Source organism: Acidovorax sp. GW821-FHT10E03 (assembly GCF_059415205.1).
This window is the reverse complement of the sequence record NZ_JBWKMU010000005.1, coordinates 111,556-169,226: the sequence shown is the minus strand read 5'-3', so window position 1 is coordinate 169,226 and position 57,671 is coordinate 111,556. Positions and strand designations below refer to the sequence as shown.

At 64.0% G+C, this 57,671-nt stretch carries 43 protein-coding genes and 1 pseudogene (1 of these 44 running past the window's edge); 17 read left to right on the top strand and 27 right to left on the bottom strand.

What is annotated here, in order from left to right:
* Window positions 1-5 precede the first annotated feature (5 nt).
* Window positions 6-2,363 (top strand): glycosyl hydrolase family 18 protein, encoded by a 2,358-nt coding sequence (locus tag AC07OD_RS10560; RefSeq protein WP_494596524.1) that lies wholly within the window; start codon window positions 6-8, stop codon window positions 2,361-2,363.
* A gap of 182 nt (window positions 2,364-2,545) precedes the next feature.
* On the opposite strand, the gene AC07OD_RS10555 is transcribed toward AC07OD_RS10560, so the two are convergent.
* Window positions 2,546-3,121: an IPTL-CTERM sorting domain-containing protein gene (locus AC07OD_RS10555; protein ID WP_369643397.1), complete on the bottom strand. Its 576-nt coding sequence runs from the start codon at window positions 3,119-3,121 to the stop codon at window positions 2,546-2,548.
* Between the two features lie 308 nt (window positions 3,122-3,429).
* Between AC07OD_RS10555 and AC07OD_RS10550 the strand changes: the two genes are divergently transcribed.
* The 8 genes from AC07OD_RS10550 (at window position 3,430) to maiA (ending at window position 10,473) form a co-directional block, all read left to right on the top strand.
* Entirely contained in the window at window positions 3,430-4,692 is a 1,263-nt protein-coding gene (locus tag AC07OD_RS10550; protein ID WP_494596521.1) for an aromatic ring-hydroxylating dioxygenase subunit alpha, read from the top strand.
* A gap of 2 nt (window positions 4,693-4,694) precedes the next feature.
* Window positions 4,695-5,168, top strand: a complete 474-nt coding sequence (locus AC07OD_RS10545) for an aromatic-ring-hydroxylating dioxygenase subunit beta (protein ID WP_494596519.1) — start codon at window positions 4,695-4,697, stop codon at window positions 5,166-5,168.
* Between the two features lie 9 nt (window positions 5,169-5,177).
* Window positions 5,178-5,492 carry a non-heme iron oxygenase ferredoxin subunit gene (locus tag AC07OD_RS10540; protein WP_492253896.1) on the top strand — a complete coding sequence of 105 codons (315 nt, stop codon included), beginning with the start codon at window positions 5,178-5,180 and terminating at the stop codon, window positions 5,490-5,492.
* A 27-nt stretch (window positions 5,493-5,519) separates the two neighbouring features.
* The gene (locus tag AC07OD_RS10535; protein ID WP_494596516.1) at window positions 5,520-6,797 is read left to right on the top strand and encodes an NAD(P)/FAD-dependent oxidoreductase; all 1,278 of its coding nucleotides are present in this window, start codon (window positions 5,520-5,522) and stop codon (window positions 6,795-6,797) included.
* A 72-nt stretch (window positions 6,798-6,869) separates the two neighbouring features.
* Complete coding sequence (locus AC07OD_RS10530; RefSeq protein WP_218296174.1) at window positions 6,870-7,577, top strand: fumarylacetoacetate hydrolase family protein; 708 nt, start codon at window positions 6,870-6,872, stop codon at window positions 7,575-7,577.
* Between the two features lie 31 nt (window positions 7,578-7,608).
* Window positions 7,609-8,733: a cupin domain-containing protein gene (locus AC07OD_RS10525; protein ID WP_494596513.1), complete on the top strand. Its 1,125-nt coding sequence runs from the start codon at window positions 7,609-7,611 to the stop codon at window positions 8,731-8,733.
* A 97-nt stretch (window positions 8,734-8,830) separates the two neighbouring features.
* A complete protein-coding gene (locus AC07OD_RS10520) occupies window positions 8,831-9,832 on the top strand; it encodes a Bug family tripartite tricarboxylate transporter substrate binding protein (protein ID WP_218296176.1) in 1,002 nt (333 codons plus the stop codon).
* Between the two features lie 2 nt (window positions 9,833-9,834).
* On the top strand, window positions 9,835-10,473 hold the full coding sequence (gene maiA, locus AC07OD_RS10515; RefSeq protein WP_218296177.1) for a maleylacetoacetate isomerase: 639 nt from the start codon (window positions 9,835-9,837) through the stop codon (window positions 10,471-10,473).
* Between the two features lie 3 nt (window positions 10,474-10,476).
* Here maiA and AC07OD_RS10510 read toward each other — a convergent pair whose 3' ends face one another.
* Complete coding sequence (locus AC07OD_RS10510) at window positions 10,477-11,463, bottom strand: 2Fe-2S iron-sulfur cluster-binding protein (RefSeq protein ID WP_494596511.1); 987 nt, start codon at window positions 11,461-11,463, stop codon at window positions 10,477-10,479.
* A 97-nt stretch (window positions 11,464-11,560) separates the two neighbouring features.
* Here AC07OD_RS10510 and AC07OD_RS10505 point away from each other — a divergent pair, with 97 nt between their 5' ends.
* Complete coding sequence (locus tag AC07OD_RS10505; RefSeq protein ID WP_218296179.1) at window positions 11,561-12,490, top strand: LysR family transcriptional regulator; 930 nt, start codon at window positions 11,561-11,563, stop codon at window positions 12,488-12,490.
* 159 nt (window positions 12,491-12,649) lie between these two features.
* Here the strand turns inward: AC07OD_RS10505 and fusA are convergent, their stop codons facing one another.
* The 13 genes and pseudogenes from fusA to AC07OD_RS10440 all read right to left on the bottom strand — a co-directional run bounded on the left by fusA (window position 12,650) and on the right by AC07OD_RS10440 (window position 30,088).
* On the bottom strand, window positions 12,650-14,683 hold the full coding sequence (gene fusA, locus AC07OD_RS10500; RefSeq protein ID WP_218339779.1) for an elongation factor G: 2,034 nt from the start codon (window positions 14,681-14,683) through the stop codon (window positions 12,650-12,652).
* Window positions 14,684-15,389: 706 nt separating this feature from the next.
* Window positions 15,390-17,041 (bottom strand): annotated as a pseudogene (locus AC07OD_RS10495) (hypothetical protein).
* A 286-nt stretch (window positions 17,042-17,327) separates the two neighbouring features.
* Window positions 17,328-18,860, bottom strand: coding sequence for a RimK family ATP-grasp domain-containing protein (locus tag AC07OD_RS10490; protein ID WP_494596509.1), 1,533 nt, complete (start codon window positions 18,858-18,860; stop codon window positions 17,328-17,330).
* Between the two features lies 1 nt (window position 18,861).
* Window positions 18,862-19,974 carry a GNAT family N-acetyltransferase/peptidase C39 family protein gene (locus AC07OD_RS10485; RefSeq protein ID WP_494596507.1) on the bottom strand — a complete coding sequence of 371 codons (1,113 nt, stop codon included), beginning with the start codon at window positions 19,972-19,974 and terminating at the stop codon, window positions 18,862-18,864.
* Complete coding sequence (locus AC07OD_RS10480) at window positions 19,971-20,093, bottom strand: hypothetical protein (protein ID WP_494596505.1); 123 nt, start codon at window positions 20,091-20,093, stop codon at window positions 19,971-19,973. Before AC07OD_RS10480 ends, AC07OD_RS10485 begins: the two co-directional genes overlap by 4 nt.
* Before the next feature lie 81 nt (window positions 20,094-20,174).
* Entirely contained in the window at window positions 20,175-20,522 is a 348-nt protein-coding gene (locus AC07OD_RS10475; RefSeq protein WP_494596503.1) for a hypothetical protein, read from the bottom strand.
* 191 nt (window positions 20,523-20,713) lie between these two features.
* Entirely contained in the window at window positions 20,714-21,418 is a 705-nt protein-coding gene (kdpE, locus tag AC07OD_RS10470) for a two-component system response regulator KdpE (protein ID WP_255591049.1), read from the bottom strand.
* Window positions 21,390-24,185 (bottom strand): DUF4118 domain-containing protein, encoded by a 2,796-nt coding sequence (locus AC07OD_RS10465; RefSeq protein ID WP_494596501.1) that lies wholly within the window; start codon window positions 24,183-24,185, stop codon window positions 21,390-21,392. The genes kdpE and AC07OD_RS10465 overlap by 29 nt, the downstream gene beginning before the upstream one ends.
* A 59-nt stretch (window positions 24,186-24,244) precedes the next feature.
* Window positions 24,245-24,817 carry a potassium-transporting ATPase subunit KdpC gene (gene kdpC, locus AC07OD_RS10460; protein ID WP_218296186.1) on the bottom strand — a complete coding sequence of 191 codons (573 nt, stop codon included), beginning with the start codon at window positions 24,815-24,817 and terminating at the stop codon, window positions 24,245-24,247.
* Between the two features lie 10 nt (window positions 24,818-24,827).
* Window positions 24,828-26,921, bottom strand: a complete 2,094-nt coding sequence (gene kdpB, locus AC07OD_RS10455; protein ID WP_494596499.1) for a potassium-transporting ATPase subunit KdpB — start codon at window positions 26,919-26,921, stop codon at window positions 24,828-24,830.
* Window positions 26,922-26,930: 9 nt separating this feature from the next.
* Window positions 26,931-28,736, bottom strand: coding sequence for a potassium-transporting ATPase subunit KdpA (gene kdpA, locus AC07OD_RS10450; protein ID WP_218296188.1), 1,806 nt, complete (start codon window positions 28,734-28,736; stop codon window positions 26,931-26,933).
* A gap of 1 nt (window position 28,737) precedes the next feature.
* On the bottom strand, window positions 28,738-28,836 hold the full coding sequence (gene kdpF, locus AC07OD_RS10445; RefSeq protein ID WP_218296189.1) for a K(+)-transporting ATPase subunit F: 99 nt from the start codon (window positions 28,834-28,836) through the stop codon (window positions 28,738-28,740).
* Between the two features lie 277 nt (window positions 28,837-29,113).
* The gene (locus AC07OD_RS10440) at window positions 29,114-30,088 is read right to left on the bottom strand and encodes a magnesium and cobalt transport protein CorA (protein ID WP_494596496.1); all 975 of its coding nucleotides are present in this window, start codon (window positions 30,086-30,088) and stop codon (window positions 29,114-29,116) included.
* A gap of 182 nt (window positions 30,089-30,270) precedes the next feature.
* Between AC07OD_RS10440 and AC07OD_RS10435 the strand changes: the two genes are divergently transcribed.
* Complete coding sequence (locus AC07OD_RS10435; RefSeq protein ID WP_494596495.1) at window positions 30,271-30,981, top strand: TorF family putative porin; 711 nt, start codon at window positions 30,271-30,273, stop codon at window positions 30,979-30,981.
* A 156-nt stretch (window positions 30,982-31,137) separates the two neighbouring features.
* Here AC07OD_RS10435 and AC07OD_RS10430 read toward each other — a convergent pair whose 3' ends face one another.
* The 3 genes from AC07OD_RS10430 to AC07OD_RS10420 all read right to left on the bottom strand — a co-directional run bounded on the left by AC07OD_RS10430 (window position 31,138) and on the right by AC07OD_RS10420 (window position 35,264).
* Window positions 31,138-33,270 carry a TonB-dependent receptor gene (locus AC07OD_RS10430; RefSeq protein ID WP_494596493.1) on the bottom strand — a complete coding sequence of 711 codons (2,133 nt, stop codon included), beginning with the start codon at window positions 33,268-33,270 and terminating at the stop codon, window positions 31,138-31,140.
* A gap of 174 nt (window positions 33,271-33,444) precedes the next feature.
* On the bottom strand, window positions 33,445-34,977 hold the full coding sequence (locus AC07OD_RS10425; RefSeq protein WP_494596491.1) for a PepSY-associated TM helix domain-containing protein: 1,533 nt from the start codon (window positions 34,975-34,977) through the stop codon (window positions 33,445-33,447).
* Window positions 34,974-35,264, bottom strand: coding sequence for a hypothetical protein (locus tag AC07OD_RS10420; protein WP_218296194.1), 291 nt, complete (start codon window positions 35,262-35,264; stop codon window positions 34,974-34,976). The genes AC07OD_RS10425 and AC07OD_RS10420 overlap by 4 nt, the downstream gene beginning before the upstream one ends.
* Before the next feature lie 1,427 nt (window positions 35,265-36,691).
* On the opposite strand from AC07OD_RS10420, the gene AC07OD_RS10415 reads away from it, so the two are divergent.
* Window positions 36,692-39,484: an IPTL-CTERM sorting domain-containing protein gene (locus AC07OD_RS10415; protein ID WP_494596489.1), complete on the top strand. Its 2,793-nt coding sequence runs from the start codon at window positions 36,692-36,694 to the stop codon at window positions 39,482-39,484.
* A gap of 345 nt (window positions 39,485-39,829) precedes the next feature.
* On the opposite strand, the gene AC07OD_RS10410 is transcribed toward AC07OD_RS10415, so the two are convergent.
* The 4 genes from AC07OD_RS10410 to AC07OD_RS10395 form a co-directional block, all read right to left on the bottom strand.
* Complete coding sequence (locus AC07OD_RS10410; RefSeq protein ID WP_494596487.1) at window positions 39,830-40,471, bottom strand: glutathione S-transferase family protein; 642 nt, start codon at window positions 40,469-40,471, stop codon at window positions 39,830-39,832.
* A 388-nt stretch (window positions 40,472-40,859) separates the two neighbouring features.
* Window positions 40,860-43,229 carry a heavy metal translocating P-type ATPase gene (locus AC07OD_RS10405; RefSeq protein WP_494596485.1) on the bottom strand — a complete coding sequence of 790 codons (2,370 nt, stop codon included), beginning with the start codon at window positions 43,227-43,229 and terminating at the stop codon, window positions 40,860-40,862.
* A gap of 355 nt (window positions 43,230-43,584) precedes the next feature.
* Window positions 43,585-44,145, bottom strand: a complete 561-nt coding sequence (cueR, locus tag AC07OD_RS10400; RefSeq protein ID WP_369643419.1) for a Cu(I)-responsive transcriptional regulator — start codon at window positions 44,143-44,145, stop codon at window positions 43,585-43,587.
* Window positions 44,146-44,248: 103 nt separating this feature from the next.
* On the bottom strand, window positions 44,249-44,440 hold the full coding sequence (locus AC07OD_RS10395; protein ID WP_218296197.1) for a heavy-metal-associated domain-containing protein: 192 nt from the start codon (window positions 44,438-44,440) through the stop codon (window positions 44,249-44,251).
* A gap of 183 nt (window positions 44,441-44,623) precedes the next feature.
* Between AC07OD_RS10395 and AC07OD_RS10390 the strand changes: the two genes are divergently transcribed.
* Window positions 44,624-47,032: a heavy metal translocating P-type ATPase gene (locus AC07OD_RS10390; RefSeq protein WP_494596482.1), complete on the top strand. Its 2,409-nt coding sequence runs from the start codon at window positions 44,624-44,626 to the stop codon at window positions 47,030-47,032.
* Between the two features lie 268 nt (window positions 47,033-47,300).
* Here the strand turns inward: AC07OD_RS10390 and AC07OD_RS10385 are convergent, their stop codons facing one another.
* Window positions 47,301-48,728, bottom strand: coding sequence for an aminotransferase-like domain-containing protein (locus AC07OD_RS10385; protein WP_218296199.1), 1,428 nt, complete (start codon window positions 48,726-48,728; stop codon window positions 47,301-47,303).
* Window positions 48,729-48,856: 128 nt separating this feature from the next.
* On the opposite strand from AC07OD_RS10385, the gene AC07OD_RS10380 reads away from it, so the two are divergent.
* Entirely contained in the window at window positions 48,857-50,140 is a 1,284-nt protein-coding gene (locus AC07OD_RS10380) for a hydroxymethylglutaryl-CoA reductase, degradative (protein WP_218296200.1), read from the top strand.
* Between the two features lie 91 nt (window positions 50,141-50,231).
* Window positions 50,232-51,224 (top strand): Bug family tripartite tricarboxylate transporter substrate binding protein, encoded by a 993-nt coding sequence (locus tag AC07OD_RS10375; RefSeq protein WP_218296201.1) that lies wholly within the window; start codon window positions 50,232-50,234, stop codon window positions 51,222-51,224.
* Window positions 51,225-51,482: 258 nt separating this feature from the next.
* On the opposite strand, the gene AC07OD_RS10370 is transcribed toward AC07OD_RS10375, so the two are convergent.
* The 3 genes from AC07OD_RS10370 to AC07OD_RS10360 form a co-directional block, all read right to left on the bottom strand.
* Window positions 51,483-53,030 carry an AMP-binding protein gene (locus tag AC07OD_RS10370; RefSeq protein ID WP_494596479.1) on the bottom strand — a complete coding sequence of 516 codons (1,548 nt, stop codon included), beginning with the start codon at window positions 53,028-53,030 and terminating at the stop codon, window positions 51,483-51,485.
* Between the two features lie 24 nt (window positions 53,031-53,054).
* Complete coding sequence (locus tag AC07OD_RS10365) at window positions 53,055-54,065, bottom strand: Bug family tripartite tricarboxylate transporter substrate binding protein (protein WP_218339797.1); 1,011 nt, start codon at window positions 54,063-54,065, stop codon at window positions 53,055-53,057.
* A 95-nt stretch (window positions 54,066-54,160) separates the two neighbouring features.
* Entirely contained in the window at window positions 54,161-55,087 is a 927-nt protein-coding gene (locus AC07OD_RS10360; RefSeq protein ID WP_218296204.1) for a LysR family transcriptional regulator, read from the bottom strand.
* A 171-nt stretch (window positions 55,088-55,258) separates the two neighbouring features.
* On the opposite strand from AC07OD_RS10360, the gene AC07OD_RS10355 reads away from it, so the two are divergent.
* On the top strand, window positions 55,259-56,275 hold the full coding sequence (locus tag AC07OD_RS10355; RefSeq protein WP_494596477.1) for a polysaccharide deacetylase family protein: 1,017 nt from the start codon (window positions 55,259-55,261) through the stop codon (window positions 56,273-56,275).
* A 16-nt stretch (window positions 56,276-56,291) separates the two neighbouring features.
* Complete coding sequence (locus AC07OD_RS10350) at window positions 56,292-57,206, top strand: enoyl-CoA hydratase (RefSeq protein ID WP_494596475.1); 915 nt, start codon at window positions 56,292-56,294, stop codon at window positions 57,204-57,206.
* Window positions 57,207-57,508: 302 nt separating this feature from the next.
* On the opposite strand, the gene AC07OD_RS10345 is transcribed toward AC07OD_RS10350, so the two are convergent.
* Window positions 57,509-57,671, bottom strand: the final stretch of a protein-coding gene (locus tag AC07OD_RS10345) for a M24 family metallopeptidase (RefSeq protein ID WP_494596473.1). Its footprint extends 1,034 nt past the window's final position; only the last 163 of its 1,197 coding nucleotides appear in the window; its start codon lies beyond the right edge, outside the window — the gene reads right to left on this strand; its stop codon occupies window positions 57,509-57,511.

The following is a 57,671-nucleotide window of genomic DNA, read 5'->3' as shown; positions in this document are numbered from 1 at the left end:
ACACCATGAAAAACCTTACCTCCCACCCCTGGATCCCACGCGCCCTGGCCGCCTCGCTGCTGCTGGCCGGCACCCAGGCCTTCGCGCTGGAATGCGCCCCCGGCCAATGGCTGGCGGAGTACTTTCCCAACACCAAGCTGGCGGGCGCTGCCGTGCTGGAGCGCTGCGAGAGCGGCCCCATCGACTACTACTGGATGACCGACAGCCCGGCCCCCAGGCTGCCGGTGGACAGCTTCTCCGCGCGCTGGACCGCAAGCCTGCCGTTCGCCGCGGGCGCCGCCAGGTTCACGACATACACCGACGACGGCGTGCGCGTGTTCGTGGATGGCAAGCGCATCATCAACAACTGGACCGTGCACGGCATCACGATGGACACGGCGTCCGTGCGCCTGTCCGAGGGGCGCCACACCGTGCGCATGGAGTACTTCGAGGCGGGCGGCGAAGGACTCGCGCAGCTCTTCATCGACGGCACGGCGCCGAACACGCCACCGCCCCAGCCTCCACGCATCCAGGCTTTCACGGCCCAGCCCGACGTGATCGAGGCGGGCAACAGCAGCATCCTCTCGTGGAGCACGGAGAACGCCACGGCCTGTACCGCCACGGGGGGCTGGAGCGGAGAACAGGCAGGCACCGGCGGCACCAGCGTGCGGCCCACCGTCACCACCACCTACGGACTGAGCTGCCGCAACGCGGCTGGCGCCACCACGGCCGCATCGGCCACGGTGACCGTGCGCAAGGCACAGCAGCCCCCCACCATCGGCAGTTTCAGTGCCACGCCCGCACGCATCATGGCGGGCCAGAGTACCCAGCTGGCCTGGCAGGCCCACAACGCGACCACCTGCACGGCATCGGGCGGCTGGAGCGGGCCGCGCGCGGCCGAGGGCAACGAACTGGTGCGCCCCGCAGCGAACGCGGCGTACACGCTGACCTGCACCAACACCGCGGGCCAAAGCGTGGCCGCCACCACCCAGGTGGCGGTGGAGGCCACCAATCCGCTGCCACCCGTGGGCGGCGTGACGGCCGCCAGGACCAGCCGCGGGGTGAACGTGGGATGGAACCCCGCCGCCCAGAGCGGCAAATGGGTCAACGGCTACTACGCGGGCTGGTTCTGGGAAACCTACCCGCCCGAAGCCGTGGACATGGGCACCATGACGCACTTCGTCTTCGGCCGCTATGCGCCCGCGCTCGGTTCACTGCCCGGCGGCCGGGCGGGCGACCTGCTGGAGGGCGCCGGCTCGGGCCATCTGGCCAACGTGGAGGACGCGCTGATCGCCAAGGCCCACGCCGCGGGCGCCAAGGCGGTGATGATGGTGGGCGGAGACAGCGACGGGCCCGGTTTTGTTGCCGCCACCGCCAATGCCACGGTGCGCGCGCGCTTCATCAAGAACATCCTCGACAAGGCGGTGCAGAAAAACTACGACGGCGTGGACATCGACTGGGAAGAGAACCTCGACACGGTGGCTACCCGCGCCCAGGCCCTGGCGCTGCTGCGCGAGCTGCGCGCCGCCTCGGCGCTGCGTGCCCGCTACCAGGCGCCGAACGCGCCGCTGGAGCTGAGCTGGCCCGGCTTCTGGGTCAACAAGAACGACCCCGACATCACGCCCTGGCACGCGGAGGTGGCCGCCGCAGTCGATCGTTTCAATCTGATGACCTACAGCATGGCCGGCGACTGGGGCTGGCAGTCGTGGCACCACTCGCCGCTGTCCGGTGCGGGCGATCTGTACCCGACCTCGATCGAATCGACGGTGCAGGCCTATCTGGACATGGGCATCGCGCGCTCCAGGCTGGGCATCGGCATCGGCCTGTACGGTGCGTACTACAACCATCCCGTCACCGGTCCGCGCCAGAGCATGGACGGCATGCAAGGCTGGATGAACAACGGCGACTGGGAGAACAACTACCAGCGCCTGGTGAACGACAACGCCTTCAACCGCGCGGGCGCCACGTACCACTGGGACGACGTGGCCAAGCAAGGCTACATGACCTACTCGCCACCCTGGAACCGCGGCACGAACACGCCGGTCACCTACCTGAGCTTCGAAGACGAGCGCTCCATCGCCGAGAAGGGCAAATGGGTGCGCGAGCAGGGCCTGGGCGGAACACTGGTGTGGACCATCAACTATGGCTACCTGCCGCAGTCGAACAGCAATCCGCAGATGCAGGCCGTCAAGCAGGCCTTCATCGCGGACAGCGCCACGCGCTACCGCGTCTACCGCGACGGCGTGGCGATTGCCACGGTGACCGGCTCGGGCTACACCGACGTCGCGCCGCCGCTCGGCAGCCACTACTACCAGATCAGCGTGCTGGATGCCGCGGGCAACGAGGGGCCACTGTCCGCACCCGTGACGGTGCAGCTCCCCTGACGGCCGACAGCGAAGCGCGCGCCCTCAGCGAGGGCAAGGGCGCCTGAGCGGCGCAAGGGGCCAGGGCTCGCCGTCCACGAAGCCAGCCCCGCCTTGGCCGGCGAAAGTGCGCTGGCGCACGCCGCACGCCGCACGCCGCACGCAAGATATGGGGATCGGGGCTGCGGCCCAGCCTCCGAAACTCAGGCTGCGTACGCCCGCAGCCTGAGGGCGCCCGCCATGGCCAGTGCGGCAGCAAGGAACATCACCATCCATTCGGACAAGGTTGGCACAGGGGCGGGAACACTGGCCGCCATCACGGTGAGCGTTCCCGATGCGGCGGCGCCAGGCGGGGCATTGCTGGACGTGACTGGCGACGTCGTGTTGACGTGCGCGCCGATGACTGTCCCCCGAACACTGACGGTAATCGTGCAGGACTGGCCTCCGGCAAGCACGTTCGATCTGCTGGAAAAGGTCTCCGCGCCGGGGTTGATGGAGAACATGCCTCCCCCCGTCGCGAGCGTGCTGCATGTGCCGCCCGTTTGGGTGATGAGATCGATCCCCGCCGGCATGGTGTCACTGAATTGAACGTCGTTGAGCGCCACGGCAACGTTTGGATTCGTCACCGTGATCGTCGCGATGGAATTGCCGTTGGGCGCGACCACTGACGGGTTGAAGCTCTTGGCGATGACCGGTGCGACTTGCGCCGATGCGGTTGCTGCAAAGAGCGCACTGAAAAACAAAGCCGTGACGGCAAGACGCGGCGACTGGTGGTTCATTGCACTCTTTCTGGGTTGTGTGGGTGATTATTGACCGCCGCGGCGCAGCAGCGCGCCGACACACGCGGTGGGAGCAGCTCCATGCGACCCGCGCCTGGCCCGGACACCGTCATGCTGCGCCGCCCTTGTTCACCTTCCACCCACAACAAGGCCCCCAGGCCGTGCCCGAAAGCAATATTCATATCAGTGATGTTAAACATCACTCATGTTCCATTGACTGATATAGCTTGGCGGCGAATGATCCGTCCCCAGGCGCTGGAATGCAGCCCGCATCGGAACCACCGACCAGCACAACAAAGGAGACGCCCATGCATGAATGCCCCGTCACCGTCTTTCCCCGGCAGATCCGCTGGGAGACGGACGGTACCAGCCGCATCCCGTTCCAGGCCTACACCGACGAAGACCTGTACCGCAAAGAACTCGACCGGCTGTTCTACAACGGCCACTGGTGCTACGTGGGCCTGGAAGCCGAGATCCCCAACGCGGGCGATTTCAAGCGCACCGTCATCGGCGAACGCTCCGTGCTGCTGGTGCGTGACAAGGATGCTTCGATCCATGTGGTGGAAAACGTCTGCGCGCACCGCGGCATGGCGTTCTGCCGCGAGCGGCACGGCAACCGCGACAGCCTGACCTGCCCCTACCACCAGTGGAACTACACCTTGTCGGGCGACCTGCAGGGCGTGCCGTTCCGGCGCGGCGTCAAGCAGGATGGCAAGGTCAATGGCGGCATGCCGGCGGACTTCAATCCTGCCGAGCATGGCCTGACCAAGCTCAAGGTCGCCACGCGCGGTGGCGTCGTGTTCGCGTCATTCGACCATGGCGTGGAGCCGCTGGAGGACTTCCTGGGGCCCGCGATCCTGGGCTACTTCGACCGTCTGTTCGACGGCCGCAAGCTCACGATCCTGGGCTACAACCGCCAGCGGATTCCAGGCAACTGGAAGCTGATGCAGGAGAACATCAAGGACCCCTACCACCCAGGCCTGCTGCACACCTGGTTCGTCACCTTCGGTCTCTGGCGCGCCGACAACAAGTCCCAGCTGCTGATGGACGCGCAGCATCGCCATGCGGCCATGGTGTCCACCCGCGGCGCGGCCGGCAAGGCGGCCGACGTGACCCAGGTGTCCAGCTTCAAGGCGGGCATGGAACTGAACGACCCGCGCTTTCTCGACATCGTGCACGAAGACTGGTGGGGTGCACCGACGGCCGTGATGATGACCGTGTTTCCGAGCGTCATCTTCCAGCAGCAGGTCAACAGCGTGTCCACACGCCACATCCAGCCGGACGGCAAGGGCGCCTTCGATTTCGTCTGGACGCATTTCGGCTTCGAAGACGACAGCGAAGAGATGACGCAGCGCCGCCTGCGCCAGGCCAACCTCTTCGGCCCGGCGGGCTTCGTGTCGGCCGACGATGGCGAAGTCATCGAGTGGTCGCAGGAAGGCTTCGAGACCAACCCCGCGCACCGCACGCTGGCCGAACTCGGTGGCCGGGAGGTCGGCGACACGGACCACATGGTCACGGAGACGCTGATCCGCGGCATGTACGAATACTGGCGCAAGGTGATGGAGGCGTGACCATGGAGTTCCAGACCTACTACGAACTGACGCAACTCTATGCCCGCTACGCAAGTGCGCTCGACGCCGCCGATTGGGATGCCTGGCCGGAGTTCTTCATCGATGACTGCACCTACAAGCTGCAGCCGCGCGAGAACCACGAACGCGGTTTTCCACTCGCCACACTGGCTTTCGACAGCAAGGGCATGCTGAAGGACCGCGTCTATGGCATCCGCGAGACGCTGTTCCACGACCCCTACTACCAGCGCCACGTGGTGGGTGCGCCGCTCGTCCACCAGGTCGGTGCCGATGGCCGCATCCACAGCGAGGCCAACTACGCGGTACTGCGCACGCGCCTGTCCAAGGAGTCCACCGTTTTCAACGTGGGCCGTACGCTCGATGAGGTGGTGCGCACGCCAGAGGGCCTGAAGTTCGCTTCGCGCCTGGTCATCTACGACAGCGAGATGATCCCCAATTCGCTGATCTACCCCATCTGAGGAACTGCCATGACCACGAACTGGATTGACGCCGCCGCGCGGGACGACGTGCCGCAGGATGACGTGATGGGCCTGGCCGTTGCAGGACGGGACATCGCGCTGTATGGCGTGGACGGCGAGGTCTTCGCCACCGACAACGTCTGCACCCACGGCCATGCACGGCTGTGCGACGGCTTCCTGGAAGGGCACGAGATCGAATGCCCGCTGCACCAGGGCAAGTTCGACGTGCGCTCCGGCCAGCCCACCTGCGCGCCGGTGACCGAGCCCCTGCGCAGCTACCCCGTCAAGATCGAGGGCGGCCGCGTCTGGCTGGCCTTCGACTGAGCGCCACCGCCCTCACAAGGAAAGCCCATGACTGCCAAGCGACCAGAGGTTGCGGCCGCCGCATTGCCGGATGAAGGCGCGGCCGCCCGCCCGATCCACACCATCGTGATCGTCGGCACCGGCCAGGCCGGTGGCTGGGCCGCGCAGACGCTGCGCCGCGAAGGCTTCACAGGCCGCATCGTGCTGATCGGTGACGAGGTCCACCCGCCGCACGAGCGGCCACCGCTGTCCAAGGCGGTGTTGTCTGGCGCCGCACAGCCCGAGACGACGCGCCTGATGAAGCCCGAGGCCTTCGACGCCCTGGGTGCGCAATGGCGGCCCGGGGTGCAGGCGCGCCGCATTGACCGCGCCGCCAGGCAGGTGCTGCTGTCCGATGGCGAAGCGGTGCCCTACGACAAGCTCATCCTGTGCACCGGAGGGCGAGCCCGCCGACTCGCTGTGCCCGGGGCCGACCAGGTGCCGCTGCACACACTGCGCACCATCGAAGATGCGATGGCGCTGGCGCCCGCGCTTATGCCCGGCCGCGTGGTGGTGGTGGTGGGCGGCGGCTGGATCGGCCTGGAGGTGGCGGCCACGGCACGCCAGCGGGGCGCTGACGTCGTGGTCGTCGAGACGCAGGGCCGCCTGTGCGAACGCACCGTACCGGCCGCGATATCGGAGTACCTGCTGGCGCTGCATCACTCTCAGGGAACCCGCGTTGTGCTGGGCGCTGGAGTCCTAGGCTTTGCGCGCGCGGCGGATGGCCGCTCGGAAGTGCTGCTCGCTGATGGCAGCGTGCTCGCGGCCGACACCATCGTGCTGGGCATCGGCCTGGTGCCCAACGACGAACTGGCGCGCGAGGCGGGCCTGGCCTGCGAAGGCGGCGTGCTGGTCGATGCCCGGTGCCGCACGTCCGACCCCGACATCCTGGCCGCTGGCGACGTGGCCGTGGCTCTCAACCCCTGGGCCGGGCGCAGGCTGCGGCTCGAGTCGTGGCAAAACGCGCAGGACCAGGGCATCGCTGCCGCGCGCTCGGCCCTGGGCCACGCGGTGGACTACCAGCCGCTGCCCTGGTTCTGGTCCGACCAGTACGGCATGAATCTGCAGATCTACGGCGTGCCGACGCCCGCGCACCGTGTGGTGCAGCGCGGCGACCAGGCCAGCGGCGGCTTCGTGCTGTTCTACCTGGCCGGCGACGTGGTCCAGGCCGCCATCGGCCCCAATGCGGCGCGCGACCTGCGCTTCGCGCGCCGGCTGATCGAGCAGCGCAGGCCCGTCGATACCGAACGCCTGGCGGACCTGGGCACGCCGATGTCCAAGCTGTGAACCAGGCGCCCGTTGCTTACTGCCCAAGGCCTGAACCCACCCCACCACCACTTTCAAAAAAGGGAAACCCCGATGACCTCCACCACCTATCTCTGGACTCCACCGCCGGTTTACGCGCTGCCGGTGCGTGGCCGAAGCGAGCGCCTGCCCATCCAGCGGCTGTTTTTTGTCGGCCGCAACTACCACGCGCATGCGGTCGAGATGGGGCGCCCGGTCGACAAGTCGGTCGAGGTGCCGTTCTACTTCACCAAGGCACCGTCCACACTGGTCGAGTCCGGTGCCACCGTGGCCTACCCGCCGGGCACCCAGGACTACCACCACGAAATGGAACTGGTGGTGGCCATCGGCGCGCCCGGCTTTCGCGTGCCCGAGGCCGAGGCACCGCGCCTCATCTACGGCTATGCCTGCGGCCTGGACATGACGCGCCGCGACCTGCAGCTGGTGGCGCGCGAGAAAGGCCGGCCCTGGGATCTGGGCAAGGACGTGGAGCAGTCCTCCGTGGTCTCGGAGATCGTGCCGATGCAGCAGGCCGTCCTGAGCCAGGGCGAGCTGGCGATGTCGGTCAACGGGAAGGTACGCCAGAAGTCCGACCTGTCCAAGCTGATCTGGAACATCCCCGAGCTGATCGCCGACCTGTCCAGGTTCTACCACCTGCTGCCCGGCGACCTGATCTTCACCGGCACGCCCGAAGGCGTGGGCCCGGTGCAGCCAGGTGACCGCATCGACGGCCAGATCGACGGCGTGGGCAGCATCGTGCTCCACGTCGGCCCGGCGGAGTGACACAACGATGAATCAAGGAGACAAACCCACCATGACCACCGACCTGACGCCTTCCCCCGTGCGGCTGCATGCCGTGGCGGGGCGGGGCCAGCCCGACCCCACGCCCGCGCTGGAGGAGCTCTACCGAGGCTTCGAGCAGGAACTGCTGGTGCCGCTCTGGACCGAGATCGGCGACCTGATGCCCCGGCAACCCCAATCCAAGGCCGTGCCACACCTGTGGCGCTGGGACCGGCTGAAGGCACTGGCCGCGCAGGCCGGCGAGATCGTGCCCGTGGGCCGCGGTGGCGAGCGCCGCGCGATCGCGCTGGCCAACCCGGCGCTGGGCGGCCGTCCGTTCGCCACGCCCACGCTGTGGGCCGCCATCCAGTACCTGATGCCGGGTGAAGATGCTCCCGAGCACCGGCACACGCAGCACGCCTTCCGCTTCGTGGTGGAGGGCGAGGGCGTCTGGACGGTGGTCAATGGCGATGCGGTGCGCATGTCGCGCGGCGACTTCCTGCCGCAGGCAGGGTGGAACTGGCACGCCCACCACAACGCCGCCACCGAGCCCATGGCCTGGATCGATGGCCTGGACATTCCGTTCTCGTACTACACCGAGAGCCAGTTCTTCGAGGTCGGGCGCGAGCGGATTTCGCCCGCCGAGCGCACCACGGCGGAGCGTTCGTACTCCGAAAGGCTCTGGGGCCACCCCGGCTTGCGCCCCGTCTCGATGCCGGGAGCGCAGCCCGCCACCCCGCTCCTGGCCTACCGCTGGGTGGACACCCACCGCGCGCTGGCCGATCAGCTCGCCCTGGAGGCCGAAGGCCAGGCCGGCACGCTGAGCCCGGGGCATGCGGCGGTGCGCTTTACCAACCCTGCCACCGGCGGCGACGTGCTGCCGACGATGCGCACCGAGATGCACCGCGTGCGCGCGGGCGGCGCGACGCGCGTCCATCGCGAGGTGGGCTCGTCCGTGTTCCAGGTGTTCGACGGCAGTGGCTCCGTGACCGTGGGAGAGCGCACCTGGCACGTGGCGCGTGGCGACTTGTTCGTGGTGCCGTCGTGGCAGCCGTTCTCGGCCCAGGCATCCGCCTCGGGTGCGCTCGACCTTTTCCGTTTCAGCGACGCGCCGATTTTCGAGGCGCTGCACGCCCACCGCGCCCAGACCACCGGTTGAGCCGGAGGCCTCCGGCCCGCATGCCGCGCTTGCCCACCCCACCGATCAGCCACGAAACAACAGGCCGATTCCGGCCCAATGACAAGGAGACATAGCCATGACCACAGCCATCCGTACTTCCATTTCCCGCACGGCCGCTGCGCTTTGCGCCTGGGCCCTGCTGACCGCTGCGGGCTTGCCCGGCGCAGCGGCGCAGACATACCCCGCCAAGCCCGTGCGGTCCGTCGCGCCGTATTCCCCGGGCAGCGGCCCGGACGCGGTGATGCGCATCCTCAGCGAGAGGTTGTCGCGCCACTGGGGCCAGCAACTGGTCATCGACAACAAGCCGGGCGCCAACGGTTTCATCGCCATTAGCGACGCCAAACGCGCAGCGCCTGACGGCTACACCGTGCTGCAGGTGGACAACACGCACATGGCCTTGCAGCCGCATGTGTTCAAGCAACTGCCCTACGACCCGCTGAAGGACTTCGAGCCGGTGGCACCGGTGTACTTCACCAACTTCTTCGTGGTGGTGGCGGCCAATTCGCCGTGGAAAGACGTGGGAGACCTGATCAAGGCAGCCAAGGCGGCACCCGGCGAGATCACCTATGGATCATGGGGCATCGGCAGCGTGGCCCACGTGGGTGCGGCGATGCTCGAAGCCGCGACCGATACGAAGATGATGCACGTGCCCTACAAGGACATGGGGAACGTCTACACCTCCGTCGCCACCGGTGACATCAAGTGGGCGTTCGGCACGGCGGCGACGGCCGGACCGATGTACCAGGCCAAGAAGGTGAAGTTCCTGGCGCTCGCCGCACCCAAGCGTCTGGCGGGCTTCACCGATATCCCGACCGTCGGCGAGGCGGGCGGGCCGGCGGGGTTCGAGGTGAAGACCTGGGTGGGTTTGTTCGCTCCTGTCGGCACACCGAAGGCGGCGATCGAGAAGATCAATGCCGATGTGGGCAAGGTGCTCGCGACCGCCGAGGTCAGGGAACGCCTGGCGACGTTCGGATTCGAGCCCTACATTGGCCCGCCGAGCGAGCTGATCCGCGCCATCGAACGCGATTCGCGCACGTTCGGTGATGTCGTCAAGCGCGCCAAGATCGCTCTGGACTGACCATGAAGCTCTACACCTTCTTCCGCAGTGGAACGTCCCACCGCCTGCGCATCGCGCTGAACCTGAAAGGCCTTTCGTACGAGCAGGTCGCGGTCGATCTGCGGCGCGAGGAGCATCTGGCGCAGGCCTTCAAGGCGATCAATCCACAGCAGTTCGTGCCGGTCCTGGAGACGGACGACCGCCTGATGACCCAGTCGCCGGCGATCATCGAATGGCTCGAAGAGCGCCATCCGAGTCCGCCGCTGCTCCCCACCGATGCCGCAGAGCGTGCCCAGGTGCGCGCACTCGCGGCCATCGTGGGCTGCGATATCCACCCGGTCAACAACCGGCGCATCCTGGAAGCCTTGCGCCACCGTTTTGGCGCGGACGAGGCAGCCGTGAACGACTGGTGCGGCACCTGGATCGGCGCGGGCTTCGACGCCATCGAAACACTGCTCGCGAGCGACCGGCGGCGTGGCGACTTCTGCTTTGGCAAGCACCCTACGCTGGCCGATGTCTACCTGGTGCCGCAGGTGGAGAGCGCGCGCCGCTTCAAGGTCGACCTGGCGCGCTGGCCGCGGGTGCAGGCGGTGGACCTGGCCTGCGGGCAACTGGACGCATTCCGGCAAGCCGCGCCCAGTGCGCAGCCCGATGCGGGCTGAACCTCAGTCGCCCTGCATGTAAAAGGCCTCGGCATGGATGTGGGCCGGCTCCATGCCCTTGCCCAGCGCCACCAGCGTGGTCGTCTCCACCATCGGCGGTGAGCCGCACAGATACGCATGCCAGCCGCGCAGGCTGGCGTGGTCCTGTTCGATGGCCTGGGTCACCAGCCCGCGCCGCTGCGCCGCAGGGTCCGCGCCCGAGGCCACCACCACATGCAGCTGCAGCGCAGGGTGTGCGTGGCGCAGCTGGTCCAGCCAGGTGAGGCCGTACAGCTCGCGTGGCGAGCGCACTCCGAAGTACAGGTGAATGGGGTTGCGCATGCCGGCGGCCACGGCGCCACGCACCACCGAAAGCACCGGTGCCAGCCCCGTGCCCCCCGCCACGCACAGTATCGGCCCCGTGTGCTGCTGGCGCAGATAGGCTGCACCCAACGGCCCGCTGACCTTGACGGCATCCCCTGCCTTCAGTTGATCCACGATGTAGCCGCTGACCCGGCCCCTGGGCATCAGCTGCACGTGGAACTCCAGCAGCTCTTCGCCCGGCAAGCTCGCCATGGAATAAGGACGCACGTGGGCCGGCGTGAAAGCGATCTGCGCGTACTGGCCCGGTGAGAATGCGATCGGCTTGCTAACCTTGAGCAGCAGGCGCCGGATGTCGACCGCCAATGGCTCGATGGCCGCGACAGTGGCCTTGGCCACACGCGCCCGGTGCACCACGGCCTCCTCGGGCGCCGGCACTTCGATCGTGCAGGCCTCGGTCACATAGGTCTGGCAGGCCAGCACGGCACCGTCCATGCCGTCCAGCGGGCGCTGCTGCTCACGCCCCCCATCGAACACCTCGCCATCGAGCACCCGGCAGCGGCAGATACCGCAGCGGCCGGAGAGGCAGGAATAGGACATCGGAACCTGCGCCGCGCGCAGGGCGTCGAGCAGATTCACGCCCGGTGCGGCACGGATCACGCGGTTAAGCGGCTGAACAAGAATGTCCATGGCGGGCGGGCTGCGAGATCATTCATGCGATTGTGCATAAGAATCATCGGCTGCAATACCATTGCCGCTTCATATCACCCGCACTGATGGAGTGGCGATGGAGTTATCTGACATCGATCTGAACCTGCTGGTCTTGTTTCAGCAACTCATGGTCGAGCGGCGCGTGTCCAAGGTGGCCGACAACATGGGCCTCACCCAGCCTGCCGTCAGCAATGCGCTGGCCAAGCTGCGCCGAATCTTCGGCGACGAGTTGTTCCTGCGCACGTCGGGCGGCATGGTGCCCACGCCCTTTGCCGAACAACTCGGCGAACCGGTCGGATACGCGCTGGGCATGATCCACAGTGGACTGAACCAGCGCATGCAGTTCACGCCGGCCACGCTCAAGCGCACCATCACCATCGGCATGACGGACATTGGAGAGATCGTCTTCCTTCCAGCGCTGCTGGAGCGCCTGGGGCGGGAAGCGCCCGGTGTGACGCTGAATACCGTGCGCAACAACGCGACCAATCTGCGCGACGATATGGAGTCTGGCAAGGTGGACCTGGCCATCGGCCTGCTGCCCCAGCTCAAGGCGGGCTTCTTCCAGCGGCGGCTGTTTCGCCAGCGCTATGTGTGCCTGTTCCGCAAGGGCCACACGCTGGACCGGCCGAAGCTGCTGCTCGCCGACTACAAGGCGGCGGAGCACCTGGTGATCGTCGCCGCGGGCACGGGGCATGGCAAAGTCGACGAGTTGATCCAGAAGGCCGGCATCGACCGCCTTGTGCGGCTGAGCGTGCCGCACTTTGTCAGTGTGGGCCACATCCTGCAAGGCACGGCGCTGGTGGCGACGGTGCCCGAGCTCCTGGCACTCAAGCTGGTCGAGCCCTTCGGGCTGACATTGCGCACGCACCCGGTCAAGTTGCCCGAGGCACCGATCAGTGTGTTCTGGCATGCCAAGGTGCATCGCGAACCAGTGAACCAGTGGCTGCGTGGCATGGTGTTCGAGCTGTTCGGCGGCGATCGCGCTGATGGCAGCGGGTCGCCGTGACCGCCGACAGTCTGGGGCCGTCCGCCAGCTCGCTCTTGAACCGACGCCGCCATCCAGAGCTCCCATCGCAGACAAAAAAGAGGGGCGCAGACATCCGTCCACGCCCCTCCCATCTTGCGCTGCCAGGCCATCGATTCCGGCCTATCGCGCTGATTCAATTCACGGCACCAACGCAGCCATCTCCCCCGCAGGCACCACCCCATAGTGGTCCAGCTGCATCGAGTACTGCGCGCGGCCCGAAGACAAGGCGCGCAGGCTGCCGATGTAGCCGAACATCTCTTTCAGCGGTACCTCGGCCTCGACCGTGGCGGCGTTGCCGCGCTGGCCCTGGCCGCGCACGATGCCGCGACGGCGGTTCAGGTCGCCAATGCTGTCGCCCAGGTACTCGGCCGGGGTGATGACCTCCACGGCCATCACGGGCTCCAGCACCTGGGGTGCCGCTTTCGCAAAACCTTCGCGGAAGGCGGCCATGGCCGCCAGCTCGAAGGCCAGCGTGGACGAGTCGCGCTCGTGGAAGCTGCCGTCCACCAGCGTGGCCGCGAAGTCCACGGCGGGGAAGCCGGCCACCACGCCCGTGAGGGCGGCGCGGCGGATGCCGGCCTCCACCCCAGGGATGAACTCGCGCGGCACGGCGCCGCCCACGATGCGGTTGTCAAAGCGGATGCCTTCGCCCCTGGGCAGGGGTTCGAGCAGCAACCTCACCTCGGCGAACTGGCCGGGGCCGCCCGATTGCTTCTTGTGCACATGGTGTACCTCCACACTCTTCGAAATGGTTTCACGGTAGGCCACCTGGGGGCGGCCGACCGACACGTTGACGCCGTGGCGTGCGCGCAGCTTCTCGATCGAGACCTCGAGCTGCAGCTCGCCCATGCCGGACAGAATGGTCTGGCCGGATTCGGCATCGTGCTGCAGGCGCAGGCTCGGGTCTTCGCGCAGCAGGGACTGCAGGGCCTTGGACAGGCCTTGCTGGTCCGCGCTCGCCTTGGGCTCGATGGCCACATGGATCACCGGCTCGGGCACGCTGATCTGCTCCAGCACCACGGGGTGGGCCGGGTCGCTCAGCGTGTGCCCCGTCAGCGTGTCCTTGAGGCCCACGACGGCGGCGATGTCGCCCGCCACCAGCTCGTCGCGCTCGATGTGCTTGTCGGCATGCACTTCGTACAGGCGCGACACGCGCTCGGTCTTGCCCGTGCTGGTGTTGAGCACCACGTCGCCCCGGCCCAGACGGCCGCTGTACACGCGCACGAACACCTTGGCGCCGTGGTCGTCGGTGACGACCTTGAACGCCAGGGCCTTGAACGGGTCCGCAGCGGTCTCGCCGCCTTCGCGCACGATGTCGTCCGGAGAGGGCAAGTAGTCCACCACGGCGTCGAGCAAAGGCTCCACGCCGCGGTTCTTGAAGGCCGAGCCGGCCAGCGCGGGCACGAAGGCGCCGGCCAGCACGCCCTTGCGGATGGCGGCACGCAGCACATCCACAGCGATCTCTTCGCCGTTCACGTAGGCCTGCAGCGCGGCTTCGTCCTGCTCCACGGCGGCCTCTACCAGGCGGGCGCGTGCGCGCACGGCTTGCTCGAGCAGCTCGGCGGGCACGTCGGCTTCGCGGTAGGGCGCACTCGCGTCGTCCTTGTCCCAGATGCGGGCGCGCAGGCTCAGCAAGTCCACCACGCCGCGGAAGTCGCCTTCCGCACCGATGGGGATCTGCAGCGGCACCACGCGCACGCCCAGGCGCTCTTCCATCATGGCCACCACGCGGTGGAAGTCGGCGCCCACGCGGTCGAGCTTGTTGATGAAGGCGATGCGCGGCACGCGGTACTTGTCGGCTAGGCGCCAGTTGGTCTCGGTCTGCGGCTCCACACCGGCCACGCCGTCGAACACGACGACCGCACCGTCGAGCACGCGCAGCGAGCGGTTCACCTCGATGTTGAAATCGATGTGGCCGGGCGTGTCGATCAGGTTGAGCTGCGTGCCCTTCCAGTGCACGGTGACGGCCGCGCTGTTGATGGTGATGCCGCGCTGTTGCTCCTGCGGATCGAAGTCCATGTGCGCCGTGCCGTCGTGCACTTCGCCGATGCGATGGCTCTCGCCCGTGTAGAACAGGATGCGTTCGGTGGTCGTGGTCTTGCCCGCGTCGACGTGGGCAATGACGCCGAGGTTGCGCAGATGGGCATTGCTGGTGTTGCGTGAATTTCTCATGGCGAATCTTTCAATCTCTTGCGGTTGCGCCCGGCTCTGCGAGCAGCTGCCGCCTGGTTGGCTATCTGCCAGCCCAGGCGAGATGGATTCGCCTTCAGGCTAGCGTTGAATGGGTGTTGTGCTGTCGCCGAAGCCCGGGCGCACGGAACTCAAGCTCCGGCGGCCGGGAATCGTGGCAATCAACTTGTCGTAGGTACGCATAGATTGGGTGGTGAGAAAGTCTGAAAAAACAAAAACCCCGGAGGTGGAGCCTGCCGGGGTTTTATGGACCGGAAGGCGCACAGCCCTCCGACACGCGATCGAGGGGCGCAACTAGGGGGCGAACGATGCCTTGATCACGTTGGTGAGAATTTTCATAAGAGCGAATTATCCTCCTCGCACAAAAAGCTTGCAAGCGACCTGGCTGCCTGCCTGCGCCTGCCGCCTCCGGCTCGGGCAAAGAACTGGCTGTTGTCTGGCCGCACGGCGTTCGAAACCTGCGCATAGCAGGGCCGAATCGACATTGCAGGCACAGCGGGCGGCAGGACGGCGCAACTGAATCTTGCGTGCATGCCTGTCACTGCATCGAAGGTGGATGACCGCTGTAGGCCACACAGCGACTGCCGTCACGCGCGATTTTCCAACGGATGGGTGCCATCGGCGACAACAGTCACTGCCTGATCAAAACTCGGCGATGAACGGCCAGCAGGGGCATGGGCAGCACGCCTCATTCTCCTGTGCGCCGCCACACCAGCCCCAGCGCCTTGACTTTCTGCCAGGCACTGGCGCGTTCGTCCGAAAGCACGTCCAGAAAGTCCGACAGGCGTTTGGACTTGACCATGGTGTAAACCGTCAGCAAGGTGGTCAAGGCAAACACGACGGCAAAAATCCCCAGCTTGCGGCCCGGGGGAGCATCGGCCTCGGCCAGCAAATTCATGCCCAGGAAGCCCGTGGTCACGGTGCCGATCAGGCCAAAGATGGTCACGACCGTCAGCCTGACGACGGTGTTGGCCTGGCGGCGCAGGCTGTCCGCGTCCAGGTACTGGTTCATTTCGCCAATGCGCTCCTTGACCTCCGTGTACAGCGGGTCCAGCCCGAGGTGGTTGGCGCACATGCGGAACAGGGCACGCACCTGGGCCTGTTCGGACACCTCGTGGAACCAGTAGCGGTGCGTGAAGCGCAGAAAGCCGGCAAAGCTGTCACGGATCGTGCGCTTGAAGCGGCGCACGCTGGCGGCGTCGGCAATGTCCAGGTTTTTCAGTGCCTCGGCCAGCCGGTCCGAGAACATCAGCAGCGCCGCTTTCTGAAAATGCGCGATCAGGAACAACAAGAAATGCTGGTGCCGGAACTGCGCCAGCACCCCCCGGTCGCGGCAGACAAAAAACGGGCTGTGGGCATCGCCCAGCACCAGCAGCGAATGGCCGCTGCAAAGATACCGCGTGTTGGGAGCCGCGCCACTGTGGCTCCAGAATCGGTCGTAACAAAACCGATTTTCGAAGTCGGCCAGATGCTCTTCGGCATAGGGCAGGCTGGCGTCGTCGCTGGAGGTGGCCGCCCCGGTCACCAGGCCGAGGCGAACGAAGTCGCTGCGGCTCAGTGCGCGCGGGTTGTCCAACGCCAGAAAGGCCAGTTGCGGCATGCGGTAGTACTCGATCTGGCGGTAGCGCAGAGGCCCACTGCGCTCGGAATGGTCGCTCACCAGGGGCTCCAGCAGCCAGGCCCAGTGGGCCGCGATGCGCGGAGCACGGTGGCTGCTGACATGGGCCATGAAGAGGTCACGCTGGTTGGCATCGGACTGGGCCAGCACCTGCCCGGCGGCGTCCAGCCACTCGGCGCTGTACAGGCAGTGCTGCGCATGGCCGTTGGCGTCCCAGCCGGCGGGGTAGCCGCGGCCAAAGCGGTACAGCAGCTCCTGTGCCTGGGCCAGCGCCAGGTCGCGGGCGCTGACCTCGACATTGAGCAGCACCAGATCCAGGTCGAGGAAAAAGTAAAGGTCCACATGGACGATGTCGAGCGTGATCGGCGGCGCACCGGGGTGCAGCACGCCCGCACGGCACTGACGTCGCTGCGCCGGAACACCCGCATCGGTGAACCTGCGGCGCTGCTGCCTTTCTGGCTGCGCCCCTCGCCGTACAGGAAGCGCTGCACGTAGGGCAAGAAGGTCACGAACTCGTTGTAGTGGCGCTCGTGAAAACGATCGCTGTCGCCCGTGAATTCATCCACCACCTCGCGCCAGGGCGACGCCTCGCCCATGTCCGCCAGCACCTGCCAGGGCTTGGCGTGCCGCCCCTCGGAGCCACGCACCGGCATCAGTCGCAAGGGCCACAACAGGACCTGGCGGAACTCTCGCACGCAGGCAGGATGGGACTCAACGGACATGGGGTGGCCTTTCGTCTGGTTCGTGATGCCGAGCAAAACACTTGCGGCGTGGGCACCGTGCGCCGACTGGCGGTTCATTCAGCCGACATGGCGTGGGCGCCAGCGCCCATTTCACGTGGTGCAGCCAGAAAATCAATCCCGGATTTCCTCGCGACCTGCCGAAAACCGGGCTTCGGAAACCATGCTAACCAAAACAGCGGAGGATGGGTCCATCGCATCGGCGATCGGCCCATTTCCGAGCAGGTCCGTCATCCGTAAAAAAGCCGTCAAATGTTTCCGCGTCGAACTACCCAGGCGTCACCGCGTCAGGTTGCAAACGAGACGCGCTGCCACGCTGCGCAGTGGATGTGAATCGGCGTTCCACCTGCAGCAGGAAGTGCGAGAGCAAAGTGGAATACAGCTTGTCGCCCAATGCCGCATCTTCCATGCCAACATCGAGATTGGGGTTGTCGTTGATCTCGATGACATAGACACCAGAAGCCGTGGCCTTGATGTCCACCCCATAAAATCCATTGCCAACCAGGCGCGCGGAGTTGACGGCTGCCGCCAGCACCTCTGTAGGCACATCTTGCAGCGGCACACCCTGCACCCGCCCCTCCGTGTACTTGCCATTTGCTGTGTGCTGCAGTATCTGCCAGTGCCCATTGCACATGAAGTACTTCGCCGCGAAGACCGCTTGCCCCGCCAGAACCCCGACGCGCCAGTCAAAGTCTGTGTACATGTACTCCTGCAGCAGGATGATTTCCGATTCCCTGAGCATGCCTTTCGCAATGTCCTGGAGATGCTCAAAGCTCTCCGCCTTCTTGACACTGCGGCTGAACGCACCATCCGGTACTTTCACCACCACGGGGTAGTCCAGCGTGTGCTCCATGCCGGCCAGCGTGCGCCGGCTGGCCATGCGCGTCACCGGTGTGGCAATGGCATGCTCGCGCAGAAGCTCCGCCAAAAAGGCTTTGTTCGTGCAGCGCAGGATGGACACGGGGTCGTCTATGACCGGCATGCCCTCGGCGACAGCCTTTCTCGCAAACTGAAAGGTATGGTGCGTCACCGCGGTGGTTTCCCGAATGAACAGCGCATCGAACTGGGTCAGGCGGGAGAAGTCCTTCTTCTCGATAAGCTCCACCGCAATTCCCATGTCCTGCCCCACATCAACCAACTTCTTGAGCGTCCTGAGACTGGACGGAGGAAGCGGGTCATCCGGATCGTGCAGGACCGCGAGGTCCATCCGGGGCAGGGGCATGGCGACCATGGGGCGCCAGCTGCGCCGCGTGTACTGGCGGAGCGCTCGAACAAAGACCTCATCGCGCGCAGGCTCGACATCGCGAAGGTCCAACGCCTGTATTCCGCCGAGCTGCCAGTTTGCGGACTGCTCCTGCCGTTCGAGGGTGATCTCCATCAATGGACAACGGAACAGTTCAAAGCTCTTTCGAGCCAGCGGCGCCAGCACGGGGTCCTCCATGACCCCGAAGAACACATGCAAGGTCAGCGTATTCACGGAGCCGGGGATTTCCTTCAGCGGACCGACCAGTCTATTGAGCTGCACGAACGCTTCATCAGGCTGCATTCGCTTGCGCTGAAGGCTGAGTATGGTGTCCACGCTGGGGGTGACCCGGTCGCCACGCGCCTCCGCCAGCAGGGAGCAGTAGTAGCCCATGCTGAGGTAGCCATAAGTCCGGCAAAGGTTCGTGACCTTGCGAAAGCGCCCCCGGGCATCCGGCTCCTCCGCGACGAATTGATCGGCGGTGATGACTCTGATCTCGGGCTCGCTCCATCGAAAGTCTGCGAGCTTCTCCACCACGATCACATGTTCTGAAGACAATTTATTTCTTTCCGGAGATGACGACCGCGGCAGTGCGCCTGCGGCGCCCGTATTTGGCGATCTTCTTGAATTCACCAAAGCTGATGGACACTCCGCCATCCGGGTCACTGGAACGCGCCATAGGGTCCAGAAGGCGAAAAACCGCGCCGTCAAAGCCGGTGATTACCACCCAATGTGGCGTTTTCTCCCGGTGAAGCCGCCACAGACTGATGAGGACAATGGGCAGGCTTCCCATGCGCAATTGCTCAATCACGCTTTCGGGAGAGACGGGCCGGGCATGGACAGGAACGCGGTGAGCCTCCAGTTCCAACCGGAAGTCGTTTTCCACCAGCTGGATGACGTCTTTCTTGAGAGGGTCGCGCACACTGTCCATGAAGAGTGATGCGCCAGCCGCTGCATAGACCGACACGTCAAAGCCGCGGCGCAATGCCGCATGCGCAAGTCCGAAAGGACCACACCCACCATGGCCCGCCGCCATAAAGACCGTTGTGGCCTCACGCCATAGGCGGATTTCGGCGGCTTGATTGACAGGGATGGACGGGTCCACGGCAGACATGGCCATCAGCAATGCGCAGGGCCCACAGGTGAAATCCAGCGTCTGGGCGTAGTGCCGCACCCGAGAGGCGTTCCCTTCTCGCGCCCGCGCGTCGTCGAAGAGATCCTTCTGAAAGCACAAAGCGGCTTCGCCATCGCCGTAGTAGGCAAGCTTGCGGCCCATCCCCACGAATCCATGGCGAAGGAACAGGCGGTGTGCGCAGACATTGGAAGTCCTGCTCTCCAGCCTCAAAACCGCGCACCCGGCTTCTCGCGCGTCCCTGATCGCCGCGGTCAAAAGTTCAGCGGCCATGCCGGAACCCCGTGCGGCAGACGCCACAGCGATCGAGTACAGGCGAGCTACAGAGGATCCCTTGCGGCGCAATACCACGCAGGCCCCCTCCAAGACTTCGCTCGATCTGCACACGAGAACGCGGGCCGACGGGCTGGCCAGCATGCGTTGCCAACTTCTGAACGAGATTCTGTCGTTCTCGAAAGCCGCGCGCTCCAGCCGATCCAGCGCGGCCAGATCGCCACGGTTCGCCGGCTCCACCTTGCTCCGATGGGCAGACGGCTTCATCGAAGACCGCGCCCGGATTTGCGCGCGCCCCGGTCAGATAGCTTCAATGCCATCCACGCGACGCCGATCGGAACCAACAGTACCAGCAGCGCCAGCAACACATGCACCCAGTCATCCATGGATCGACCTTCCGGGATCGCAACGCCTGCGATCCAACAGCCACGCTCCCATGGATGGGGCCCACTGGATGCGGAGCGATGTCAATGGCACGGGAATTCCTCAGCACCAGCGACTTTCACCACGCGGCCAAACTCGGCGTGCGGCAACACGCGCATCACGCAGCACACGGTGTGCAATACATCCTTGCGTTGCACAAGCAAGCTGAGACTTGCCCGCTCGCGGGGCCTGTCCAGACACATTCGGTACCCCCGCAACCGGGCGCCCAGAGCCGAATGAAGTGTCTTTCGCAAGGCCTGTGCGTCGGTGCATGAAGCGACCAGGGGCAGCGCCACCAGAGAGGCCGGACCATCGCACTCCCCGGGGAAGGGCAGCATGGCCACCCGGTGCAGGCTGATCCCTGCATATGTTTGCAGCATGTCTTTCGCCACGGGGCCACCTTCAAAAAAAGGGGCAGTGGCATCTGTTGAACATGCACCCAGTCTAGAAAGACTGGTGTAAATCGTTCGTAAAAACTGGGGGGCCAGCCGTCAATTCGTTGTCAAATTCCGCGGCCACATCACGCAATGGGGGAAACGCGCCGGGCGCACCGCTGCAGCCCTGGAGTTCATCGCTTGTGGAGTCACACCGCGAGTCGGTACCCCACTCCCGATTCGGTCAGCAGATGACGAGGCTGCGCCGGATCTGCCTCGAGCTTCTGCCTGAGATGCCCCATGTAGATGCGCAGGTAGTGGCTCTGGTCCGACCGCATCGGCCCCCACACTTCACGGAGCAGCTGTTTCTGGGTGATAACCCTTCCCGAATTGGCGACCAGCACCGACAGCATGCGGTACTCGGTCGGCGTCAGGTGGACTTCAACCCCGCCCTTGCGTACCAGCCGAGCGCTTCGGTCCACCTCCACGTCGCCAAAATGAAAGGCTGGCTCCACCCCATCCACGGTGAGCCCATTTCCTGTCGCCGCACGCGGGCGGCGAAGATTGGCACGCACGCGCGCCAGAAGCTCCCCCGTACCAAAGGGCTTGGTGAGATAGTCATCCGCTCCAGCGTCGAGTGCGGAGACCTTGTCGGCCTCATCGGTGCGCGCAGACAGGACGATGATCGGCACGGCGGACCAGCCCCGCACGTCGCGGATCAGGTCAATGCCATCGCCGTCAGGCAACCCCAGGTCCAGCACCAGCAGATCGGGCTGGCGGGTACCCGCCGCAGACAGTCCTTCGCGCACCGTCGCGGCTTCATGAACCTGCCATCCTTCTGCTTCGAGCGCACTGCGAACGAAGCGCCGGATCTGCGGCTCATCCTCAACCACCAGCACGGTACGTATTTGCATCGTATCCCGGGGCGGCAACGCCCCGCTCCATATCTTCCAAATCGGGATCGGGGGGAGGCTCTCGGCGCGGGAGCGTGATGGTGAATTCCGCCCCGCCCCCGGTTGCGCTGGCAGCGGAGATCGTTCCGCCGTGCGCGTGCACCACCGCCTTGCAGATCGCCAACCCCAGGCCCACGCCCGGTGTCGCCGATTCAGCCTGTCCCCGGGTGAATTTCTCGAACAGCAGGTGTTCCTTGCCACGCACAGAGGGTGGCAGGCCAGGCCCGTGGTCCGTCACGGTCAACACCAGACTCCCTTCTGTCGCAAACGCCTTGATGACAACGGGCGGTGCGCCGTACTTGGCGGCATTCTCAAGCAAATTCACCAGCACGCGCTCAATGAGGACAGGATCGAACTCCACCAGCGGCAAATGGGCGGGGATTTCCGTGCGAACGGTCAACTCCTTCAGCGCGGGCTTGGCGGCGCGTATCGAGGCGCCCACGACTTCCTCGACCGACTGCCAGTCACGCCGCAAGTGGACACTTTGTCCCGAAACATCACTTTCCAGCCTGGCCATGTCCAGCAGGTTGCTGACCAGCGCGTTGAGCTGGTGCGCCTGATGCACGATGGCTTGTGCCACGGCATCGTGCTCCTCCGCCGGCAACCCCTTGAGCGATTCGGCCAGCGTGATCAGCGCCGTCAGCGGTGTTCTCACGTCATGGGAGACAGCGCCCAGCAAGGCATTGCGCAGCCGCTCGGACTCCATGTCCACCACCGCCTTTTGCGCGATGTGGACGTAGTGCACACGTTCGAGCGCGATGGCGATCTGCCGGGCCAGGGTATCGAGTTGCTGAGCCTGCTCCGGAATCAGCAGCCACCTTGGGTGCGCGGGCTCCAGTGCCAGCACACCGCGCACCCTCATGGGCGCCTTGAGGGGGACATAGCGCCATGCCTGCGCCGCCAGAGTGCTCGTGGCCAGCCCCGCGCTCTGTCCTTGCCGCAAGGTCCAGTCGGCCACACTTTTGTCAAATTCCTGCGGCAGATCATCGGGGTAGTGAAGGCGGTCCGACGCGTCCAATGCAACCACCACCGCCCTGCCGCCAAAATGCCCCTGCACAGCCGCCGCGCCGATCTCGATGACCTGGCTCGTCTCCAGGGCCGCCGACAGCTCGCGCGCAAGCTCGAACAGCGATTGGGCCCGGCGCTCCCGGCTGTTGGACACTCCGGCCGCGAACCTGAGGCCGGCTGTGAGCTGCCCCACCAGAAGTCCCACCCCCAGCATCACGGCAAAAGTGACCACGTACTGCACGTCGCTGACCGCGAAAGACAGCCGCGGTGATACGAAGAAGAAATCGAAGGCCAGCACATTGAGCAGTGCGGCCATCGCCGCAGGCACGCGCCCGAATCGCATGGCGACCCCGACAACGCCGACCAGGTACAGCATCACGATGTTGGTCAACTCCAGGACGCCGTGCAACAGAGTCGCCATCAACGTGACCGCAATGCTTGCACCGAGCGCCCAGAGGAAGCCCTGCCAGCGCGGGTGTGCGGCCTCGTCGGTTTCCCTGGCCTCAACGCCGACTTTGTGGCTCCAGAGTGCCTGCGGCAACCGCCTCGAACTACCCGCGCGCGCCGTTTCCACGATATCAAGCGAGGGGGCAAGTCCCGCGATTTCCCGGCCCACCTCCCTGGTCGAAGGCCACTTCTGCCACCAGCGCCGCAGCGCAGGACGACCCAGGACCAGGGTGGCGCAATTGAGGTGAAGCGCCTGTGCAGCCAGGGCCGGCGCAACGTGGTCGCCCGTCAGCACCGCCGTCTCGGCGCCCAGCTCCTGCGCCAGTTGCAGCACGGCCAGAATCCTGTCGCGCTGCGGTGCGTCCAGCCTCTGCAGGCGCGGTGTCTCCACGTATGCGGCATGCCACTTCACATTGAGCTGCCCTGCCAGGCGCGCGGCCGCGCGCACGGTCTGCGCGGCATCTTCGTTCGGCCCGACACACGCCAGTATGCTGCCCGAGGTGTTCCAAGCGGCAGACACGCACTCGCCGGGAGTGCCTGACTGTTCGATCCGCCATCCCAGGACGTCGTCCTCCACATGCTCAGCGGTGCGGCGCAGTGCGATTTCGCGCAGGGCAATCAGGTTGCCCTTGCGGAAGAAGCTCTGGGCCGCACGCTCAGCCTGCTGGGGGACATACACCTTCCCTGCACTCAGGCGGGATATCAGTTCATCGGGGGTGGCGTCGACAAGCACCACTTCGTCCGCGTCGTCCAGCACGGTGTCGGGCACCGTCTCATGGACCCTGATCCCCGTGATCGCACCCACGGTCCCATTGAGGCTCTCCAGATGCTGGACATTGAGCGCAGTCCACACATCGATGCCCGCGGCGAGCAGTTCCTGGACATCCTGCCAGCGCTTGGCATGGCGGGATCCCTGCACGTTGGAGTGGGCAAGCTCATCCACCAGGAGGATGGCCGGCTTGCGTGCAAGGGCCGCGTCCAGATCAAACTCAAGGAGCAGCCGGCCACGGTACTCCACCTCCTTGAGGGGCAATGCATCCAATCCCGCGAGCAAGGCCGCCGTCTCGGCTCTGCCATGGGTTTCCACGACCCCGATCAGAACGTCGCGGCCAGCGCCACGCTCCCGCTGCGCCGCACTGAGCATGGCCCAGGTCTTGCCCACCCCTGCATTGGCGCCGAAGTAGATGCGCAGCTTGCCGCGCGTGGTCTGCTCCTCCTGCGCGCGCAGTTGCGCGATCAACGCATCGGGGTCTGGGCGCTGCATGTCAGCCATGGCGTGCCTGGCTCCAAGCGGGCCCCATGGGCAAGAATGGCAAAAGGCGGGATGCGGTGCTACCGTGCATCATTCAAGGCAAGATTCAGTGCCAGTACGTTCACCCTGGGTTCGCCAAGCAGGCCCAGGAGCGGTTTTTCGGTGAGCTTGTCGACAAGGGCATTCACGCTCGCCACGGGGACGTGGCGGGCCCGCGCCACGCGGGCGGCTTGGTACTGTGCCGCCGCGACGCTGATATGCGGATCCAGACCGCTGGCGGACGCCGTCACCAGGTCCACGGGCACTGGCGCCAGATTGCCGGGGTCGGCCGCGCGCAATGCCTCCACGCGGGCCTTGACCGCATCGTTCAACGCCGGATTGAGGGGCCCCTGGTTGGAGCCTCCCGACGCCACCGCGTTGTAGGGCATGGGCGCCGTGGCCGACGGACGCCCCCAGAAATGCGCGGGATCCGTGAAATTCTGGCCGATCGACGAAGAGCCAACGGCCTGGCCATTGCGCTGCACAAGGCTTCCCGCAGCCTCGTGGGGGAAAACGGCCTGCGCCGCTCCGGTAACGGCCAAGGGGTACAGCAAGCCCGTCAGCGCGCTGAGAGCTACAAACACGACAAGTGCGGGGCGAAGAATGTTTTTCATGGAAGGTTCCTCAAATCAGCCCTATGGCCACCAGTATCCAGTCAATCAGCTTGATGCCGACAAACGGCACGATCAAACCTCCGAGGCCATAGATCGCGAGGTTGCGGCGCAGCAAGGCCGCCGCCCCCACAGGGCGATACCGCACCCCTCGCAATGCCAGGGGGATCAGGAAGACGATCACCAGCGCATTGAAGATCACGGCCGACAAGATGGCAGACGACGGGCTCGCCAGCTGCATGACGTTGAGCGCGGAAAGCTGCGGATAGGTCGACACGAAAATGGCCGGAATGATGGCGAAATACTTCGCCACGTCGTTCGCGATCGAGAACGTCGTGAGAGAGCCTCGCGTCATCAAGAGCGCCTTGCCAGTCTCAACGACCTCCAGGAGTTTTGTCGGGTTGGAGTCCAGGTCGACCATGTTGCCAGCTTCCTTGGCGGCTTGCGTTCCGCTCCCCATCGCCACGGCGACATCGGCCTGCGCCAATGCCGGCGCATCGTTGGTGCCGTCACCGGTCATGGCCACCAGTCGTCCTTCCGACTGGTACTTGCGGATCAGCGCCAGTTTGTCCTCCGGGGTCGCCTCCGCCAGGAAGTCATCGACCCCGGCCTCCGCGGCAATGAAGGCTGCCGTGAGTTTGTTGTCACCCGTGATCATGACGGTGCGGATGCCCATGCGGCGCAGCTCGGCGAAGCGCTCCTTGATGCCGACCTTCACGACATCCTTGAGTTCCACAACACCGAGCACCTGACGCCCTTCCGTCACCACCAGGGGGGTGCTTCCCCGGTACGCCACCTGGTCGGCGGCGGCCGCCACTTCGTGTGGCATGGCGCCCCCCAGCGCTTCCACATGCCGCGCAATGGCTTGCACGGCTCCCTTGCGCAGCATGGTTGCGGTCTGCCCGGACGCTTCGACGGCAGGAAGGTCGACACCGCTCATCCGCGTCTGCGCAGTGAAAGGCACAAGCAGCACGCCCTGCGGATTCTCGTCGGGGGTGCCCGAACGGCGGGCCAGCTCGACGATGCTGCGCCCTTCAGGCGTCTCGTCCGCAAGCGATGCCAGCAAGGCTGCGCGGGCCAGGCGGCCAGGTGAAACCCCTGGAGCGGGCAGGAACGCACTGGCTTGGCGATTCCCGTGGGTAATGGTCCCGGTCTTGTCCAGCAGGAGCACATCGACATCTCCTGCGGCCTCCACGGCCCGCCCCGAGGTCGCAATCACGTTGGCCTGCATCATCCGGCTCATGCCAGCCACGCCAACGGCCGACAGCAGTCCACCGATGGTGGTCGGGATGAGGCACACCAGCAGGGCCACCAGGGCCGTCAGAGAGACGACAGTCCCAGCCGCTGACGCCTGCACGCTGAAGATCGAAAAAGGCAGCAGGGTGACGGTGACCACCAGAAACACAATCGTCAATGCCACCAACAAGATAGTCAAGGCGACCTCATTGGGCGTCTTTTGCCGCTTGGCGGCCTCCACCATTCCAATCATCCGGTCCAGGAAAGACTCGCCTGGATTCACGGACACGCGCACCACGAGCCAATCGGAAAGCACGCGGGTGCCGCCCGTCACGGCGGAGAAGTCCCCACCGGACTCGCGAACCACCGGCGCAGATTCGCCGGTGATGGCACTTTCGTCGACAGAGGCTACGCCCTCGATCACTTCACCATCCAGCGGAATCACATCGCCCGCCTCCACCAGCACCACGTCGCCGCGGCGCAAGTTGGTGGCCTGCTCCGGCAGGAACGCGGAACCATGGACCGGCTCCTTGAGTTTCTTGGCCCAGGTTTCCTTGCGCAATCCACGCAAGGAGGCTGCCTGGGCCTTGCTGCGGCCTTCGGCCAACGCTTCGGCGAAGTTGGCGAACAGCACCGTAAACCAGAGCCAGACGGTGATGGCCAGCACGAAGCCCGGGCGCATGCTCGCATCCGCCGGTGCATTGAGGGCATGCAGCCACAGCAGCGTGGTGAAGATGCTGCCGATGTACACGATGAACATCACCGGGTTGCGCCATTGAACCAGCGGGCTGAGCTTGGCCAGCGCCCCCCAGAACGCTGTCCGGATCAGGACAGAATCCAGCAGAGAAGTAGAAGTATTCTTTTTAGTCATCGGCAAACCTCACTTGGCCCAGAGCATCAGGTGCTCGACCATCGGACCCAAAGCCAGGGCAGGCACGTAGTTGAGAAGCCCCACCAGAAGCACGGTCCCCACGAGAAGAACCACGAACAGCGGCCCATGGGTGGGCATGGTGCCCGCCGTCACCGGCAGGCGCTTCTTCGCGGCCAGCGAACCAGCGATGGCCAGGACGGGCACGATCACTCCAAAGCGGCCAAACCACATCGCCAGCCCCAGCAGTACGTTGTAGAACGGCGTATTGGCAGACAGCCCCGCAAACGCGCTGCCGTTGTTGTTGGCGGCGGATGTCAATGCATAGAGGATTTCGGAGAACCCATGGGCGCCAGGGTTGGCAACGCCGGCCTGTCCTGCGCCCGCACTCACGGCAACCGCGGTACCCACGAGCACCAGGATCGGCGTGACCAGAATGGCGACCGATGTGAGCTTCATTTCGCGCACCTCGATCTTCTTGCCCAAATACTCGGGCGTCCGGCCGATCATGAGACCCGCCATGAACACGGCAAGGATGGCGAATACCAGCATGCCATAGAGGCCGGTGCCCACGCCGCCAAACACGACCTCGCCCAATTGCATGAGAACCAGAGGCACCATGCCTCCCAGAGGCGTGAACGAGTCATGCATCGCGTTCACGGCGCCACATGAGGCAGCGGTGGTCACGGCCGCGAAAAGCGCTGACGCGGTGATTCCGAACCGCACTTCCTTGCCCTCCATGTTCCCGCCCGATTGCAGGGTGCTGACGGATTGGTCCACCCCCAGCGCACTCCATTGCGGATTGCCGGCCTGTTCCGCCGCGACAACGGCCACGACGGCCACGACGAACATCACCGTCATCGCCGCCAGGATCGCGACGCCCTGGCGCTGGTCGCCAACAACACGGCCAAATGCGAAGCACAAGGCCGCGGGAATCAGAAAGATCGCCAGCATTTGCACGAAGTTCGTCAAGGCGGTGGGGTTCTCATAGGGATGGGCGGAGTTGGCGTTGAAGAACCCGCCGCCGTTCGTGCCGAGCATCTTGATCGCCTCCTGCGAGGCCACCGGTCCCATGGCCAGCGTCTGGGTCTTGCTGGTCTTGCCCTCCATGACCGGTGCTCCGTCAGCACCTGTCACGGGCTGGCCTGCACCATCCAGCCTGGGCACTTCATAGGCCGTCTGCTCCAGGGTTGCGACCTCCTTGTAGGCGTCAAAATTCTGGATGACGCCCTGCCCGACCAGAACGAGCGCGATCACAAAGGAGGCCGGCACAAGCACCCAAGCCGTGATCCGGGTGACGTCGGTCCAGAAGTTTCCGACATATCCCTGTCCGTCGGTGCGCCGGGCCGCAAAGCCGCGGGCCAACGCGAACGCCACGGCGATACCGGTGGCAGCTGACAAGAAGTTCTGAACGGAAAGGCCAAGCATCTGCGTGAGATAGCTCATCGTGGATTCACCCGCGTAGCCCTGCCAGTTGGTATTGGCAACAAAACTGATGGCAGTGTTGAACGACGAGTCGCCGGACACCGCCCCCATTCCCTGGGGATTGAGCGGCAGCAGGTGCTGCAGGCGCTGCAGGCCATACACCGCCAATGCACCGATGGCATTGAACGCCAACAGTGCCAGCGCATAGCCGTGCCAGTGCATCGACTGATCGGGAGCCACCCCGGCCATCTTGTAGAGCGGTTTTTCGGCCACATGCATCCACCGAGGCAACCGGCCCTCACACAGGGCGGCCAGCCATTTGCCCAACGGCCATGCCAGGACGCCAAGCGCAACCAGAAAGAGCCCGAGCAGGCTCCAGGCAGAGGTTTCCATGTCAGAACTCCTCCGCGCAGATCAGCGCGAACACGAGATAGGCCAGCAAGGCAATGGCCACAAGCGCGCCAAAGCCATAAAGCACTTCGAGGCCGATCATGCGCGCTCACCCTTGGCCGGGCCGAATTTGCCCAGCAAAACCACGGCCTCGGCCATGGCCACCCACAGAGCCGCCAATGCGGCTATCCAGATCATGTCCATCGACAACTCCTGCATCAAAACGTGTGTTTGATTCTCAGGATGTCGCTGTAAAAAGTGTGCACAGACTGGGGAGGTCGCCGTAAAAACGGCGTAAAAATGCGACCCTTGCGAGGGCCACCGATCTACCGGCGCCTGGCTGCTGGAACCCGCGCGCCGGACGGCTCCGCACCTGCTATCTAGAGCCAGCCCGCCTTGCGAAAGCGATAGTAGAGATAGCAACAGGTGGTGGCGATGAGGGCGATCGCAGCCGCGTATCCGTAGCGCCACTTGAGCTCCGGCATGTGCTCGAAATTCATGCCCCAGATTCCCGCGAACGCCGTGCACACGGCAAACAGACTGGCCCACGCAGCCAGGCGCTTGACGACCTCGCCATCCTCGATGGTGACCATGGACAGATTGACATGGATTGCCATCCCGATCGTGTCGCGAATGGAGTCGATGGAGGTGTTGATCCGGCCAAGGTGGTCCACCACATCGCGGAAATACTCCTGAGAGCCAGCACAGATTTGCGGCACCCGGCCACCGTGCAGCTTGGCCGCACCTTCCAGCAACGGGGCAACGGCGTGCTTGAGCAGGGTAAGGCGCTGCTTGAGTTCATAGAGCCGCCGGATACTGGTCCGCGCGACACCCTTGGTGAATATCTGTTGCTCGGTCGTTTCAAGCTCCACCTCGAGGGCATCGATGATCGGGAAGTAGCGATCGACCACCGCGTCCATCAGCGCATACAGCACAAATCCCGGCCCGCTGCGCAAGAGTTCAGGCTCTCTCTCACAACGCTCCCGCACATCCCAGAAGCCTCGCTCACTGCGGTTGCGCACCGACACCACATAGTTACTGCCCACGAACACATTGAGTTCGCCCAGCCTCGTGACGGTCTCGTGGTCCCCACCCGACTCCAGGAGATGAAGAACCACAAAAAGAGAAGGCCCGTATTCCTCGACTTTGGGCCGCTGATGGCCATGGCGGGCATCTTCCACCGCCAAGGGATGCAGGCCGAACTCCTTTTGCAACTCGTCAAGTTCTTCCGGGGTGGGGTCATGCAATGCCACCCACACGAAGCACCCGGGGAGCGATATGTGCTCACGGATCTCACGGACAGGAATGTCGGCGAGCTTGGTGCCATCCTCATACACGACGCAGTTGATCAACATCACAGCACCTCACGCAACACTGGATGCCGGCGATGTTGCCAGCGCGTCACGGTGTGTGGTTGGCGATTCGTGGCGTCCGTCGGCGCTCGGCAACATTTACGGCTTTGCCCGCATTCTTTACGAACTTTATATGCACGTTTTCCTACGCTTGCACCTTCGTTTGTTTCCGCAGGATTTCCTTCATGGCCTTCTCATGCTCCAAAGTGCTCGCCACTGCGCTCTTCGCCACCCTTCCCGCGCTGGCCAGCGCCCAGCTCACCGGCAACGTCAGCCTGACCACAAACTACAAGTTCCGTGGCCAGGACCAGGACACCTCCAAGGCCAGGGCCGTCAAGCCGGCGCTGCAAGGCGGCTTTGACTATGCCTTTGGTGAATCCGGCTTCTATGTGGGCAACTGGAACTCCAGCGTGGACTGGCTGTCGGGCAACTCGCTCGAATCCGATGTGTACGGGGGCTACAAGTTCAAGGCCGGCGACGCGGACCTGGACCTGGGCGTGCTGACCTACATCTACCCCGGCAACAGCAACGGCAACACCACCGAAGTCTATGGCGCGGCCACGTTCGGCCCCCTGACCGCCCGGTACTCGCACACACTGTCCAAGGACTACTTCGCCTACGCCGGCCCCGGCTTCAAGGGCCGCAACACCGGCTACCTGAACCTGGCGTTCGCGCACGAAGTGGCCCCCAAGATCACGCTGAAGGCGTCCGTGGGTTTCACCCGCTTTGGTGGCGACATCACGGCCCCCAACTTCATGGACTACAGCGTGGGCGGTGCCTACGACTTCGGCTCAGGTGTGTCGCTGGGCGCTGCGGTGGCGGGCGCCAGCAAGAAAGAATTCTTCGGCCCCGTCAACAAGTCGCGCGTGATCGTCACGCTCACCAAAGTGCTTTGACTTCCTGAGCGGCATCGCGGCCCAGCGCCTGCCGTTGCCGCGGACGGACGGTACCGGCGAGGACCCACCGCCGCGCCACAAGCGGTCCTCGCCGGTGCTTTCGAAAGTCAGGCCACGCTGAAAGGCGCCATACCTTCGGCGGGCCTGTCCCCAGCATCAGAACGACACGGTCGCAGACACTTTGAAGGTGCGCGGTGCGCCTGGCATCACGAAGCCGTCACCGAAGATGCCGATCCAGTACTTCTTGTCGGCCACGTTTTCCACGCTGGCGTTGAAACGCACGGGCATGCTGCCGAACCTGGTGGCGTAGCTGGCATTCAGGTCCAGGCGGTTCCAGGAGGGCACGCGCAGCTTGTTGCCCGAATCCGCCCACTGCGAGCTGGTATGGACCACGCGGCCGCCCACCTTCAGACCTTGCACGGGCGTTTGCCAATCCAGGCCGATGCGCGCGCGCAGCTCAGGCGTGCCGTAGGTATCGCGGCCGGTGTTGCGCTGCTCGGATTCGATGTGGGTAACGCCGCCCAGCAGCGACAGGTCTTTGGTCAACATGCCGTACATGCTCCACTCCAGGCCGCGCAGCCGCTGCTCGCCGTCATCGACCATGCGGTTGGCACTGTTGGTGACGAAGGAGGGGCGCTTGATCTCATAGGCGCTGACGGTGTGCGTGAGCGCACCCGTCTGCAGCTTCACGCCCAGTTCGAACTGCTTGGTCTGCTTCGGTGGCAGGGCCTCACCCGTGTTGGCGTAGCCCACTCCAACAATCTGGCCGGGCTCCAGGCCTTCGGTGTAATTGCCAAAGAGCGAGAGGGAATCCCCCCAGGGCCGTACCACGGCGGCGAGCATGGGGGAGAAACGGCTTTCGCTGTATTTTTGCAGCGGCATCTTCACGGTCTGGTGGCGCCCGCCCACTGTCAGCAGCACGGTTTCATGGGCAAAGGCCATGGTGTCGGCGACGGCCAGCGAGCGGTAGTCGTTCACGGTGGTGTAGCCGGTCCACTTGGGCGCTGCGGGAAAGGTGGGCGCCACGGGGTTGTACATGTTGGTGGTGTAGCAGTAGTTGCAGGCGGTGTTGACCGTGCCTTCCTTGTGCTTGAGGATATTGGCCGAAAGCTGCAGGCGGTGCTTGACGCTGCCGGTGTCGAACTTGCCGATCACGCCCGTCTCGGCCGTGCGGCGCTCGGATTCGGTGTGGACGTTGTAGATCGCGCCGCGCGTGGTGCCGTCCGCGCCGGTGACGAAGGCGCGCGTGCCGAACAGCAGGCCGTTGCCCTCGGCCTCGGAGCCACCTATCGCGAAGTACCCTTGCCAGTCGGGCGTGAAGTCGACCTCGGCGCGGGCCAGCGCGCCGCTGTTGTCGTACTGCCCGTGCGTGCCGCGGAACATGTTGGTGTCGCCCTCGGGCGGCGCCAGCAGGCGGCCCACGCCGGGGATCTGGGCGTTGCCCAGAAAGTTGAACATGCCCGGGCTGCCGCCCTCGATCTTGGTGACGCTGCTGTACACGTCCAGCGAGAAGCGCGCGCGGTCGCCCAGGTAGTCCAGCGCCAGAGCCCCCACGCGGCGGGTCTGGTCCTCTTCCTTGGCGCCCATCTCGCCGCTGCCATAGACGCCGTTGAAGCGGATACCCAGGCGCTTTTCATCGCCGAAGCGCTTGCCCACGTCGGCATGGCCCTGCAGGTATGAATGCGTGGCGTAGGTCATCGTCAGGTCGGCGATGGGCTGCGCCAGTGCGCGCTTGGTGACCATGTTGACGGTGCCGGCCACGCTGTTGTTGGGCGGCATACCCGAGAGCAGCACGTTCGGGCCGCGCAGCACCTCGATGCGTTCGAACATCTCCACCGGCACCGCATTGGCCGGGGCGATGCCGTACAGGCCGTTGGTGGCGATGTCCATCGCGCTCATGTCCAGGCCACGCAGGTTGAAGTTCTGCAGCAGGTGGTTCTTGTTGGTGATGAAGACGACCGACGAGTCGTTCTCCAGCACGTCCTGCAGCGTGAGGGCCGACCAGTCCTCGGCCAGCTCGCGCGTGTAGGCGTTGACATGCACGGGCGCCTCCAGGATGGACGTGGCGCCCAGGATGCCCAGGCGCGCGCCCGATGCGGCCTTGTGGCCGGGCGCGCGGGTCGGCAGGTCTTCACGTTCGTACTTGCTGCGCACATTGACTTGCTCCAGCGTGGCGGTGGCCGTGCCGCCGTCCGCGGTCTGCCCTGTGACGGAGGCGCTGAAAGCCAGCCGCGCCAGAGCGATGGGAGTAAGCCGGCCGGTGCGGCCAAAGGATGCTTTGTTGGACATTGCTTCTTGCCGTTATTTGATACGAATGAAAATAATTCTCATTATATTTCATGTTGTAACCGACACCCTGCTGGCGACTGAGTACAGTAGGCCTGTTTCTGGAAGTCAAATTGGCCTCCAGCGCTTATGCAGCAAGCGCAGGCAGCTATGAAAATGAAGTGTTGCGCATGCACATCAGGCAGCCACGCCGACCGGATGCACCTTGGCGCGCTGGCGCCAACCCAGCCATCCGAAGAACAGTGCCAGCAGCAGGCAGGTCAGGCCCAGCAGTACCCCGTCCGGACTGGGGTGCAGCACGGCGGCCACGGGTACCAGCGCATTGCAGATCGCCGTGAACCACAACAGGCCGGGCGCAGCGCGTTCCGTGCCGCGCCAGATCGCCCAGGCGATGCAGGCGAGAAACAGCGTGTAGTACACACCCTGGTGGAGCATGTCGATGTCGCCCACCCTCGGCGCGAACCAGTGCGCCAGGGCAAGCGTCGCGGGTAGCGCCGCAGCGCAGCCCAGGCACACACCCTGCGTGAGCGCGGACACGACACGCACATGGCGCGGCCGCCTCATGGGCTGCCCGTCTTGCGGTTTGCGCGCGCGCTGGGTCCGCGTCTCTATCCACAGCAAATTCCCGGTGTAGAACAGCAGCGCACCCGACAGCCCCAGCAGCAGGTACAGGATGCGCACCGTATCGCCACCATAGCTGCCGAAGTGCAGCGCGAACAGGCTGCTGAGGAGCGCCGTCGACGCATAGCCGCTGGCACCCGGCAGATAGTTGCGATCGTAGATTTCGCCGCTGCCCAGATTCACGAAAGCCAAGCCGTAGCGCGAGGCGCGCTGGAAGTGCCGTTCATCCACGCCCCCCACCAGCCCCACGGGGCCGCTGGGGAGCATCACGTAGTCCAGGCCCAGGGGCGCAAAGCCCGGCGCCTGCTCCTGTACGCGGCGCATGATCTCGCTCGGAGGCAGCCAGTCTGCGCGCGCCACCTGCGGCGGCTTGACACTGTCGCGCGCGACGGTGGCGCGCAGGCCTTCCTGATAGACGAACTTGTCCTGCGCCAGGTAGACCATGTCGTGTAGCCCGAACACGGCGGCGCTCAGTGCGATGACAAGGTGAAACGGCAGGCTGGCCACGCCCAGCAGGTTGTGCACATCCAGCCACATGCGCTTGAGGTTGGATCCCAGGCGCAGATAAAACAAGTCCTTCACCAGCGAAGGCAGCAGCACCACGATGCCTGACACCAGGGCCAGCGCATAGGCCAGAGACACGAGGCCGATCAGCGGCTCGGCCAATTCCAGCGGAATGGGCAGGCCACCCTTGCGATGCAGGTAGTCCACAAAATTGCCGCTGGTGTCGTCCTCGCGCGGCATGGAGTGCATGCGGTGCAATTGACCATCGTTGCCCAGTTGCCACCACACCGCGTCCTGGCCGCGCACCATGTGCGCAAGCGCGGGCTGGGTGTGGTCCGCACTGGGCCAGCGCAAACGCACGCGGCCCTTGAAGTCCGGGTTCGCGTCGAGGAAGACTTTGGCCAGCGCGTCGCCGTCATTGCTGATCGCACGGGATACGGCGGCCGGTGGCTGGGTCCAGCGGGTGATCTCGGCTTCCAGCATCGAGAACGCGCCAGCGTAGAAGGCGACGTACAACACCAGCCCGCAGAGGATGCCAACCCAGGTGTGAACCGCCAGGTAGTCGCGAACGGTCTGCGCCTTCATTGCAATACCTTCCAGGCGGTGAAAGCAGCTGCATTGGCCAGCAGGAAAACTGCCAGGCATTGCCGGCGGCTTCGGGCCAGGAATGCCGCGCACGGCACGGCCGCCCACAGCAGGACCGCCAGCCACATGGCAATTTGGTCGCGTACCGGCACATGGCTTGGCAAGAGCCCGCCGTACATCAGCAGCCAACTGAGCCACAGTGCCAATGGAAAGCCAAGAAGAAAACCCGTCAATCCCTTGAAGAGCAGATGACGGGGCGCTGCGTCGGGATCTTTGCGACGACTCATCGCACAGCTCTTTTGGAAGCGCCACGGCGCCTGGCCTGGCAGTAGCTCAGGCAGGGTATCGCCAGCATGGCCACCCCCAACACGAAGGCGATGGACACGGCCAGCCCCATGCCACTGGCGTGGATGCCACCTACAGCGACCAGCGCCGCCGCCATTCCCACCGCTGCGTACGGCCACCTCTGGTGCGGCCCGTCCGCACGGGGAGTGGCGCGCAGAACCAGCCAGCCACACGCAAAGGTCAGAAGAATACCGATCAACATGTATGCAATTGAGAATAAGAATTGCTACCAATGTTAATCGGTCCCCGTGAACGCCCTGAACCGGGTGCCACCTCAGGGCGCTTTTCGACCCGAAAACCCGTGCCCATGCCGTGTTCATCGCCCCCGCACGCAGCTCTGCGAGAGGCCCAGCCACAAGGCTTGATCACCTTCCGCGTGAACGAACCCGGCAGCGCACGCCACGCCACCGAATGGAAGGCCGCATGGGGAAGGGGGCCGGTATCGAGCACATCCGACGGTTGCCCCCGTTTGCTTCAGTGCAAAGGACTTCATCTGCGGCATGGGGGCGCCGTATTGGCGGGGGTACCGAATTGCAATAAGTCCGTTCACAGATGGGGCTCGCCGCACGTAGCGCAGGCATGGCCCCCATCGATCAGGCCGTGATCGAGATTGCAAACAATAGTCAATTCTCGGATTTTTGATTTATGGCGAGTTACCGTATGTGACATGAGTATTGGGCAGCTGGAGCAATTTGCCCCAACGTCCTATTTCACCATGTCACAAAAATCGCTCGCCCCACTGATTGCACGGTTGCCTTTGCATGGGCACCTATACGGTGCCTTGCTTGACAGCACATGACGGCTTGAAATCGCCGTGCGTGGCGGCCTGAAGAGCTGCGTCGCAGAAGGCGCACCTGCAGTCCCCGCATCAAACCGCTGATGAGCGAAATGCCGGCGGCAATTTACTCGAGACCGTGCCGAGGGGGATGGCTCGGCAGTGAGGTCCGCGTCCTGGCGTTCGGATGCAGTCGCACCTGCGCTGCACAGCGTCCAATCGGCGCGCTGTAGCACTTGTCGGCCACGGGTTGGGCCTGGAGGGCTGACCGGGAAACCCCGGAGGCGCCGGTTAGTTATCTGCAGATTGGCTAGTCCATTGGCGTTGGCACGACCGTGCGTCGTTTTCGGCGTATCGAATCTCGACGTGATTTCCGCACTGCCGTAACGCGCTGAATGTCCTTTGTGCGATGCCGCAGGCATTGCGCCCATTTTGGACAGGGGCAGGATTTTTTTCGCTGGGCCCCTCGTTTCATGACGCGGACCCACGATCCGAAAGTTGTTTGTTGTATGTCTGCTCACTGCTTCACCGTTCTGAGCAGCGTTTAAATCCAAAGAGGAAATCGTGTTGAAAAGAACAAATGGTTGGAGAACCATGCATGCCTTGGTTCACAAGTTCCTGCGCGGCGTGGCCGCGATAGGTGTTGGGGGGATGCTTCTGGCAGCGCATCCGGCGCACGCCGAATTCGTCAATGGCGGGTTTGAGGGCGGCACGTTTGGCAGCGAATGGATCAAAACGACTCTGCAGAACAACGGCGTGCCCACAGTTAGTACGCACACCATCAACCCCAAATCCATCAAGGATCTGAATCTTCGGGCCAATGCTGGTGACGCGGGATATGACCCCAATCTCTATACCACCACGGGGACGGCACCAGACGCCACGGACCTGTCCGTGGTGCTGGATGCAGGTGGCGCGGGCGCTCGCAGCCAACAGGATCATCTGCTCACTGGCGCCATCCCCGCTGCCTCCTTGCGCTGGCCCTTTGCTGGCAACAACAGTGCTTTGGTGAATCTGAATCCACTTGGATCCACCCAGGCAACGCGTCATATCGCCCGAAGTGGCAGCCCGACCCTGGGGAACCCGCCCGTGCAGTACACGAGCCATGCTTCCCGTGCCAGCTCCATTCGGCAACGCGCCCAAGTGACGGCTGCCGATGTGGACGCAGATGGCAAGGTACACGTTCGCTTCGCCATGACGCCCGTGCTTGACAACCCAGGATTGATCAAAGTGCTGGGTGGCACCGTGAGTGCTGCTTCCGGCTCCCCCATCGTCACAGGCACGGGGACCAATTTCACGGCCACGGTGAGCCCTGGAAACTATGTGCGTCTTGGCACAAACAATACGGATCGTCAGGTACTTTCCGTTGACAGTGACACGCAAATTACGCTGACCAGTAACGCCACTAACGTGACAAATGGTGCGGTATATGTTTCCAGCGTTTCCGGTGGGCATTTCTCCGAAGAACAGCCCTACTTTGCGGTCGAAGTGCGCAAGATCACGTCGGCCGTGGATTCCACCCCTGTTCCTGTGCCCGGTGCCCCCGCGAGCTCCCCTGGCCAGTTGTTCTTCACCTTCAACTTCTCCAACCAGCCAGGGACCGTGTGGCATGACACCACGAACAACACCCGGAACTACGCCTATTCGGAATTCATCACTTTTGACATAGCCCCCGGCAATGCCAAACTGCAGGTGGGCGACTGGATCGAGCTTGAACTGGTGGCGGCGGGTTGCTCTCCTGGCGGGCACGAAGGCCATGTGCATGTGGACAGCTTTAGCTTCAGGCTCCCCGACGTGTTGTGGGTGAGCGTCTCTGGCCCCGTGTCTGTCAGCAGCGCCAATGGCACTCAGATCACCTACACCTATACCTACACCAACAAGACCAGCGACCCAGTGAGCAACGCCACTGTGACGCCGGTGATGCCGCAAGACAATTCGGCCGTCCCTCAAAACGTGACCTACGTGTCTTCCAGTGGAGGAAACTGCACGCCGGCTTCTGGTGGCGCCACTGCCACACCGCCAACGCCAGGCGGCTCCCTGAGTTGCAACGTGGGTACGTTGGCGCCGGGGCAGTCGGGGTCTTTTACTGTCACCGTAGTTGTTCCCGATGGGGCAATGGGGCCCATCAACAACGGGAACTACACCATCGCGGGTGACGCGGTCGATCCGCTTCCCGGCCCCATGTGGAAAACGGATCTGGTAAGCCCTTCGACGCTCAGCGACATGGACGTGGATGCGGTGACTCTGAACCTGCCACCGACTGCCAATGTAGGCACGCTTTACACCGGCTCGTATACCTGCACCAACAAGGGGGCTGCTGCCGCGGATGTTGCAACATGCGATGCCGCAAACCTGCCCGCAGGCGTGGGCGTCTCGGCATGTACCGTGAGCCCGGCCAATACGCCCTGGACCCAGCCAGGTACCGTGCCTTCCGGAGAGACTGTGACATGTCAAGTTTCTGGAACACCCACCACAACGGGTAGCGTGACCGTGCATGTGACCACCGGGGCCGACAACGATCCGAATACGCTGAACAATGAACGTACCGCCATCATCGCCATCGCTGGTGTCCTACCTACGCCTGACATGGCGATCGACTTGGCAGGTATTCCGCCCTCAGGGACAGTTGGTGTGCCCTACAGCGGTAGCTTCACATGCCAGAACATCGGTGCCGCCACGGCGCTCACCGGCACCACCTGCGCCGTGGGAGGGCTCCCGGCAGGGGTGAACCAAGGGGCCTGCAGCATCAGCACAGGCGGCGCCTGGATCGCCGGAAACGCCGTACCTGCGGGGGCCTTCGTCACCTGTGCGGTGAGCGGCACGCCAACCAGCTCTGGTGGTTTGACCGTGAACGGCACCACCGGCGCCACGGGCGACATCAATGTCGGCAACAACACAGCATCGAAGCCTGTGTCTATGACGACGGCCCCGGATGTACTGGTGGATGTGAGCGGGTTGCCTGCCACTGCAAGAGTGGGTGTCTCTTACACAGGGAGCTACACCTGCACCAACGCTGGTTCTGCCGATGCGGTGGCCAGCACGAGTTGCTCTGTCGCCGGTCTGCCTCCGGGCCTGTCCACGAGCTCCTGCACGGTCAGCCCTGGGGCCTCGGCATGGGTCGCAGGGAACGCCATTCCCCAAGGCCAGACGGTGACATGCCAGGTGAGCGGCACCCCCACGACCTTGGGGACGGCTACCGCCAACGGCACAACGGGTGCAGCAGGCGACGGTGATACATCCAACAATACGCAGTCGCGCGTCATCGCCGTAGAAGCGGCCAATGCTCCGGCATCGATTCCCACGCTCTCGGAATGGGGACTTGTCATGCTGTCCAGCTTGATGGTCACGATGGGCCTGATCCGTCGCAAGCGCGCGCTCGTCCCATAGTAAATAGATTGCGTTAGGCGGTCGTCATCGTGTCCACCAACCGATAACGGTGGACACCATGACGCGTTCAAGCTGCAACTCCTTTTCAATTGCGAAATATGTCGCCCAACTGCGCGTCCTGACTTCGGTCGGCTGCGCGGACGTCCGCTGTTGCCACGGCAGGCACGGTGCGAACCCGACAAGCAATGTGCGCAGACCGCATAGGGCCGCGCCAAGCAGTCACACGGGCGCGCTGCCGGTGGATGCCCGTCAGCTGAGGCATATGCGCGTGAACGCAACGCGCGGGCACGCCATCCGGTTGCGTCCATTGCAGCGGCTTTTCATGGTGGCGCTGCCAGGGCCAGATCAAGGCGCAGCGGACAGCAGTTCGCGAGGAGGCTGCCAGCCCGGCAGTTGCTGGATTCGACGCAGCCAGGCACGCACGTGTGGCAGAACATCGAGCCCCACGTCATCCGCCCAGAACAGGTAGCCGCAGAGCGCGCAATCAGCGACCGATAGTTGCTCGTCGAGGATGAATGCGCGTCCGTCGCTCAGCTCGGCCTCAAGCCGCGCTATGTCGCGCTGATAGCGCGCCAGCAGCCATTCCGGTGTGCCGCCGGGATACTCCTGCGGGGCAAACTGGCGGGCAAACCGAACATGTGGCAGCGACAGGCCGAGACGATTGGCTTCCCAGAACAGCCATTCGCGCACACGCGCCATGCGCTGCGGGCTCTCGCCACCCAGGCGCTGCAGGCGCTCTGCCAGCAGGCACAGAATGGCGTTGGACTGCACGAAACTCTCCGCTCCCCACACCAGGAGCGGTACCTCATTGAAACGCGCCAGGCTGCGAAATGGCTCCGGTCGTTGTTCAGGCGACACAAAGATGTCGATATGGACATAGTCATGCTCAACCTGCCCAAACACCAATGCCAGGCGCACCTTGTTGCTATGGCCAGATTCACGGTTGCCGTAGAGGGTGATGCCGGTTGGTGTGAGCGGGGGCGTCATATCGGGTTCCTGGGAGGTATCCATCTGGGAGTCATTCTCTGCAGAGAGCATACGAGACGAGCCCGTCATGCCGGATGCGGCGTGTGGGCGCCGTCAGGACCACATGATTGGCCGTTCACCGCTCACCACTCATCGCAATTGGCATTGAATGCGAGTCGGCAAAAAGCCGCGCAAGCGCATCGATCAACTCGGGCCCATGGCCCACCGAGCCCCCCGGAGCGGCACCGCAGACGGCTTCCATCACCGTCGTGGTGCCCGCCAGACCGAAGCCGTCGGAAACGGGCCTGCGAGCACCGTGCATGCTGACAGGATGCCGGTTTCCTTGCTGTCTTGCGGAAATGCCGGCCAGGGACCTCACTCAGATCAACTCGGTGCCTGCAGGTCCATCTCAGCCCTTGCGAAGCCGCAGGGCGTTGGTGATCACCGAGGCAGAACTCAGGCTCATCGCCAGGGCCGCGATCATCGGCGACAGCAGCCAGCCGGTGAAGGGATACAGCAGCCCTGCCGCAATCGGTATGCCCAGCGCGTTGTAGAGGAAGGCGAACATGAGATTCTGCTTCATGTTGCCCACCGTCGCCTCGGACAGTTCCCGCGCTGTGGAAATACCCCGCAGATCGCCCTTGACCAAGGTGACCTGTGCGCTGTTCATCGCCACGTCGGTGCCGGTGCCCATCGCGATCCCCACATCCGCCTTGGCAAGGGCGGGCGCGTCGTTGATCCCGTCCCCCGCCATGGCGACAACACGGCCTTCGGCCTGCAGCCGCGACACCAGGGCCAGCTTGTCCGCAGGCTTGACCTCGCCATGGACCTCATCAATCCCCAGCTTGGCCCCCACCGCCTTGGCGGTGGTCATGCCGTCGCCCGTGGCCATGACAATGCGCAGTCCCGCCGCGTGCAAGGTCGCCAGCGCTTCGGGCGTGCTGGCCTTGATGGCATCCGAGACCGCCAGCAGGCCTTGAAGCTGGCCATCGGCCGCCAGGTACATCACGCTGGCGCCTGTGGCGCGCAAGGCCTCTGCCTGCGCAAGCAGCGGATCCGCAGAAACGCCCACCTGCTCCATGAGGACCGTGTTTCCCAGGGCGATCTGGCGCCCGCCGACCCGTCCGCGTACGCCGATGCCCGACCCGGACTCGAAGTCCTCGGGCTTGTCCAGGGCCAGCCCCTTGGCGCGGGCCGCCTGCACAATGGCGTCGGCCAGCGGGTGCTCGCTGCCTTGGTCCAGGCTGGCAGCCAGACGCAACACTTCGTCGTTGGATATGCCGGGCATGGCCACCACACGCTCGAAGGAGGGTTTGCCCTCTGTGAGCGTGCCAGTCTTGTCCACGATCAGCGTGTCCACCTTGCGCAGGTTCTCGATGGCTGCCGCGTCCCTGAACAGCACGCCACGGGTCGCCCCCCGGCCCGTGGCCACCATGATGGACATGGGTGTTGCCAGGCCCAACGCGCAGGGACACGCGATGATCAGCACGGCCACGGCATTGACCAGGCCATAGACCCACCGTGGCTCAGGACCGAACAGGCCCCACGCGAAGAGCGTGAGCAACGCGATACCGACCACGGCCACCACGAAGTACCCCGCCACCTGGTCCGCCATGCGCTGCATGGGGGCCCGTGAGCGCTGTGCCTGGGCCACCATCTGAACGATCTGGGACAGCATGGTGGCGGAGCCCACCCGCTCCGACCGGATCACGAGCGCTCCGTTGGTATTGAGCGTGGCACCGATGACTGCATCCCCGGGCCCTTTGACGATGGGCACCGGCTCGCCAGTGAGCATGGCTTCGTCCACGGCGCTGCTCCCCTCGACGACCACGCCATCCACCGGCACCTTCTCCCCGGGGCGCACGCGCAGCAGGTCACCCACATGGACGTGGGACAGCGGCACGTCGCTCTCCTGGCCGTTGGCGTCGATGCGCCGCGCCGTCTTGGGAGCCAGGCCCAACAGCGATTTGATGGCGGCCGAGGTCTGGGAGCGCGCTTTCAGCTCCAGCATCTGGCCGAGGAGCGTGAGCGAGATGATGACGGCTGCAGCTTCGAAATACACCGCCACGCGCCCCATGGCCTGGAACGAGGCGGGAAACACCCCCGGCGCAACGGTCGCGACCACGCTGTAGACGAAAGCGGCACCGGTGCCCAGGCTGATCAGCGTCCACATATTGGGGCTGCGGTTCACGACCGACTGCGCACCGCGCACGAAGAAGGGCCAGCCCGCCCACAGAACGATGGGAACGGTCAACACCAGCTCGATCCAGCTCTGCGTGGCCATCTCGAACCACTGCAAGCGGTGCCCAAGCATGGCCAGGACGGTGACCACCACAGTGAGAGGCAGCGTCCACCAGAAGCGATGCCGGAAATCCACGAGTTCGGCGTTTTCTCCCTCATCGAGCGTGGGCAGCATGGGCTCCAGTGTCATGCCGCACTTGGGGCAGTTCCCGGGGTGGTCCTGCTGCACCTCCGGGTGCATGGGACAGGTGTAGATCGTGCCGGGTTGCGCCGCTGCGGGCTTGGGCTGAGGGGCGCGGTCGCTCCGCGGCGTGGTGAGGAATTTTTGCGGCGCTTCCACAAAGCGTGTTTTGCACTTGACGCTACAAAAGTAGTAGCGATGTCCTTCGTGCTCTGCCGAGTGATGCAACTGGTCCGTCACCTCCATGCCGCAGACTGGATCTTTCAACCCTGTTGATGGAGCAGGTGAATGCCCGTGATGGCCCTCATGATGCTGATGTCCGTGGCTTGCGTGATCGTGCGGTGCTGCAGCTGGCATGGATGGCCTCCCTATCGATGTGTTGAAAGTCTGCCGAGGTTATTTTTTGTCCGATTCCTCTCCAGGCGCTGTGTGGCGGGGTCGTTGTTCATGGCGTTCTCCAAGAAGTCCTCAAGATGGTGCGAGACCTTGTTGGAACGTTAAGGCTTGACACGGTGGGAATGTCAAGCGCCCACAGCGGCCGCCCTTGAGATCCAGTTCATGGTGATCGATGAGGGCTGCAAGACGGTCGTCAGCGCCATCGAGCATGCCAGGCAAGCCGGTGCGTGAGGCCGCGCCGCACAAGAAGGCCCTGCCACGGTCGGCCACCATCGCGGCACAAGGCGATGGTTCCATGGTCCCACCGCGGCCTGGTTCAGTGCCCCCCTCGATGTACGTGGACACCTCGCATCCACGTCATGAGATCCAGATGACTGTTCGTCGGCGCGTGGGTCGCTTCAAGGTGTGTTCTGGACGCCTTGGCTCCGCGCCGAGTGGGCTTGACGAAACTGGCGTTGTGGTTGGGCTTCGACGGACTGTCCGCCGCCAGGTTGTCCAGGATTGCGCAATGCGCATGGTCGTCGCCAGCGCACACAGAAACCAACTGCTCCAACGCCGATTTCATCTCGACAATCTCCCGCAGCTTCTCCTCCAGATCCGCCAGATGGCGCTCGGCAATCGCTTTCACCTGCCGACTGGTGCGGTGCGTGTCGCCCCATTGGCCGATCAACTCCGCAATCTGTGGCATGGAGAATCCGAGGCGGCGCGACTGCCGGATGAAACGCAGTACCGAAACTTCGCGCTCACCGTACTTTCGATAGCCAGACTCGCTGCGCTCGGCTTCTGGCAACAATCCTGTTTGCTCGTAGTGGCGGATCATCTTGGCCGATACGCCTGCCGCCTTGGCTGCATCGCCGATGTTCATGAGTGTGGTCATGGATGCTCCTGTGCAATGGAATAACCCGGTAGCCAGGACTTTCCTCCTTGCCACCGTGTCAATGTCAAGCTCCCCGGACGTTCCTTTTTTTATCCCGACCGAATCAGGCGGGTGGGTATCCGGCCTCGGTCAGTGCCTCGGCCAGTGTCTTGCGGTCTTCCGCGCTTTGCACCGTGACCATCCGCCTGGACATGTCCACCCGCACCTTGCAGTCAGGGTCTGCCATCTGCAGCGTCTGGTTCACCATCCCCGCACAGTGTCCGCAGGTCATGTCGGGAAGTTGGAATTCGTGCATTTTTCACCTCTGGGGAAAAGTTAAGAGGTGCCCAGTCTCCGGTTTGCCACAGGGGCAAGGTCAAGTGGCCGGATGGTGGCCTGCCCAAGACATGCTGACTCGTTTGCGTCTCCCACCGTGTCAACCCTGAAAGTCCGGGCTGTGCCGGATACCGCCGGAGTTGAACACCACTTGGAGATTGTCATGAATACCCCCGTGAATGAAGCGGCCTCGTCCGCCGCCCTGTCGAGCGCACACCTGAATCTCCCGATTCTGGGCATGACCTGCGGCTCCTGCGTTGGGCGGGTTGAAAAGGCACTGAAAGCCGTACCCGGTGTCCGCGAGGTGACCGTGAACATTGCCACGGAGCGCGCCACCGTGGTGGCCGCCGCCACGGTGGCAGTCACTGCTCTGGCTGCGGCCGTGCAAAAGGCGGGATACGCAGTGGCGGAGGAATCCATGGAGTTGCTGATCGGCGGGATGACGTGCGCTTCGTGCGTTGGACGTGTCGAAAAGGCGCTGAAGGCCGTGCCTGGCGTAAAGCATGCCGAAGTCAATCTGGCCACCGAGCGTGCGCAGATTCGTTTCGATGCAGGCTTGCCACCCGAACGTCTGGTAGCCGCCGTTGCAAAGGCGGGCTATGAGGCCCAGATGGTGGATGCGAGCACTCCGGCTGAACCCGCGAATCAGTCTGCGCCTTGGTGGCCGGTCGCGCTGGCGGGGGGCCTGTCCGTTCCTCTGGTGTTGCCTATGGTGGGCATGCTGTTCGGCCAGGACTGGACACTCAACGGCTGGATTCAACTCGCCTTGGCCACGCCAGTGCAATTCTGGCTGGGAGCGCGGTTTTACCGTGCCGGCTGGAAGGCGCTGCGTGCAGGGGCAGGAAACATGGATCTGCTGGTGGCGCTGGGTACGTCGGCCGGGTACGGCTTGAGCTTGTATCTGTTGTTCAAGCACGCCGAGCACGGCACCCCCCACCTGTATTTTGAAGCCTCCGCAGTCATCGTCACGCTTGTCCTTCTGGGGAAGTGGCTGGAGGCCCGGGCCAAGCGGCAAACCACTGAGGCCATCCGGGCGCTGCATGCGCTGCGCCCGGAGATTGCGCGCGTGCGCACTGATGCCGGTGACATCGATCTACCGCTTTCACGTGTGAAAGTAGGTGATACGGTGGTTGTTCGTCCAGGGGAAAGAGTCCCGGTGGATGGCGCCGTGATCGAAGGCGCCAGCCAGGTGGATGAGTCATTGATCACCGGGGAGAGCCTGCCCGTGGCGAAGCACGTCGGTGACAAGGTGACGGGGGGCGCAGTGAACGCGGAAGGCTTGCTGCTGGTGCGCACCACCGCCATTGGCGCTGAGTCAACCCTGTCGCGCATCGTGCGCATGGTCGAGTCGGCACAGGCCAAGAAGGCTCCCATCCAGCGGATAGTGGATGAAGTGAGTGCGGTCTTTGTGCCCGTGGTGCTCGGCCTTGCTGCCATCACACTGATGGGCTGGGGCTTCGCCACTGGCCACTGGGAGCAGGCGATCCTCAATGCCGTCGCGGTACTTGTCATTGCGTGCCCTTGTGCGCTGGGCTTGGCGACTCCCACCGCGATCATGGCGGGCACCGGCGTAGCAGCACGCCACGGTATTCTGATCAAGGATGCCGAAGCACTTGAAGTTGCCCACCGCATCGACACCGTGGCGTTCGACAAGACCGGCACCCTGACCGAGGGCAAGCCCACCTTGACGGCAGCGATACCCGCCGAAGGCCACCAGGATCAGCTGCTGCCGTTTGCGGCCGCCATTCAGAACGGCAGCGAGCATCCGCTGGCGAAGGCGGTGATGGATGCAGCGCGCATCCAGGGCGTGATCGTGCCTCGGGCCACCGAGGTCACTGCCGTGCCTGGCAGAGGTATGTCTGCTGTCGTCAAAGGACGCCAGATCCGCCTGGGAAGCACGCGTTACATGGATGAGCTAGGCGTCAACACGGCCAGCCTGACGGTGACCGCCGCACAGATGCAGCACGAAGGCCGCACTGTGTCCTGGTTGGCCGACGTGACCGATGCGCCAGAAGTGGTGGGACTCTTGGCGTTTGGAGACACCGTCAAGCCCAGCTCCCAACAGGCCATTGCCCAACTGCACCGCCTGGGCATCCAGACCGTCCTGGTCACCGGGGACAACAAGGGAAGCGCAGGCGCGGTGGCCCGCGCCTTGGGCATCGATCAGGTTCGCGCCGATGTGCTGCCGGAAGGCAAGGCGGATATCGTGGCCCAGCTCAAGGCCGGTGGCAGACAGGTGGCGATGGTGGGTGACGGGATCAACGACGCGCCCGCTCTGGCGGCTGCAAACGTGGGAATTGCCATGTCCACGGGCACGGACGTGGCCATGCATGCGGCGGGGATCACGCTCATGCGCGGAGACCCTGCGCTGATCGCGGATGCCATCGATATCTCCCGGCGTACCTACGCAAAGATCCGTCAGAACCTGTTCTGGGCATTCGCGTACAACGTGGTCGGGATTCCCCTGGCGGCATTGGGACTGCTGAATCCCATGGTGGCCGGAGCTGCCATGGCCCTGAGCAGCGTGAGTGTGGTGACCAACGCTCTCATGCTACGGTCCTGGAAGAAGTGAGGAACGACCACGGCAGAAAAAGAACCGCAGGCGCTGAGCCACCCCACCCTCGGTGCCTGTCGATCAGATATCGATCTGCCCGGAGTTCTCCCAGGCATCGCCCCCTCATGCCGAGGTAGCGCATGGTCGATTCCAGCCTGGAGTGCCCTGCACCGACAAGTGACTACCGATCTCTCGCTCAGTTTAGATATGCGTCGTTTGAGAGCCTCGAACGACGAAAGCACAACGATTGAGAACCTGCAGCAAGGCTCTTGAGCATCGTGGGACGCTAGGAGGAGCCCAATTGCACCAGCGCGTTTTGGAGGGCTGTTCTGAACCTCGGGTCCATCACCGCCCCCACGTTATAGCGTGACCATGGCGAGGTCGCGGAGGTGTCAACGCTGAAAATCCTGCCCGGAGCCAACCGGATGTTGTGTGGGCGCAGCGAATCTGCAAGGGTCATCGAATCATCCACCCCCGGCATGGATACCCACAGGTAGAGGGACTGGGCGTTCTTTGCGAAGATGTTCGCTCCTACAGATTCGAACAGCGCGCGCGCACCCTCCGTCGCTTCGCCCAGCCGACTGCGCAACCGGGTCAGGTGTCGTTGATAGTGGCCTTCGCTCAACATGACATCGACGGTCCGTTCGCAATACTCAGAACTGCTCACGTGGATCAGCGCTTTCAGATCGGCAAGGTCACTGGCCAAATCCGCGCCGCAAGCAATGAAGCCCACGCGCAGTGCGGCCGAGAACGATTTTGAGAAGCTGCCGATGTAGATCGTGCGCTCGAGTTGGTCCAGAGAAGCCAGGCGTGGCGACGAGGTCGGCTTGAAGTCCGCAAGCGGATCGTTCTCAACGATCAGCAGGTCGTATTTCTGTGCCAGCTGCAGAACACGAAATGCCTTTGCCGCGGACAGGTCCGAGCCTGTCGGGTTGTGTGCGAGCGACTGCGTAAAGAAGAGCCTGGGCCGCTGGGTGATCAACAACTGCTCCAGGGCCTCCAGGTCCGGCCCATCGTGCAGGCGTGGCACGCCCAGCACCTCGGCGCTGGCCATCTTCAACTTGCCAAACAAAGGGTAGTAGCCAGGGTCATCCACCAGAACCTTGCCGCCGGGCGGCACGAAGTAGCGAATAACGATGTCCATCGCCTCATTGGCACCGTGCGTCAGTACGATCTGCCGCGGTTCGGCGCCGATCCCAAAGTCCGCGAGTTTGCGCACCAAATGCTCACGCAGCGGCGCGTACCCGAAGCGGCTGCCATAGCGGAACAGGGAGCCCAGCCCCGTGCGCACGACTTTCTGGTGGTACTTGTCCAGCCTCACATCCGAAAGCCATTCGACTGGCGGGAAGCCATCGGCGATTGCCAAGGCGCCCGGCTCGTTCTTGAGCTGCTCACGCATCAGCCAGACGATGTCCATGGCTCGCCCCAAGCTTCCCGCCTCGTCATCGGCCGCCCTGGAAGGCGGTTTGTCGACCACGAAGTACCCAGCACCGCGGCGGGGTTCAATCAGCCCACGCGAAACGAGCAATTCAAATGCGGTGACCACCGTGTTCTTGGCGTACTTGTGGAGTTCGGCCATCTCACGCAGCGAGGGCAATTTGTCGCCGACCTTGTAGGCACCGTCGCGGATCTGCCGCTCGATGTCGTCGGCGACCGCGACGGGCAAGGTAACTGATCTGGGGCGACGTGTCTGGGAGCTTCCTTCAACTGTCATTGATCAACTATGACACATCGCCGGTCTTTGCCCGGAAAGCAAACTGTTTGGCAAAACTGTACCTTCACTATTTGGTACGGCGGTTTTAAAGTTTGCCCATACCGTATCCACCACCCAGTAGACACCCAATGGTCGATTCACGACTCCCCAATTTCCGCTCACTCACCCCTGCGCAGCGCCTGGAACATGTCGCACGCATCACCAACCTGTCCGAGGGAGACGTCGCGCTCATCAACCAGCCCGGCGCGCTCAGCGTCGAACGTGCCAACGGCATGGTGGAGAACGTCATCGGAACATTCGAACTTCCGTTCGGCATCGGCGGCAACTTCCAGATCAACGGTCGCGATGTCCTGGTACCGATGGTGGTCGAAGAGCCGTCCGTCGTGGCGGCGGCCTCGTTCATGGCCAAGCTGGCCCGCGACTGTGGCGGCTTCGAAACCTCCAGCACGGGGCCGCTGATGCGTGCCCAGGTGCAGGTCATTGGCATCACCGACCCCTATGGCGCCCGCCTGGCGCTCCTGAAGCATCGTGACGAGATCCTGGAGGTCGCCAACAGCCGCGACAAGGTCCTCATCGGCCTGGGCGGCGGCTGCCGCGACATCGAGATCCACGTGTTCCCCGACACGGCCCGCGGTCCCATGGTCGTCATGCACCTGATCGTCGACGTGCGCGACGCGATGGGTGCCAACACCGTCAACACCATGGCCGAATCGGTTTCGCCCCTGGTCGAGAAGCTCACGGGCGGCACCGTGCGGCTGCGCATCCTGTCCAACCTGGCCGACCTGCGTCTGTCACGCGCCCGCGTGCGGCTCACGCCCGAAACGCTCAGAACCAAAGAGCGCAGCGGCGAAGAGATCATCGAAGGCGTGCTCGATGCCTACACCTTCGCAGCCATCGACCCGTACCGTGCGGCCACGCACAACAAAGGCATCATGAACGGCATAGATCCCGTCATCGTTGCCACCGGCAACGACTGGCGCGCGGTCGAGGCCGGCGCCCATGCCTACGCCTGCCGAAACGGCCGCTACACCTCGCTGACGACCTGGGAGAAAGACACCCAGGGCGCGCTGGTCGGCACCATCGAAATGCCCATGCCCGTGGGCCTGGTGGGCGGCGCGACCAAGACACACCCGCTGGCCCGGTTGTCGCTCAAGATCATGGGCGTCAGGTCGGCGCAGGAGCTGGGCGAGGTGGCCGTCGCTGTGGGCCTGGCCCAGAACCTCGGAGCGCTGCGCGCCCTGGCCACCGAAGGGATCCAACGCGGCCATATGGCCCTGCACGCACGCAACATCGCGCTGGTCGCAGGGGCAACGGGTGACGAGATCGAAGTCGTTGCCAGGCGCATGGCCGCGGAGCACGACGTACGCACCGACCGGGCGGTCGTCTTGCTTGAAGAGCTGCGCCAAAACTAAGACAGCCGCCATTGCCGGCGGGGCGGCTGATTCCGCCGGCCTCGAAGCCAGCCAGACCGTTCACCCATCTCATAACTTGGAGACTATCGACATGACACAACCTCAGGTCAAGCGCCGCACCGTGCTCGGTTCCCTCGGCGCCACGATGTTGTCAACGTGGGCGTGCCCCACGCTCGCACAGGGTGCTGTGTTCCCCCACCGTCCGATCAAGATCATCGTCCCCTGGGCTGCGGGGGGCGGCGGCGATGTGATCGTGCGCCTCATGGGAACGAGTCTTCAGAAGCGGCTCGGCCAGGCCGTCGTGGTTGACAACCGCCCCGGCGCCGTCGGAACCATCGGTAGCGTCGCGGCAGCGCGCAGCCCCGCCGACGGCTACACGCTCGTCTACGGCGGCATGGAGTCGCACACCATCGCGCCCCATGCGATGAAGAAGGCACCTTACGACCCCAAGAAGGAATTTGTTGCCATTGCGCCGCTGGGCTTCTTCCCTGCGGCCTTGGTGGTGAGCGCTTCACACCCAGCCAAGAACCTGAACCAGTTCCTGCAGATGGCCAAGGATGCCAAGACCCCGATGAGCTTCGGCTCGTGGAGCACCGCCACGTCCGGACACCTCATGATGGAGGCCCTGAAGGTGGCCAAGAGCGTCGATCTCCTGCATGTGCCCTACAACGGCACCGCGCCCCTGCTCAATGCCCAGCTGTCTCAACAGGTCGATTGTTCCATCAACGTCCTGTCGACCGTGGAACCCCACATCCGCAGCGGTACGCTGCGCCTGCTGGCGGTTTCAATGCCCCAACGCCTGCCGGAGTTTCCGGACGTCCCGACCCTGAAAGAAATCGGTCTCAATGTCGAACGGGGACCATGGGTGGGAATTTTCGGCCCGGCCGGAATGCCGGAAGACGTCATCTCGCGCGTGCACGAGGCAGTCGACGCCACCCTCAGGGAGCCAGCCATCGTCGAGCAGACCAAGAAGATGTTCTTCGTCGTCGAGCACATGGATCAGCGCGCGTACCAGAACTTCTATTTCAGCGAGATCGATCGCTGGGGCCAGTACGTCAAGACGGCCAAGGTGGCCATCGAGTGACCGTGTTGGCGTCGCTTGACGGCACGACGCTGACCGGACGGGCGACCTGCATCGCCCGGGCTTCGACCGGGTTGTTGCCCGGTCAGGAGAAAGGGTGTGCGCTCCAGGCCGGCCATGCCCGAAAAACGGGGCGCCTGTCGCTGCAGGCTGCGGCTTGCTGAAGCGCCCCGAGGCCGGTCATTCTCGCGTCTATCGGCGTGCGCCTGGCTTACCACCGGCGCACCAAAAAAAAGCCACGGGACGCGAGGCTTGCCCGCGTCAAATCAACCTCGTCTCTCGCTCCCAGAAAGGCGCTCGCAGCTTCTTCTTGTCGATTTTTCCAAAGGGGGTCGTTGGCAGCGCATCTGCGAAGATGATTTGCTTCGGTGCAATCAGCGGCCCCTTGCGTTCCCGCACGTAGGCGATCAGGTCAGCTGCCTCGGCTTCAGCCCCGTCCCGCAACACGACGAACGCCGCGACGGCTTCACCCCACGTGGCATGGGGCACGCCGATCACGGCGGCGGATGCGACAGCGGCATGCGCGGCCAGAACATCCTCGACCTCCCGCGGATAGACGTTCGAGCCCCCTGACACGATCATGTCCTTCTTGCGGTCCACAATCGACAGGCGGCCATGCGGATCGGAAAAACCGATGTCCCCGGTGTGCAACCACTCGCCAGCCAGTGCTTGCCGGGTGGCTTCCGGCTGCTCGAGATAGCCTTGCATCACCGACGGGCTTCGCACGCAGATCTCACCGATTTCGCCCGCCGCCAGCGGCTGATTGCTGTCGTCGAGAATCGCGATTTCGGCCGTCGCCATGGGGTAGCCACACGCTGCCAAGGATGCAGGATCGTCCAGATCATGATCCCTGCGGCGCAAGATCGCGATGGGGGTGCATTCTGTCTGCGCATAGACCTGGGAAAAGACCGGGCCGATGCGTTGAATCGCTTCCCTCAGGCGGTCCGGCGAAATGACGGACCCCGCATAGACCACGAGCTCGAGGCTGTCCAGGTCGAACTCCTCGAGTGGCGCATCCAGAAGCTTGTAGATCATCGTGGGCACCATCAGGGTTGCACTGATGCGCTCGCGCTGGATGATCTCCAGTACCTGGCCTGCGTCGAACTTCTTTATCAGATGGACAGTGCCGCCACGCATCAGCGTCGGTGCAATCAACTGTCCTGTGACATGGCTGATCAACGCGATCGCCAAATATTGCACGCCATCGGGCAGCTCCAGTTCGCTGTTCATGGCGATGGACATCAGCGCGACCTGACCTGCCTCGCGCACGATGGCCTTCTGGCGGCCGGTCGTGCCCCCGGTGAAATTCAACGTGCCGATGTCGGTCGCGATCGCCCGCTCGACCGGTTCGACCTGTTCATGCCGGGCGACAAGCGCCAGAAGATCGGCACCGGGTCCAGCCTCTCCCACGTGGAACACGGAAACGCCCGGGAGCGCCTCGGCGAGTTCATGGGCCCGCATTGTGAATCCATCCGTGTCGATGATCAGGACGGTAGCACCCACGTCGCGGATCTGGGACACCTGGGAGTCCAGCGAACTGAGCGGGTGCAGCCAGCTGGTGGCAGCGCCGAGCCCCTGTGCCGCGACGGACGCGCACCAAGTCTCGTACCTGTTTTCCGTCAGCAATGCGACGCGCGCGCCCCGGCGCATGCCGTGCGAACTCAGCACCGCCTGAACTTTCCCCATGAAATCGATGGCGTCTTGATAGAGAACTGCCAATTCGCCCTGGCGGAAGGCTGTGCGGCCCGGGTACTTGCGCAAGGCACGCAGCACCAACGAGAAGAAGGTGGGGGGGTGATGCAGTTTCATATGGCTAAAAATCCCGATTGGTTCTCAGTCCAGCTTGATCTTGCTGTGCGAGATCAACTCGGCCCAAAGTGCCTGCTCGCGCCCGAGATACTGCGCAAACGCGTCCCTCGATCCACCCACGGGCTCCAGCCCCAGGGCCTCGAGACTGCGCTTGCGGAATCCCGGGTCGGCGAGAACCTTGTTGACTGCGAGATTGACGCGCTCCAAGACCGCCGGGGGCGTGCCGGCAGGAGCGGTCAGCCCGATCCAGTTCTCGCCGGAGAAAGCGAATTTCTGTTCGCTGATCGTCTGCACGCCAGGGAAGAAGTCGGACCGCTTTTCACCCATCACGGCGATCGCGCGCAGCCTTCCGGTTTCGATGTACGGGGCCACTGCGACGTGCGCCAACATCGCGGACTGCACGTCACCCGCCAACAAGGCCTGCATCAACGGCGCCGAGCCGTTGTACGGCACGTGGGTCAGCTGGGTTCCAAACACACGGTTGTACTCGGTCAAGAACACGTGCGAGGTGCTGCCCGTTCCGAAAGTCCCCCAGTTGACCTTCCCGGGATTCGCCTTGTCCAGTGCAGCCAGTTCGCTGAGGTTCTTCGCGCCGACGCCGGAGGAGACCACGATCGCCGCCACCATGTTCGCCATGCGGACCACGGGAACCAGGTCAGTCTTCGGGCTATAGGGCAGCTTCGAGTACAGCTGTGGATTGAGCGACATGATGTCGCCGTTGCTGATGCAAAGCGTGTAGCCGTCGGCGGAGGCCTTCGCACACCGCGTCGTCCCGATGATCCCATTCGCGCCGGCCCGGTTATCGATCACCACAGGCTGCCCAAGCTCCTTGCTGAGCGCCTCCGCCATCGGCCGAGCGAAGTTGTCCAGCACGCCTCCCGGCGGGTACGGCACGACCAGTTGCACCGGCTTCGATGGCCACGCCTGGGAAAATCCACTCTGAAGCGTCAAAGCGAGTACAGCAGCTATCGCGACCTTCACGCCATTTTTGATACACATATTCGTCTCCAATTTTGAAGTTGTCAGCAGGCGCACGTGTCCGCCAGACCCGCATATTCGCGAGGCGACGGCCTCCTGGCAATTCACTATTGGAAAACAGCAGTTTCGCCCTGCTTAACCCCCGTAACGTATCAACTCACGGTGCTCTGGCTATCGCGTGCATCCGCGCGCAACATCTCGACGAATTCACGTGCGAACGGTGGCAGTTCCTCCAATCCTCTGATGCAGATGTACTGGGGTCGAATCGACCACTCGTCCTCCAGGCTCACGATGCGGATGTTCATCGACTTCGCATGGCGTGCGGCTGGCAGATGGGTGAGCACGCCGACGCCGATCCGTGCCTGAACCATCCGGCACAGTGCTTCGAAATTGCCGACTTGGGCACGCAGATTGATGTGTCGCCTGAGCATTTCAGCCTGCTGCAGCAAGAAGTTGTGAAGCGTGCTCGATTGGGAAAGTCCGACGTGGTCAAAATCCAGCGTCTCGGCAAAAGAAACAGAACGCCGCTCAGCCAGAGGATGTCCTGCCGGCACAGCGAGCACCATGTGATCGGTGCGATAGGGAAGAATCTCCAGACCAGTTGTGCCAACGTCTTCGAGGATCACGCCGACATCAACCACCCCTTCCGCAACCGCTCGAACGATGTCGCTTGAAAGGCGTTCCCGCAAGTCGATGCTGGTTCCGGGCCGACTTGCGAGGAACTGCTCGATCACAGGCGGCAGAAATTCACTGATGGCAGTGGTGCTGGCCATGATCCGCAAGCGCCCATCGATGCCGTCGGAGATATCAAGCATCTCGGCACGCAACAGCTCGACCTGCTCCATGATCAGCCGCGCGTGCTTGATCATCGCCTGGCCCGCGGCCGTGAGCGTCAGCCCCTTGCTGGTCCGGTTGATCAGGCGCGTGGCCACCGATTGTTCAAGTTGCTTGATCCGATTGCTCGCAGCAGGCAGCGAGATGTGGACCTGTTCGGCAGCGCGCGTGAGGCTGTTGGTGTCGGCGATGCGCACCATCAGGCGAAGGTCGGCGAGATCGAAGTGGACAGAGCGCCTGGGCATGCCCTGTGGCCGCTCCTGGGGGCGGTCTAGCATGTGGATGACCAAATGCCGTCTTCGACATCCGGCCGCCTGCACTTTTCCATGCTGAAAGTCACCTTTCGTATTGTTGAATAGACGAGCGCCTGTGCAGCGGCGATGCTCGGGGACCGACAAATGATTGGTCCCGACATCATGCATTCCACCCCCGGCATCAACAAGACTCCCCTGCCCGTTTCACCCCTGGGCCGACTGAAGATCGCGATCACGATCGACGACATGCTGCTGCTTCGAGGGGTGCCAATGGCTCCCAGGCACAGTGTGCCATCAAACATTCGCGCGATCATCTCCGCCTTGAAGTCGCATGGCGTGGCCGGGGTTTACCAGTTCTCCAACACCGCCCCGATCGAAGACGACGCGAACTTGCTGGAGGTTTTCGACACGTGGGTCGAGAGTGGCCATCATGTGGCCAACCACACGCACAACCACCCACCACTCAACTGGTTGGACGCAGACACTTACGCCCGCGATATCGAAGAGGCAGAAAAGTACCTTGGCCACTACATCAACCAGGCGCCAAGGCGCTGCTTCCGGTTCTGCATGGATCTGTGGGGCGACACCGCGTGCAAGTGCGGAGCCATCCTGGACAGGCTCGAGGACATGGGCTACACGCCGGTCCCGGTCAGCATCGGATTCCACGACATACGTTGGAATGCGGCGTACTGCCGGGTATTGAAACGCGGTTCGCCCGAGGAGGCGGCGCAGATACGTCGTGCCTATGTGGCCAGCGCGCTGCACGAGTTGCGTGTTCACGCGGCAAACGCGAGGGCGGTGTTCGGCCGCGACCCGATCCACATCTGGCTGATCCATGGCACGTCCATTGCCGCGGACTGCCTGGAGGAAATCCTGGACTGCTTTCGGGCCGCAGCAGTCGATTTTGTTTCGCTGGATGACGCCATGGGCGACCCCATGAACGCCGAGGTTCCTCCACGGATCAGTCCGGAATTCATCTTCCAGGTCGAGAAATGGGCACTTTCGCTGGGCGTCCCCGTCAGCGACCCCATCCCGTCAATCCTCGACGACATCGAAAAACTGCATCCCGCACCGGGCGAAATGCAGGCTGAGATCACCTTGCGGATGCGTGAGCACATCGCATCCGCCACGGGAGCCAAGATACAGCCGATTCCTCTTTACCCCAACCAGCAGCACTAACACAGCAGCCACTTCCATGCAGCCCACATTCTTCGACCCCCACACATACGACGGCGTGCGCTACGAGCACTTCACGCAGGACATCGTGAACATCGCGATGTCGCGACCGGCCGAGCGCAACGCGCAGAACATGGAGATGACGTACGCGCTGAATGCAGCGTTCGACCGCGCCGCGCAGGATGACGCAGTGAAGGTCATCCTCCTCTCAGGGGACGGCGATCACTTTTCGGCCGGCCATGACATGGGCGGCGACCACAACAGAACCTGGCGTGACTTCCGCACGGTGGGCACCTGGGCTGCATTCGACGGCCCGGGCGTCGAAGGCCTCTATGGAAGGGAAAAGGAGATCTACCTGGAGATGTGTGAACGCTGGCGCAACCTCGCCAAGCCGACGATCGCGGTGGTGCAAGGGTCTTGCGTGGCCGGCGGTCTCATGCTTGCCTGGTGCTGCGACATGATCGTCGCGGCTGACGATGCCCGGTTTCGCGATCCAACGCTCGAGTTTGGCGTCGCAGGCGTCGAGTTTTTCATGCATCCGTGGGAACTGGGTTCCCGCAAGGCAAAGGAATGGCTGATGACCGGTGACTGGCTGACCGCTCAAGATGCAAAGCAATGCGGGATGGTCAATCAGGTTTTCCCGGCGGGTGCGTTGATGGAAAGCGCGCTGAACCTCGCCAAGAAGATCGCCAACAAGGGGAGTTTCGTCCTCAAGGCAGTCAAGGAATCCGTGAACCATGCACAGGACGTCGGAGCGCGTCGCAATGCCATGATGCACGCATTCGGGCTGCACCAACTTTCGCACCACCACAACAAGCAGCAGTGGGGATTGCTGGTGGACCCTCAAGGAATCCATCCGGCTCTTCGCGAGAAAATCCGCGTCCGGTTCAATCTGCAGGCACTGCCTGGCACCGGCGACAACCGGAAATCCTGACCATTGAACGTGCCTTGAACTTGATCCCGACGCCCTGCCGCCGACGCAAGCGCCGGACCATCTGTTGCGAACGCAGCAATCGCCTCAAGGGCGAGGGGGTGGTGCTTTTCGTCCTTGGGGCCATTCAGTTGCTGCATGCGCGAACCAAGCCAGTGGCCGCCATCTACTCCCGCAACGCTTGACTGGCTGGACGACAGGACGGCACTGCGGCATGCCGTCTTCCTCGAGCCACCGGGGTAACTACCGGATGGGATCAATTGCGATTCACCGGGCGTGGCGGCTTTGTGTGGTGAGCACCTCCTCTAGCCCACTGTGGCGTAGGTGAGGTCCTTGGGGGTCTTCACCAATACCTCCGGTTCATCACCGACCACTACCGTGTCATCGAGCCTGAAACCGCCCAGGCCATACACATAGAGACCGGGCTCTGATGAGTACACCTCGCCGGCGAGCAGCGCACGCGTATTG

Bases quoted from the DNA above. Each gene is read 5' to 3' on its own strand.
- AC07OD_RS10560 (WP_494596524.1), top strand. From the start codon at position 6: ATGAAAAACCTTACCTCCCACCCCTGGATCCCACGCGCCCTGGCCGCC.
- AC07OD_RS10555 (WP_369643397.1), bottom strand. From the start codon at position 3,121: ATGAACCACCAGTCGCCGCGTCTTGCCGTCACGGCTTTGTTTTTCAGT.
- AC07OD_RS10550 (WP_494596521.1), top strand. From the start codon at position 3,430: ATGCATGAATGCCCCGTCACCGTCTTTCCCCGGCAGATCCGCTGGGAG.
- AC07OD_RS10545 (WP_494596519.1), top strand. From the start codon at position 4,695: ATGGAGTTCCAGACCTACTACGAACTGACGCAACTCTATGCCCGCTAC.
- AC07OD_RS10540 (WP_492253896.1), top strand. From the start codon at position 5,178: ATGACCACGAACTGGATTGACGCCGCCGCGCGGGACGACGTGCCGCAG.
- AC07OD_RS10535 (WP_494596516.1), top strand. From the start codon at position 5,520: ATGACTGCCAAGCGACCAGAGGTTGCGGCCGCCGCATTGCCGGATGAA.
- AC07OD_RS10530 (WP_218296174.1), top strand. From the start codon at position 6,870: ATGACCTCCACCACCTATCTCTGGACTCCACCGCCGGTTTACGCGCTG.
- AC07OD_RS10525 (WP_494596513.1), top strand. From the start codon at position 7,609: ATGACCACCGACCTGACGCCTTCCCCCGTGCGGCTGCATGCCGTGGCG.
- AC07OD_RS10520 (WP_218296176.1), top strand. From the start codon at position 8,831: ATGACCACAGCCATCCGTACTTCCATTTCCCGCACGGCCGCTGCGCTT.
- maiA (WP_218296177.1), top strand. From the start codon at position 9,835: ATGAAGCTCTACACCTTCTTCCGCAGTGGAACGTCCCACCGCCTGCGC.
- AC07OD_RS10510 (WP_494596511.1), bottom strand. From the start codon at position 11,463: ATGGACATTCTTGTTCAGCCGCTTAACCGCGTGATCCGTGCCGCACCG.
- AC07OD_RS10505 (WP_218296179.1), top strand. From the start codon at position 11,561: ATGGAGTTATCTGACATCGATCTGAACCTGCTGGTCTTGTTTCAGCAA.
- fusA (WP_218339779.1), bottom strand. From the start codon at position 14,683: ATGAGAAATTCACGCAACACCAGCAATGCCCATCTGCGCAACCTCGGC.
- AC07OD_RS10485 (WP_494596507.1), bottom strand. From the start codon at position 19,974: ATGAAGCCGTCTGCCCATCGGAGCAAGGTGGAGCCGGCGAACCGTGGC.
- AC07OD_RS10480 (WP_494596505.1), bottom strand. From the start codon at position 20,093: ATGGATGACTGGGTGCATGTGTTGCTGGCGCTGCTGGTACTGTTGGTT.
- kdpE (WP_255591049.1), bottom strand. From the start codon at position 21,418: ATGCAAATACGTACCGTGCTGGTGGTTGAGGATGAGCCGCAGATCCGG.
- AC07OD_RS10465 (WP_494596501.1), bottom strand. From the start codon at position 24,185: ATGGCTGACATGCAGCGCCCAGACCCCGATGCGTTGATCGCGCAACTG.
- kdpC (WP_218296186.1), bottom strand. From the start codon at position 24,817: ATGAAAAACATTCTTCGCCCCGCACTTGTCGTGTTTGTAGCTCTCAGC.
- kdpB (WP_494596499.1), bottom strand. From the start codon at position 26,921: ATGACTAAAAAGAATACTTCTACTTCTCTGCTGGATTCTGTCCTGATC.
- kdpA (WP_218296188.1), bottom strand. From the start codon at position 28,736: ATGGAAACCTCTGCCTGGAGCCTGCTCGGGCTCTTTCTGGTTGCGCTT.
- kdpF (WP_218296189.1), bottom strand. From the start codon at position 28,836: ATGATCGGCCTCGAAGTGCTTTATGGCTTTGGCGCGCTTGTGGCCATT.
- AC07OD_RS10440 (WP_494596496.1), bottom strand. From the start codon at position 30,088: ATGTTGATCAACTGCGTCGTGTATGAGGATGGCACCAAGCTCGCCGAC.
- AC07OD_RS10435 (WP_494596495.1), top strand. From the start codon at position 30,271: ATGGCCTTCTCATGCTCCAAAGTGCTCGCCACTGCGCTCTTCGCCACC.
- AC07OD_RS10430 (WP_494596493.1), bottom strand. From the start codon at position 33,270: ATGTCCAACAAAGCATCCTTTGGCCGCACCGGCCGGCTTACTCCCATC.
- AC07OD_RS10425 (WP_494596491.1), bottom strand. From the start codon at position 34,977: ATGAAGGCGCAGACCGTTCGCGACTACCTGGCGGTTCACACCTGGGTT.
- AC07OD_RS10420 (WP_218296194.1), bottom strand. From the start codon at position 35,264: ATGAGTCGTCGCAAAGATCCCGACGCAGCGCCCCGTCATCTGCTCTTC.
- AC07OD_RS10415 (WP_494596489.1), top strand. From the start codon at position 36,692: ATGCATGCCTTGGTTCACAAGTTCCTGCGCGGCGTGGCCGCGATAGGT.
- AC07OD_RS10410 (WP_494596487.1), bottom strand. From the start codon at position 40,471: ATGACGCCCCCGCTCACACCAACCGGCATCACCCTCTACGGCAACCGT.
- AC07OD_RS10405 (WP_494596485.1), bottom strand. From the start codon at position 43,229: ATGCCAGCTGCAGCACCGCACGATCACGCAAGCCACGGACATCAGCAT.
- cueR (WP_369643419.1), bottom strand. From the start codon at position 44,145: ATGACCACACTCATGAACATCGGCGATGCAGCCAAGGCGGCAGGCGTA.
- AC07OD_RS10395 (WP_218296197.1), bottom strand. From the start codon at position 44,440: ATGCACGAATTCCAACTTCCCGACATGACCTGCGGACACTGTGCGGGG.
- AC07OD_RS10390 (WP_494596482.1), top strand. From the start codon at position 44,624: ATGAATACCCCCGTGAATGAAGCGGCCTCGTCCGCCGCCCTGTCGAGC.
- AC07OD_RS10385 (WP_218296199.1), bottom strand. From the start codon at position 48,728: ATGACAGTTGAAGGAAGCTCCCAGACACGTCGCCCCAGATCAGTTACC.
- AC07OD_RS10380 (WP_218296200.1), top strand. From the start codon at position 48,857: ATGGTCGATTCACGACTCCCCAATTTCCGCTCACTCACCCCTGCGCAG.
- AC07OD_RS10375 (WP_218296201.1), top strand. From the start codon at position 50,232: ATGACACAACCTCAGGTCAAGCGCCGCACCGTGCTCGGTTCCCTCGGC.
- AC07OD_RS10370 (WP_494596479.1), bottom strand. From the start codon at position 53,030: ATGAAACTGCATCACCCCCCCACCTTCTTCTCGTTGGTGCTGCGTGCC.
- AC07OD_RS10360 (WP_218296204.1), bottom strand. From the start codon at position 55,087: ATGCCCAGGCGCTCTGTCCACTTCGATCTCGCCGACCTTCGCCTGATG.
- AC07OD_RS10355 (WP_494596477.1), top strand. From the start codon at position 55,259: ATGCATTCCACCCCCGGCATCAACAAGACTCCCCTGCCCGTTTCACCC.
- AC07OD_RS10350 (WP_494596475.1), top strand. From the start codon at position 56,292: ATGCAGCCCACATTCTTCGACCCCCACACATACGACGGCGTGCGCTAC.